This window comes from Cryobacterium sp. M23, assembly GCF_002929655.1.
GTDB classification, from domain to species: Bacteria; Actinomycetota; Actinomycetes; order Actinomycetales; family Microbacteriaceae; genus Cryobacterium; species Cryobacterium sandaracinum.
In genome coordinates, this window is sequence record NZ_PJJV01000081.1 from 1 (window position 1) to 56468 (window position 56468).

Annotated in this window: 55 protein-coding genes, 1 tRNA gene and 1 other RNA gene (1 of these 57 running past the window's edge); 33 read left to right on the top strand and 24 right to left on the bottom strand. The window is 67.8% G+C overall.

The features are described from left to right. Window positions 1-471 (top strand): HNH endonuclease signature motif containing protein (locus tag CXY82_RS14550; protein ID WP_146069146.1); only part of this gene is annotated, 471 nt, incomplete at its 5' end. Between the two features lie 164 nt (window positions 472-635). Beyond that, entirely contained in the window at window positions 636-1367 is a 732-nt protein-coding gene (locus tag CXY82_RS14555) for a maleylpyruvate isomerase family mycothiol-dependent enzyme (protein ID WP_104171557.1), read from the top strand. Window positions 1368-1472: 105 nt separating this feature from the next. Here the strand turns inward: CXY82_RS14555 and adhE are convergent, their stop codons facing one another. The 8 genes from adhE to CXY82_RS14595 form a co-directional block, all read right to left on the bottom strand. Next, a complete protein-coding gene (adhE, locus tag CXY82_RS14560) occupies window positions 1473-4196 on the bottom strand; it encodes a bifunctional acetaldehyde-CoA/alcohol dehydrogenase (RefSeq protein ID WP_104171558.1) in 2724 nt (907 codons plus the stop codon). A 264-nt stretch (window positions 4197-4460) separates the two neighbouring features. Continuing rightward, window positions 4461-5606: a cysteine desulfurase family protein gene (locus CXY82_RS14565; RefSeq protein WP_104171559.1), complete on the bottom strand. Its 1146-nt coding sequence runs from the start codon at window positions 5604-5606 to the stop codon at window positions 4461-4463. A gap of 11 nt (window positions 5607-5617) precedes the next feature. Further along, window positions 5618-6478, bottom strand: a complete 861-nt coding sequence (gene nadC / locus CXY82_RS14570) for a carboxylating nicotinate-nucleotide diphosphorylase (protein WP_104171560.1) — start codon at window positions 6476-6478, stop codon at window positions 5618-5620. After that, complete coding sequence (nadB, locus tag CXY82_RS14575; protein ID WP_104171561.1) at window positions 6472-8130, bottom strand: L-aspartate oxidase; 1659 nt, start codon at window positions 8128-8130, stop codon at window positions 6472-6474. Before nadB ends, nadC begins: the two co-directional genes overlap by 7 nt. A gap of 2 nt (window positions 8131-8132) precedes the next feature. Continuing rightward, window positions 8133-9443, bottom strand: a complete 1311-nt coding sequence (nadA, locus tag CXY82_RS14580) for a quinolinate synthase NadA (protein WP_104171562.1) — start codon at window positions 9441-9443, stop codon at window positions 8133-8135. Window positions 9444-9525: 82 nt separating this feature from the next. After that, entirely contained in the window at window positions 9526-10230 is a 705-nt protein-coding gene (locus CXY82_RS14585) for an NUDIX domain-containing protein (RefSeq protein WP_104171563.1), read from the bottom strand. 103 nt (window positions 10231-10333) lie between these two features. Beyond that, window positions 10334-11089 carry a polyprenol monophosphomannose synthase gene (locus CXY82_RS14590; RefSeq protein ID WP_104171564.1) on the bottom strand — a complete coding sequence of 252 codons (756 nt, stop codon included), beginning with the start codon at window positions 11087-11089 and terminating at the stop codon, window positions 10334-10336. Window positions 11090-11093: 4 nt separating this feature from the next. After that, a complete protein-coding gene (locus CXY82_RS14595) occupies window positions 11094-12629 on the bottom strand; it encodes a glycosyltransferase family 39 protein (RefSeq protein ID WP_104171565.1) in 1536 nt (511 codons plus the stop codon). A gap of 111 nt (window positions 12630-12740) precedes the next feature. Here CXY82_RS14595 and CXY82_RS14600 point away from each other — a divergent pair, with 111 nt between their 5' ends. Next, entirely contained in the window at window positions 12741-13616 is an 876-nt protein-coding gene (locus CXY82_RS14600) for a carbon-nitrogen hydrolase family protein (RefSeq protein ID WP_104171566.1), read from the top strand. 13 nt (window positions 13617-13629) lie between these two features. On the opposite strand, the gene CXY82_RS14605 is transcribed toward CXY82_RS14600, so the two are convergent. After that, window positions 13630-14034: an ATP-dependent DNA ligase gene (locus tag CXY82_RS14605; protein ID WP_233191304.1), complete on the bottom strand. Its 405-nt coding sequence runs from the start codon at window positions 14032-14034 to the stop codon at window positions 13630-13632. A gap of 147 nt (window positions 14035-14181) precedes the next feature. Continuing rightward, window positions 14182-15213: an alpha/beta fold hydrolase gene (locus CXY82_RS14610; RefSeq protein WP_104171567.1), complete on the bottom strand. Its 1032-nt coding sequence runs from the start codon at window positions 15211-15213 to the stop codon at window positions 14182-14184. Between the two features lie 162 nt (window positions 15214-15375). On the opposite strand from CXY82_RS14610, the gene CXY82_RS14615 reads away from it, so the two are divergent. Next, a complete protein-coding gene (locus tag CXY82_RS14615) occupies window positions 15376-16449 on the top strand; it encodes an alkene reductase (RefSeq protein ID WP_104171568.1) in 1074 nt (357 codons plus the stop codon). Window positions 16450-16490: 41 nt separating this feature from the next. On the opposite strand, the gene CXY82_RS14620 is transcribed toward CXY82_RS14615, so the two are convergent. After that, window positions 16491-17690 (bottom strand): aminotransferase class I/II-fold pyridoxal phosphate-dependent enzyme, encoded by a 1200-nt coding sequence (locus tag CXY82_RS14620; RefSeq protein WP_104171569.1) that lies wholly within the window; start codon window positions 17688-17690, stop codon window positions 16491-16493. A gap of 78 nt (window positions 17691-17768) precedes the next feature. Between CXY82_RS14620 and CXY82_RS14625 the strand changes: the two genes are divergently transcribed. From CXY82_RS14625 to CXY82_RS14655, 7 genes are all read left to right on the top strand, one after another. Beyond that, window positions 17769-18350 carry a hypothetical protein gene (locus CXY82_RS14625; protein ID WP_104171570.1) on the top strand — a complete coding sequence of 194 codons (582 nt, stop codon included), beginning with the start codon at window positions 17769-17771 and terminating at the stop codon, window positions 18348-18350. A 146-nt stretch (window positions 18351-18496) separates the two neighbouring features. Continuing rightward, the gene (locus CXY82_RS14630) at window positions 18497-19201 is read left to right on the top strand and encodes a hypothetical protein (protein WP_104171571.1); all 705 of its coding nucleotides are present in this window, start codon (window positions 18497-18499) and stop codon (window positions 19199-19201) included. Window positions 19202-19320: 119 nt separating this feature from the next. Beyond that, window positions 19321-20901: a S1C family serine protease gene (locus CXY82_RS14635; protein WP_104171572.1), complete on the top strand. Its 1581-nt coding sequence runs from the start codon at window positions 19321-19323 to the stop codon at window positions 20899-20901. A gap of 134 nt (window positions 20902-21035) precedes the next feature. Beyond that, window positions 21036-22097, top strand: coding sequence for a glycosyltransferase family 2 protein (locus CXY82_RS14640; protein WP_233199363.1), 1062 nt, complete (start codon window positions 21036-21038; stop codon window positions 22095-22097). After that, on the top strand, window positions 22094-22906 hold the full coding sequence (locus CXY82_RS14645) for a CDP-alcohol phosphatidyltransferase family protein (RefSeq protein WP_104171573.1): 813 nt from the start codon (window positions 22094-22096) through the stop codon (window positions 22904-22906). The genes CXY82_RS14640 and CXY82_RS14645 overlap by 4 nt, the downstream gene beginning before the upstream one ends. Further along, entirely contained in the window at window positions 22893-23792 is a 900-nt protein-coding gene (locus tag CXY82_RS14650; RefSeq protein ID WP_199180985.1) for a glycosyltransferase family 2 protein, read from the top strand. The genes CXY82_RS14645 and CXY82_RS14650 overlap by 14 nt, the downstream gene beginning before the upstream one ends. 73 nt (window positions 23793-23865) lie before the next feature. Beyond that, a complete protein-coding gene (locus CXY82_RS14655; protein WP_104171574.1) occupies window positions 23866-25167 on the top strand; it encodes a hypothetical protein in 1302 nt (433 codons plus the stop codon). Here CXY82_RS14655 and CXY82_RS14660 read toward each other — a convergent pair. Beyond that, window positions 25164-26051: a hypothetical protein gene (locus tag CXY82_RS14660; RefSeq protein ID WP_233199364.1), complete on the bottom strand. Its 888-nt coding sequence runs from the start codon at window positions 26049-26051 to the stop codon at window positions 25164-25166. The genes CXY82_RS14655 and CXY82_RS14660 overlap by 4 nt on opposite strands. Before the next feature lie 90 nt (window positions 26052-26141). Here CXY82_RS14660 and CXY82_RS14665 point away from each other — a divergent pair, with 90 nt between their 5' ends. Further along, on the top strand, window positions 26142-26435 hold the full coding sequence (locus CXY82_RS14665) for a helix-turn-helix domain-containing protein (RefSeq protein ID WP_104100222.1): 294 nt from the start codon (window positions 26142-26144) through the stop codon (window positions 26433-26435). On the opposite strand, the gene CXY82_RS14670 is transcribed toward CXY82_RS14665, so the two are convergent. From CXY82_RS14670 to CXY82_RS14680, 3 genes are read right to left on the bottom strand one after another with little or no spacing between them, the layout of a single operon-like run. Continuing rightward, entirely contained in the window at window positions 26432-27178 is a 747-nt protein-coding gene (locus CXY82_RS14670; RefSeq protein WP_104171575.1) for an ABC transporter ATP-binding protein, read from the bottom strand. The genes CXY82_RS14665 and CXY82_RS14670 overlap by 4 nt on opposite strands. Continuing rightward, a complete protein-coding gene (locus CXY82_RS14675; protein ID WP_233199365.1) occupies window positions 27178-27978 on the bottom strand; it encodes an ABC transporter permease in 801 nt (266 codons plus the stop codon). Before CXY82_RS14675 ends, CXY82_RS14670 begins: the two co-directional genes overlap by 1 nt. 46 nt (window positions 27979-28024) lie before the next feature. Next, a complete protein-coding gene (locus CXY82_RS14680) occupies window positions 28025-28717 on the bottom strand; it encodes an NTP transferase domain-containing protein (protein WP_104171577.1) in 693 nt (230 codons plus the stop codon). Window positions 28718-29521: 804 nt separating this feature from the next. On the opposite strand from CXY82_RS14680, the gene CXY82_RS18150 reads away from it, so the two are divergent. The 3 genes from CXY82_RS18150 (at window position 29522) to CXY82_RS14695 (ending at window position 32722) form a co-directional block, all read left to right on the top strand. Beyond that, window positions 29522-30712, top strand: a complete 1191-nt coding sequence (locus CXY82_RS18150) for an ABC transporter ATP-binding protein (RefSeq protein WP_233199366.1) — start codon at window positions 29522-29524, stop codon at window positions 30710-30712. Continuing rightward, window positions 30688-32262 carry a PAM68 family protein gene (locus tag CXY82_RS14690; protein WP_233193938.1) on the top strand — a complete coding sequence of 525 codons (1575 nt, stop codon included), beginning with the start codon at window positions 30688-30690 and terminating at the stop codon, window positions 32260-32262. Before CXY82_RS18150 ends, CXY82_RS14690 begins: the two co-directional genes overlap by 25 nt. A gap of 169 nt (window positions 32263-32431) precedes the next feature. Next, window positions 32432-32722 carry a DUF3039 domain-containing protein gene (locus CXY82_RS14695; RefSeq protein WP_104171578.1) on the top strand — a complete coding sequence of 97 codons (291 nt, stop codon included), beginning with the start codon at window positions 32432-32434 and terminating at the stop codon, window positions 32720-32722. Between the two features lie 15 nt (window positions 32723-32737). Here CXY82_RS14695 and CXY82_RS14700 read toward each other — a convergent pair whose 3' ends face one another. Both CXY82_RS14700 and CXY82_RS14705 read right to left on the bottom strand, forming a co-directional pair. Beyond that, window positions 32738-34060, bottom strand: coding sequence for a nicotinate phosphoribosyltransferase (locus CXY82_RS14700; RefSeq protein WP_104171579.1), 1323 nt, complete (start codon window positions 34058-34060; stop codon window positions 32738-32740). 52 nt (window positions 34061-34112) lie between these two features. Next, window positions 34113-35345, bottom strand: a complete 1233-nt coding sequence (locus CXY82_RS14705; protein WP_198411977.1) for a beta-ketoacyl synthase — start codon at window positions 35343-35345, stop codon at window positions 34113-34115. A gap of 244 nt (window positions 35346-35589) precedes the next feature. On the opposite strand from CXY82_RS14705, the gene murI reads away from it, so the two are divergent. From murI to CXY82_RS14725, 4 genes are all read left to right on the top strand, one after another. Next, window positions 35590-36453, top strand: coding sequence for a glutamate racemase (gene murI, locus CXY82_RS14710; RefSeq protein ID WP_104100215.1), 864 nt, complete (start codon window positions 35590-35592; stop codon window positions 36451-36453). Continuing rightward, window positions 36450-37184, top strand: a complete 735-nt coding sequence (gene rph / locus CXY82_RS14715; RefSeq protein ID WP_104171581.1) for a ribonuclease PH — start codon at window positions 36450-36452, stop codon at window positions 37182-37184. The genes murI and rph overlap by 4 nt, the downstream gene beginning before the upstream one ends. A 4-nt stretch (window positions 37185-37188) precedes the next feature. Further along, entirely contained in the window at window positions 37189-37779 is a 591-nt protein-coding gene (rdgB, locus tag CXY82_RS14720; protein WP_104100213.1) for an RdgB/HAM1 family non-canonical purine NTP pyrophosphatase, read from the top strand. Window positions 37780-37871: 92 nt separating this feature from the next. Beyond that, the gene (locus CXY82_RS14725; RefSeq protein ID WP_104171582.1) at window positions 37872-38783 is read left to right on the top strand and encodes a cation diffusion facilitator family transporter; all 912 of its coding nucleotides are present in this window, start codon (window positions 37872-37874) and stop codon (window positions 38781-38783) included. A 67-nt stretch (window positions 38784-38850) separates the two neighbouring features. Here CXY82_RS14725 and CXY82_RS14730 read toward each other — a convergent pair whose 3' ends face one another. From CXY82_RS14730 to CXY82_RS14740, 3 genes are all read right to left on the bottom strand, one after another. Beyond that, window positions 38851-39630 (bottom strand): DedA family protein, encoded by a 780-nt coding sequence (locus tag CXY82_RS14730; RefSeq protein WP_370443712.1) that lies wholly within the window; start codon window positions 39628-39630, stop codon window positions 38851-38853. A 109-nt stretch (window positions 39631-39739) separates the two neighbouring features. Next, a complete protein-coding gene (locus CXY82_RS14735) occupies window positions 39740-40423 on the bottom strand; it encodes a DedA family protein (protein ID WP_104171583.1) in 684 nt (227 codons plus the stop codon). A gap of 1 nt (window position 40424) precedes the next feature. Continuing rightward, window positions 40425-40506: transfer RNA gene (locus tag CXY82_RS14740), tRNA-Leu, on the bottom strand. Between the two features lie 186 nt (window positions 40507-40692). Here CXY82_RS14740 and CXY82_RS14745 point away from each other — a divergent pair. The 8 genes from CXY82_RS14745 to CXY82_RS14780 all read left to right on the top strand — a co-directional run bounded on the left by CXY82_RS14745 (window position 40693) and on the right by CXY82_RS14780 (window position 46328). Beyond that, window positions 40693-41925: a CpaF family protein gene (locus CXY82_RS14745; RefSeq protein ID WP_104171584.1), complete on the top strand. Its 1233-nt coding sequence runs from the start codon at window positions 40693-40695 to the stop codon at window positions 41923-41925. Then, window positions 41922-42779, top strand: coding sequence for a type II secretion system F family protein (locus tag CXY82_RS14750; RefSeq protein WP_104171585.1), 858 nt, complete (start codon window positions 41922-41924; stop codon window positions 42777-42779). The genes CXY82_RS14745 and CXY82_RS14750 overlap by 4 nt, the downstream gene beginning before the upstream one ends. Continuing rightward, window positions 42776-43714: a type II secretion system F family protein gene (locus tag CXY82_RS14755; RefSeq protein WP_104171586.1), complete on the top strand. Its 939-nt coding sequence runs from the start codon at window positions 42776-42778 to the stop codon at window positions 43712-43714. Before CXY82_RS14750 ends, CXY82_RS14755 begins: the two co-directional genes overlap by 4 nt. A gap of 76 nt (window positions 43715-43790) precedes the next feature. Next, window positions 43791-43979, top strand: coding sequence for a hypothetical protein (locus CXY82_RS14760; protein ID WP_104100207.1), 189 nt, complete (start codon window positions 43791-43793; stop codon window positions 43977-43979). A gap of 6 nt (window positions 43980-43985) precedes the next feature. Next, window positions 43986-44396, top strand: coding sequence for a TadE family protein (locus CXY82_RS14765; protein WP_233193937.1), 411 nt, complete (start codon window positions 43986-43988; stop codon window positions 44394-44396). A 25-nt stretch (window positions 44397-44421) separates the two neighbouring features. Beyond that, entirely contained in the window at window positions 44422-44865 is a 444-nt protein-coding gene (locus CXY82_RS14770) for a hypothetical protein (protein ID WP_104171587.1), read from the top strand. After that, window positions 44862-45401, top strand: coding sequence for a pilus assembly protein TadG-related protein (locus CXY82_RS14775; RefSeq protein ID WP_104171588.1), 540 nt, complete (start codon window positions 44862-44864; stop codon window positions 45399-45401). Before CXY82_RS14770 ends, CXY82_RS14775 begins: the two co-directional genes overlap by 4 nt. A gap of 42 nt (window positions 45402-45443) precedes the next feature. After that, entirely contained in the window at window positions 45444-46328 is an 885-nt protein-coding gene (locus CXY82_RS14780; RefSeq protein ID WP_104171589.1) for a DMT family transporter, read from the top strand. 190 nt (window positions 46329-46518) lie between these two features. Here CXY82_RS14780 and CXY82_RS14785 read toward each other — a convergent pair whose 3' ends face one another. The 3 genes from CXY82_RS14785 to CXY82_RS14795 all read right to left on the bottom strand — a co-directional run bounded on the left by CXY82_RS14785 (window position 46519) and on the right by CXY82_RS14795 (window position 49017). Next, entirely contained in the window at window positions 46519-47175 is a 657-nt protein-coding gene (locus CXY82_RS14785) for a pentapeptide repeat-containing protein (RefSeq protein ID WP_233199367.1), read from the bottom strand. Window positions 47176-47177: 2 nt separating this feature from the next. Beyond that, the gene (locus tag CXY82_RS14790; protein WP_104171590.1) at window positions 47178-47678 is read right to left on the bottom strand and encodes a nitroreductase family deazaflavin-dependent oxidoreductase; all 501 of its coding nucleotides are present in this window, start codon (window positions 47676-47678) and stop codon (window positions 47178-47180) included. A gap of 67 nt (window positions 47679-47745) precedes the next feature. Next, the gene (locus CXY82_RS14795; RefSeq protein WP_104171591.1) at window positions 47746-49017 is read right to left on the bottom strand and encodes an MFS transporter; all 1272 of its coding nucleotides are present in this window, start codon (window positions 49015-49017) and stop codon (window positions 47746-47748) included. A gap of 190 nt (window positions 49018-49207) precedes the next feature. Here CXY82_RS14795 and prfB point away from each other — a divergent pair, with 190 nt between their 5' ends. From prfB to CXY82_RS14825, 6 genes are all read left to right on the top strand, one after another. Next, window positions 49208-50317 (top strand): peptide chain release factor 2, encoded by a 1110-nt coding sequence (gene prfB / locus CXY82_RS14800; protein WP_104171700.1) that lies wholly within the window; start codon window positions 49208-49210, stop codon window positions 50315-50317. A gap of 80 nt (window positions 50318-50397) precedes the next feature. Continuing rightward, complete coding sequence (gene ftsE / locus CXY82_RS14805; RefSeq protein WP_104171592.1) at window positions 50398-51606, top strand: cell division ATP-binding protein FtsE; 1209 nt, start codon at window positions 50398-50400, stop codon at window positions 51604-51606. Continuing rightward, the gene (gene ftsX / locus CXY82_RS14810) at window positions 51603-52517 is read left to right on the top strand and encodes a permease-like cell division protein FtsX (protein WP_104171593.1); all 915 of its coding nucleotides are present in this window, start codon (window positions 51603-51605) and stop codon (window positions 52515-52517) included. Before ftsE ends, ftsX begins: the two co-directional genes overlap by 4 nt. 90 nt (window positions 52518-52607) lie before the next feature. After that, window positions 52608-53084 carry an SsrA-binding protein SmpB gene (gene smpB / locus CXY82_RS14815; RefSeq protein WP_104171594.1) on the top strand — a complete coding sequence of 159 codons (477 nt, stop codon included), beginning with the start codon at window positions 52608-52610 and terminating at the stop codon, window positions 53082-53084. 149 nt (window positions 53085-53233) lie between these two features. Beyond that, window positions 53234-53608: a transfer-messenger RNA gene (ssrA, locus tag CXY82_RS14820) on the top strand. A gap of 103 nt (window positions 53609-53711) precedes the next feature. Further along, entirely contained in the window at window positions 53712-55436 is a 1725-nt protein-coding gene (locus CXY82_RS14825) for a SulP family inorganic anion transporter (RefSeq protein WP_104171595.1), read from the top strand. A 24-nt stretch (window positions 55437-55460) separates the two neighbouring features. On the opposite strand, the gene CXY82_RS14830 is transcribed toward CXY82_RS14825, so the two are convergent. Next, window positions 55461-56468 carry the 3' portion of a globin domain-containing protein gene (locus CXY82_RS14830; protein ID WP_104171596.1) on the bottom strand. Its footprint extends 156 nt past the window's final position, so only the last 1008 of its 1164 coding nucleotides appear in the window; the start codon falls outside the window, past its right edge — the gene reads right to left on this strand; it ends in the stop codon at window positions 55461-55463.

Genomic DNA, 56468 nt, shown 5'->3' on the forward strand with positions numbered 1-56468 from the left:
GGTCAGGGCCGCGGCGTCGGCTGGATCGACGGCGTCGAAACCCCGATCTCGATCAGCGCCGTCACGGACCTGATCAGCAACGGCGGTCAGCAGAAAGTCGTCATCACCGACGAGGGACGCATCATCGCCCTCGGCTCACCCGAACGGTGCTTCACCGCCGCGCAACGCCGGGCGATTCAGCTCCGCGACGGCACCTGCATCATCCCGGGCTGCAAAATCCCGGCCGGGATGACCGAGATCCACCACGTGATCCCGCACTCCGAGGGCGGACCGACACACACCGACAACGGCGTGTGTTTGTGCTGGTGGCATCACCGCTACCTCGCCGCCTCCGGCTGGGTAATCCGGATGGTCCGCGGCGCCGTGCAGATCATGGCACCACCTTGGCTGGAGACCGGGGCCCGCAAATGGCGGAACGTGACCAAGTCCCGCGCCCGGTTGACGGACGCGGTCGAACGGAAGAACGGATAGGGGGTCCCTGGCCCCTGGTCCCAGGCCGACGATGTTGCCCCGGTCCCTGGTCCCTAGTCTCGGTCCCGGGCTCGACAGGCTCGACCAGCGTCGCGGGAACGTTGGGGAGGGTGGGCCGCCGGGTAGCGTAGGGACCATACGCGTTGACCCGAGAAAGGGGCCCCATGAGCGCACCCCACGATCCGTTTGAGCTTTCTGCACGCCGGTTGACGCTGGACCTCGTCCGGCGGGGTACGGAATTCTTCGGTCGCGAACTGCAGGGGCTCACAGACGATGAACTCGACGGGGACTCCCTGCTGCCGGGCTGGACCCGGCGCCAGGTCGTCGCGCACGTCGCGTCCAACGCCCGTGCGATCGGACGGCTGGCACAGTGGGCCGACACCGGAGCCGAGACGGTGATGTATGCCTCGATGGAGGCGCGGAATGCGGAGATCGCCGCGGGCAGCATCCTCAGTTCCGACGCGCTCCGAGAATCCTGGGCGGACTCGGCCGCCGACCTGGACCGACGCTGGCTGGCGCTGGCGGACGACCGCTGGGTCGTTCCGGTCAGGAACGGGCAGGGTGCCATGGTGCCGCTGCGGGACACGGTCTGGATGCGCACCCGCGAACTCTGGATCCACGCCGTCGACCTCAACCACGGTGCCGGCTTCCGGGACCTGCCGGAGGAGGCTCTCGAGCGGCTTCTCGGCGAGATCGTCGGTGCCTGGGCCTCCCGGGGTGACACGGGCCGCCGGCTCACCGCGACGGATTCGACGCACACAGGCTACGGCGATCCGGATGCCGCCCACCAGGTCACGGGGTCGCTCGCCGACCTGGCCGCCTGGGCCGCCGGCCGTGCCCGATCGGGCGTTACTTCCGATGCGGGGGAGACCCCCGTGGCAGCGCGCTGGCTATGAACTGACTGTGACCAGGCTCGCTCCTGCCACAGGGTGGGCCGTACACGAGAATGGCCCCGCACCAACAGGTGCGGGGCCGTTCCTCAGTCAATCAGGCGGTGACGGCTACTTGCCTGCCTTGCGGGCCGACTTCTTTTCTTCGGCCGGTGCCACTGCTTCGACGGCCGCGCGACCGGCGCGGACCTCGTTGAAAGAGGTGCCGTAGTACGCGGCCTCCATGATGGTGTGCATGTCGTCGAGCATCGGCATGCGCGGGTTGGCCGGTGCGCACTGGTCACCGTAAGCACCCATGGCCAGGCTGTCGAGGCGGCTGATGAAGTCCTCCTCCGGCACACCCTGCGCCTGGAAGGACGGCTTGATGCCGGCCAGGTCGCGCAGCTTCTCCACGGCCAGGGCGTAGGACTCGACGCCCTCCGCCGGGGTCGACGCCGGGAGGCCGAGGTGCTTCGCGATCTGCTGGAAGCGCTCCGGGGCGATGTAGCTCTCGTACTTGGGCCAGCTGGTGAGCTTGGTGGGGATGAGGCCGTTGTAACGGATCACGTGCGGCAGGTAGGTCGCGTTGACCCGGCCGTGGATCAGGTGGAGCTGCGCGCCGGTGACGTGAGCCATCGCGTGACAAATACCCAGGAACGCGTTGCCGAACGCCATACCGGCGATCGACGAGGCGTTGTGCATCTTCTCGCGGGCCTTGATGACCTCACCGTCGGTGCTCGCGGTGGTGCCGTTGACGCTGGTCACGATGTTCTCGAAGATCAGCTTGATCGCGTGCAGGCAGAGGCCGTCGGTGAAATCGTTCGCGTAGACGGACACGTAGGCCTCGGTGGCGTGCGTGAGAGCGTCGAAACCCGAGTCAGCAACCAGGAACGACGGCATCATGGCCGTGAGCACGGGGTCGATGATCGCGACGGTCGGCAGGAGGGCGTAGTCCGCGAGCGGGTACTTGACTCCGGTGACTTCGTCGGTGATCACGGCGAACGGGGTCATTTCCGAACCGGTGCCCGAAGTGGTGGGGATGCAGACGAGCTTGGCCAGTTCGCCGAGGTCGGGGAACTTGAACGCGCGCTTGCGCACGTCGAAGAACTTTTCCTTCATGTCGGAGAATTCGATTTCGGGGTGTTCGTACAGCAGCCACATGACCTTCGCGGCGTCCATCGGCGAGCCGCCGCCGAGGGCGATGATGGTGTCAGGCTTGAAGGCCCGCATTTCGGCGGCACCCTTTTCGACCGCTGAGACGGTCGGTTCGGGCAGCACGTTGTCGATGATCTGCAGTGCGACGCGGCCCTCGCGCCGGTTCAGGATGTCGAGGATCTTGTCGACGAAACCGAGGCGGGTCATGGTCGAGTCGGTCACGATCGTGACACGTTCGACGTTGCGCATGTCCGCCAGGTAACGGATGGCGTTCGGCTCGAAGTACGTCTTGGCGGGGACCTTGAACCACTGCAAGTTGTTGTTCCTTCTGCCGATGCGCTTGACGTTGATGAGGTTGATCGCGGAGACGTTGTTCGAGACGGAGTTGTGTCCGTACGAGCCACAGCCGAGCGTCAACGACGGGATGAACGCGTTGTAGATGTCACCGATACCACCGAGCGAGCTGGGAGCGTTGGTGATGATCCGGACCGCCTTGACGCGGGTTCCGAACTCTTCGATGATGGCCGGGTTTTCGCTGTGGATGGAGCCCGAGTGGCCGAGGCCGTCGAATTCAACCATCTGCTCGGAGAGCGAAATGCCCTCCTCAGCGTCCTTGGCATGCAGCACGGCGAGAACGGGTGCCAGCTTTTCGCGGGTCATCGGCTCGTGCGGTCCCACTCCGGCGACCTCGACCAGGATGATCGATGTGTCGGCCGGGATGGTGAATCCGGCCTGCTGGGCGATCCAGACCGGCGACTTGCCGACGACGGCGGCGTTGAGCTTGGCCTCGCCACAGTTGGTCGAGTTGGCCTGGACTCCGAAGATGTAGTCCTCGAGGAGAAGCTTCTCGGCCGGGGTGACCAGGTAGGTGTGCAGGATCTTGAACTCGGCCATGGCTTCTGCGTAGAGCGGCTCTTCGATGATGACGGCCTGCTCCGACGCGCAGATCATGCCGTAGTCGAAGGACTTGGAGAGCACGACGTCGTTGATGGCACGCTTGAGCTTGGCGCTCTTCTCGATGAAGGCGGGAACGTTGCCCGCTCCGACGCCGAGGGCGGGCTTGCCGCAGGAGTACGCGGCCCGGACCATGGCGTTGCCACCGGTGGCGAGGATGGTTGCGACGCCCGGGTGGTTCATCAGCAGGCTGGTGGCCTCGAGGGACGGCGTTTCAACCCACTGGATGCAGTTTGCCGGTGCACCGGCGAGGATGGCGGCGTCGCGCACGACGCGCGCTGCCGCCACAGAGGACTGCTGGGCGCCCGGGTGGAAACCGAAAACGATCGGGTTGCGGGTCTTCAGCGCGATGAGCGACTTGAAGATCGCGGTCGAGGTGGGGTTCGTAACGGGGGTCACACCGCAAATCACGCCGACCGGCTCGGCGATCTCAGTAATGCCGGTAATGTCGTCTCGGCTGATAACGCCGACGGTCTTAAGGTTTTGCATCGAGTTCGTAACGTGCTCGCATGCGAAAAGATTTTTAACGGCCTTGTCCTCGAATACGCCACGGCCGGTTTCGGCTACGGCGTGAACGGCAAGTTCGGCGTGTTTGCTGAGAGCAGCCACCGAGGCTTTCTTAACGATGTGGTCGATTTGTTCCTGCGTGAAGTTCGCGTAATCCAGAAGCGCGACCTGAGCGGCTTTAACCAGAGAGTCAATTTGAGTGGCAAGTGACTCGGTGACTGGTTTGTCGATTATTGTCATTGTGTCCCTTTTTGGCGGCCCACCTTGGGCTTATCGCCTCTTAGCTATAACCTTAGAGCGCTGGCCAGACGGCCGCACGTCAAGGGACGCGCAGTCAGCGGTCCAGGGTCGGTCGCCGTCAGCAGATTAGCTGATCGGGGGCATCTTCGCCGCGAGAAACGAAACCTTCGGAAATTGTCTGACAACTCGCAGTAAGTTCGGTTTCTGGCGCGCGCGTGCACGCGCGCGTCACGCGCGCGAAGCCGCGCCTGAAGCCCCGGCAGGTCAGCCTCGGTCGAGACTGCGGACGGTGCCCACGGCGGCCTGAACGGATGCGGCCGCTTCAGACGCATCCGCTGCTGTGGTCGTCGATGCCAGCGTGAACCGCACGGCGGTCTGGGCGACCTCAGCCGGGATGCCCAGAGCGGTCAACACGTGGGACGGTTCGTCGCTGTCGGCCGCGCAGGCCGACCCGCTCGAGCAGACGATGCCGCGCTGTTCCAGTTCGAGCAACACCGCCTCGCCGCTCGTGCCCGGGAAGACGAACGAGGCGGTGCCCGGCAGACGCTCCGTCGAGTGGCCGGTGAGCCGGGCCGACGGTGTGCCGCTCAGAACCGTGGTGATGAAGGCATTCCGCAGCGCGGTGATGCGGGGCGCTGCCTCCGCGCGTTCCGCCTCGGCGAGGCACAGTGCGGTCGCCAGTGCCAGCGCCCCGGGCACGTTCTCCGTTCCGCTGCGGCGCCCGCGCTCCTGACCGCCGCCGTGCAGCACCGGTTCGACCGCGATGCGGCGGCGCAGGAAAAGCACCCCGATGCCGGGAGGTGCGCCGAGTTTGTGGCCCGACAGGCTCAGGGCATCGACGCCGAGAGCCCCCACGTCGACCGAAAGCCAGCCGGCCGCCTGCACGGCGTCGGTGTGGAGCGGCACGCGGGCGTCCTGGGCGATGGCCGATAGTTCCGCGAGCCGCTGAACGGTGCCGACCTCGTTGTTGGCGTACTGCACCGAGACGAGGGTGGTATCCGGGCGGATCACGGCGCGGAGCTGTTCCGGATCCACCCGGCCGGAGGCATCCGGGTCCAGGAGCGTCACCTCAAAGCCGTGCAGGCGGCGCAGATAGTCGCAGGATTCGAGTACCGCCTCGTGCTCGATCGGCGTCGTGATGAGGTGACGGCCGCGTGGGGCGCCCAGGGCGATGCCCTTGATCGCGAGGTTGTCGGACTCGGTGCCGCCGGTCGTGAACACCACGTCGGCCGACCGGCACCCGAGCACGCCCGCGACCATGGCCCGCGCCTCGGCCAGCGCGGCGGCCGCGGCCTCACCCACTCGGTGGTGGCTCGACGGGTTGCCGAACCGGCCCGCGAGCTGTTGCCAGAGCACCTCGAGAACTTCCCGTCGCACCGGGGTGGTCGCGGCGTTGTCGAGATAGATCATGGCCGGACCGCTCAGCCCTCGGTGAGGATGACGACGTCGAGGCCGAGGTCGAGGGAGCGCACGCTGTGCGTGATGGCCCCGACCGAGATGATGTCGACGCCGGTCTCGGCGATGCCGCGCACGGTCAGCAGAGAGACGCCGCCGCTGGCCTCCACGCGTGCTCGGCCGCCCGTGAGGCGGACGCCCTCGCGCAGGTCGTCGGGGCTGAAGTTGTCGAGCATGATCGTGTCGACGCCGGCGGCAAGCACAAGCTCGATTTGGTCGATCCGGTCCACTTCCACCTCGAGGTGCGTGGTGTGGGAGATGCGGTCGCGCACCTGCCGGAGCGCCTCGGTGAGGTTCAGGCCGCCCGCGGTGAGCACGGCCAGGTGGTTGTCCTTGGCCATGACCGCGTCGGAGAGGCTGAACCGGTGGTTGTGGCCGCCGCCGTCGCGCACCGCGGCACGTTCCAGCACACGCAGGCCCGGGGTGGTCTTGCGGGTGTCGACGATGCGGGCGCGGGTGCCGGCCGTCTCGGCCACGTAGAGCGCTGTCAGTGTGGCGATCCCGCTCATGCGCTGCACGAAGTTCAAGCCGATGCGCTCGGCCTGCAGAATGCCGCGGGCGGACCCCGACACTTCCGCCAGGGTGTCACCGGCGTCGAAGACGGTGCCGTCGGCCACGAGCATCCGAACGACGATGCGCGCGTCGGTCAGTCGGAAGGCCGCCGCGAACACGGCACCACCGCTGAAGACGCCGGATTCCCGGGCGACCAGCTGCGCGGTCGCGGCGGCGTCGGCGGGGATCAGCACCTGCGAGGTGAGGTCACCCCAGGGGGCGTCCTCCTCGAGCGCGGCGCGCACGACGGTGTCGATGGCATTCATGGTCAGCATGCAATGGCCTCCTCGGCCTCAGTGGGGTGGTCCAGATTCAGGGTGCTCCGCATGCCGTCGGCTGTGTCCGGGGCTGTGCCGCGGGTCCAGGCGACGGTGCGGGTCCAGGCGACGGTGCGGGCGAGCTCGGGCCGGCCGTCGGGGTAGTCGGAGCGGTGATGTGCGCCGCGCGATTCCTCCCGGGCCAGGGCGGAAGCCACGGTGACCCGCGCCAGGTCGAGCAGGTTGGCGTCTTCATATGCCCGAACCCGCATATTAGGTGCAGTGGTTTCGTCCGGGCCCGTCGGACGGGTGGCCCAGTCGGCCAGGGTGACGGATGCCTCGGCGAGCTTCTCCCCACTCCGCAGCACTCCCGCGCACTCCCACATCAGCTGCTGTACCGCGTCACGGTCGACGCCGGCAGGCAATCCCCCGGTGGTCGAGCCGGTCACGACCGAGACCCCCGCCGACACCCGAACCGGCAGGCGCAGCGCGCGCACGGCCCGGTCGGCGAACACGGCCGCCTCGAGCAGAGAGTTGGAGGCCAACCGGTTGGCGCCGTGGGCGCCGGTGCGGGCCACTTCACCCACGGCGAACAGGCCGGGCAGGCTGGTGCGGCCCCAGATATCCGTGAGCACCCCGCCCATCCAGTAGTGCGCCGCCGGGGCGACCGGGATCGATTCGACGGCCCAGTCCAGGCCGGCAGCACGGCAGGCCGCGGTGATGGTCGGGAAGCGTCGCTCGAGAAGTTCGCGGCCGAGACCGGTGGCGTCCAGTCGCACCGGTTCGCCGCCCTGCCTGGTCATTTCCCGGGCGATGCCTCTGGCCACGATGTCGCGCGGGGCGAGTTCCGCATCGGGGTGCAGGTCGAGCATGAAGCGGTGGCCCGACGCATTTCGCAGCACGGCGCCTTCCCCGCGCACCGCCTCGGAGACCAGCGGGGTACCGGGAACCGCGAGTGCGGTCGGGTGGAACTGGTAGAACTCGAGGTCGGCGACGGATGCCCCCGCGCGCCACGCGGCGGCCACGCCGTCACCCGTCGCCAGAGCCGGGTTCGTGGTGTGCGGGAAGACCTCGCCGGCACCGCCGGTCGCCAGGATCACCGTGTCGGCCAGGATCGTGCGGAGTGCTTCGTCGGGCCCGAGGAGGACAGCCCCGGTCACGCGACCGTCCTGCACGGTCAGATCAACCAGCATTGTGTGTTCCTGCACGCGCAGGCGGGCGCCCACGCCCCGCAGCGAGCGGGCGGCCCGTTCACGCACCGTCGCCACGAGGGCAGCCTCGATGGCTGCGCCCGTGGCGTCCCCGCCGGCGTGCAGCACCCGCGAGCGGGAGTGGGCAGCCTCCAGTCCGCGGGTCACCCCGGACTCGTCGCGGTCGAAGTCCACACCGAACCGGATCAGGTCCCGCACCCGAGCCGGTCCCTCGGAACAGAGCACGCGCACTGCGACCGGGTCGCAGAGTCCGGCCCCGGCGCGCAGGGTGTCCTGTACGTGTGACTCGACCGAGTCATCGGGGAACATGGCCGCGGCGATCCCGCCCTGGGCCCAGCGGGTGTTGCTGTCGGGCAGGGCCGCTTTCGTGACGAGGGTGACCTGGTGGCCGGCATCCGTCGCACGCACCGCGGCGATGAGTCCGGCCAGCCCACTGCCGACGACGAGCACGCGGGTCACGGTCAGGCCTCGATGGAGACGGGCGGCTTGGCGGAAAGCATCCGTTCGAGGGCGACGCGGGCGTTGCCGGCAACCTCGCCCGATACCTGGATTCGATTGAGCACCTCGGGCGCGCGGTCCGCGGTGCCGACCAGCGCTTCGAGCACCCAGGCCAGGTAGCCCGAGTGGATGCGGTACATGGTGGAGCAGGGGCAGACCACCGGGTCGAGGCAGAAGATGGTGTGCTCGGGGTGCTGTGCGGCGAGCCGCTGCACCAGGTTGATCTCGGTGCCGATGGCGAACGTGGACCCGGCCGGGGCTGCCTCGATGGCCTTCTTGATGAAGTCGGTCGAGCCGTAGGAATCGGCGGCGTCGACGACGCCCATCGGGCACTCCGGGTGCACGACCACGCGCACGTCCGGGTGCGACTGGCGGGCCGCGGTGATCTGGTCCACCGTGAAGCGCTTATGCACGCTGCAGAACCCGTGCCAGAGCACGACCTGGGCGGCCTCGAGCTCCTCGGCCGTGTTGCCGCCGAGGGCCTTGCGCGGGTTCCACATCGGCATCCGCTCGAGGGGCACCCCCATCGACTTGGCGGTGTTGCGGCCGAGGTGCTGGTCGGGGAAGAAGAGAACGCGGCGGCCGCGGGCGAAGGCCCACTCGAGCACGGTCTCGGCGTTGGAGGAGGTGCAGACGATGCCGCCGTGCTCGCCGCAGAACGCCTTCAGCGCGGCCGAGGAATTCATGTAGGTGACCGGGATCACGGGCACGCGGCCGTCGACGCCCTGCTCGCTGCCGTAGAGGTCCTCCAGCTGTTCCCAGCAGTCGGTGACGGAGTCGATATCGGCCATATCGGCCATCGAGCAGCCGGCGGCGAGGTTGGGCAGAATGACCGCCTGCTCCGGCGTGGAAAGCAAGTCGGCGGTTTCGGCCATGAAGTGCACTCCGCAGAAGACGATCGCCTCGGCATCCGGACGGCTCTTCGTGGCCTGCGCCAGCTGGAAGGAGTCGCCCACGAAGTCCGCGTGCGCCAACACCTCCTCGCGCTGGTAAAAGTGCCCGAGGACCACGACCCGGTCGCCGAGCGTGGCCTTGGCGGTACGGATGCGGTCGCCGAGTTCCTCCGTCGACGCGCGACGGTAGACCTCGGGCAGCTCACCCTGCCGCGGTGACCCGGTGGGGATGACATCGCCCATCGACGACCCCGGGCCGTAGCCCGGCGTGCCGGAATCAAACTCCCACGGAGCGGTGAGCAGGTCGGGGCCGCACGTGCTGCCGACGGCAGCTCCCGTGCTGATGAGTCGAATGGTCTGGTCGACCGATGCGATGGTCATGCGGTTACTCCTCGATAATCATACAAAGCGATAGTCGGACAAGCGGTGGCCAGCAGGAGGGTGCTGGGAGGAAGAGTCATGCTCAGCCGATGGCCGGCTCGAGCGCACCCGGAGCGGTGGCATGAACGGAATCGTTGTAGCGGTAGAGGCGGGGCGGCCGATGCGGTACGCCGGCCACGCGCTGGCCGGTGTCGACCACGGTGCCTGAACCCTCGATCGTGCGGCGGAAGTTGGCCGGGTCAAGGGCCTTCTGCAGTACGGCCTCATGCACCTCGCGCAGCTGCGCGAGCGTGAAGGTCTCGCCTAGGAACGCGTGCGCGATGCGGGAGTACTCCACCTTGGTGCGCAGGCGCCAGAGGGCGTATTCCACGATGAGGTTGTGGTCGAAGGCGAGCGGCGACAGGTGGTCGGCCGGAAACCACCGCACGTTCTCGTCCTCGACGGCCAGCGCCGCCTCACCGGACTCGACGAGCGCCCAGTAGACGACCGAGACGACCCGGCCGCCGGGGGAACGCCCCGGATCCCCGAAGGTGTAGAGCTGCTCGAGGTACTTGGGGGTCAGGCCCGTGGTCTCGCGCAGGGCGCGCGCGGCCGCGCCGGCCAGGCGCTCATCGGCCCGCAGGCCGCCGCCGGGCAACGCCCACTGGCCGAGGTAGGGTTCCCGGGTGCGGCGTACAAGCGGCAGCCACAGGGTCGAGTGGCCGGATTCCGGATCCGGCCGCAGGGCGAAAATGACCGTCGACACGGCGAGGGTCGCCTCAAGCTGGGTGTTTATTCGCGCATCCATTGTCATTCCCCAAGTAAAGGTCATTGTGACTCTAACTGAATGGATTCATCTTATAGTCACTCTGACCAGAAGTCACGCCCCATGGGGCGGCGTGCGGGTCCGGTCAGCGGGCACGCGGGAGGGATGTCGGTGCAGACGCGGCAACGCGGCGAGCGTTCCTGCCGGTGAGACCCCAGATCGTGACACGGGCCATCGCCTCGGCCACGATCGCGGCACTCATCTTCGAGGAACCGACGGTGCGCTCCACGAACGTGATCGGCTTCTCGACAACGCTGAGCCCGGCCCGAACCGCATGCAGCAGCATGTCGATCTGGAAGCAGTAGCCCAGGCTCTCGACGCCGGAGAGGTCCATTCGCCGGAGGGCATGCGCCGTGAAGACGCGGTAACCGCCGGTGACGTCTCGCTGGGGCAGCCGGAGCAGCACGCGCGAGTAGACCGATCCGCCCCGCGACAGCAGACGCCGGTGCCACGGCCAGTTCCGCACCATTCCGCCCGGGACCCAGCGGGAGCCCAGCACCACATCCGCCGTCTCCGCGGCCTCGAGCAGGGTCGGCAGTTGCTCTGGCAGGTGCGATCCGTCGGCGTCGAGCTGCACCAGTCGGTTGTAGCCGCGGGAGAGCCCCCAGGCGAAGGCCTCGAGATAGGCGGCTCCGAGGCCGCTCTTCCGGGAGCGGTGCAGGGCGTGCACCTGGGAATCGGTGGCGGCCAGCGCGTCAGCCAACTGCCCCGTGCCGTCCGGGGAGGAATCATCGACGACCAGAACGTCGGCCGCCGGCACGCTCGCGCGCACCCGGGCCACGATCGACGCGACGTTGCCCTGCTCGTTGTAGGTCGGGATGATGATCAGAGTCCGAGCCATGGGGCTACCTTGTCATTTCGATGATCTGCGTGCGATTCAGCATGGTCGACTCGGCGACCGTGAACCCGAGTTGTTGCAGGGTGCGGATGTTGTCCCCCCGCCTATTCTCACCGCTGGCCTGGTTCTGCAGCACCCAGACCCGGTTCGTGTCGGTAAGTCGGTCGGTCACCTGCTCCAGCGGCACAGCCACGTCCCACAAGTCGTTGGTGGCGTCGAACGGCACCGCGAGGGTGACGTCCCGCAGGCCCTCGAACGCGGCCGGGTAGAGCCGCAGGGCGAGGCGGGGCTTGCGGGAGGGCCGCACGCTCTCGTCGAAAACGATCGCGTCTCCGGGCTGCGCGCCGGCCCGCACGACCTCGGACGCCTGGCGCAGGTCACTGCCGTAGTTCTTGCCGAACTCGCCGCGCTGGTCGAGATAGGTGGGCAGCATGAGAGCCGTGATCAGGCCCAGCGCGGCGGCCTGCGGCCAGAGCGGCCGGAGGCAGGCGATCCCCATGGCGATGGCGATCGCCGCCGCCGGCGTACCCACCGACAGGTACCGCAGCGAGTACATCGGCGTGACGAGGTGCGTGCCGATCAGGAGCGCTGCGCTCGGCACGATCAGCCAGGCCAGCATGACCGCCAGGGCCGCCCTGGTTGCTGTTGGTGCGGCCCACCGCCCGCGCACGGCGAAGACCATCACGACCGCCAGCAGGATCAGACCCCACGCCAGAACGGCCAGCGGTACGTTGCCGAACCACTGGTGCACTGCGGCGGTGAGCACGGCGATCGGCGGGCGCCGCCCGATGAAGGCGATCTGATCGCGCTGCTGAAGGCTGGCCGCCATCACGGGGGCAGCCAGGGCGAGCCCGGAGGCCGTGGCCAGGGTCCAAGCGCGAATGCCCGCCCACCTGTCGCCCTCCGGCGGTATCAGCAGCACGGCGAGGCCGAGCACCGGGATCAGCAGCAGCACAAAGAGGAAGAAGTAGATTCCCAGGGCCAGGAGCGCGGTGTAAGCCGCCCAGAGCGCGAAGCGGGTGGCGCGATCCTGATAGCGGCTCCGCAGCAGGTGCACCAGCAGAACGGTCAGCCACACCACAACGGCCGTGGCGACGGCGGCCGAACGGGCTTCGGCGCCCATGTAGGTGACCCGGGGGAGCAGCGCGAAGACGATGGCCGCGAGCACGCCGACCCGGTGGGAGGTCAGGGTGCGTGCCAGCACGAAGGTGCCGGCCGTCGCGACGCCGACGAAGAGGGCGCTCAGCCCGCGAGTCGCCAGCTCCGAAGAGCCGAAGAGGCCGATCCAGACGTGCAGCAGCAGATAATAGGCGCCGTGCACCGCGTCGACGTTGTCCAGAAGTCGGAAGAGCCCCGGCAGGGATCTTTCCGCCGACATCACGCTGGCCGCCTCGTCGCCCCAATACGAGGGCCGCCACGATCCGGCCGCCGAGACGAGGAGGCCGAGCAGCCCGAGGATCGCTGCCAGTCCTTCGGTTCGGCGCAGGGGCAGGGTCAGCGCCTCGGGGCGAACCAGGCGGGAGACCAGCGGAGGGGGAGACACGCATACACGTTAGGCCACCCCGCTGAACCCTGGAACCCAGGACCGGTACGGACCGAGGGGAACGGATGCCGCGACCCCGGCCGAGGCGTTGCCGGCGGCTAGGCTGACGCCATGATCGATCCCCTCGAGACGCGCGATCCTGCTCCCGCTGCAGCTGCAGCTGCCGGCGCTGGCTCCGGCCCTGTGGCTGCCCTGGGGGTTGCGGTGGCCCAGTTCGCCCCCGGCCGCGAGCCGGCCGTGAATCTCGCCGCCATGCGTGCCCTCGCCGAGACGGCCGTCGGCCGCGGAGCCCGGCTGGTCGTCTTCCCCGAGTACTCCTCTTTCTTCGAACCGGTCCTGGGGCCCTCCTTCGTCGCCGCGGCCGAACCTGTGGACGGCCCCTTCGTGGCCGCCCTCGCCGCGCTCGCGGCAGAACTCGGCGTGCATGTCGTGGCCGGCATGCTGGAGGCCACGGATGACCCGAGCCGCTTCTTCAACACCCTCGTCGCGGTGGATCCGGCCGGCGAACTCGTCGCGAAGTACCGCAAGCTGCACCTCTACGACGCCTTCGGCGACCGTGAATCGGACTGGGTGCGGCCTGGCGCCGTGGAGGAACCCGAGACGTTCGAGGTGGTGGGACTGCGGGTGGGACTGCAGACCTGCTACGACATCCGTTTCCCGGAGGTGACGCGCCGCCTGGTCGACGCGGGGGCCGAACTGGTGCTGGTGCCCGCCGAGTGGGTGCGGGGACCGTTGAAGGAACAGCACTGGCGCACGCTGCTGACAGCGCGCGCCCTGGAGAACACGGTCTACGTGGCGGCCGCCGACCACGCCCCGCCGGTGGGCGTCGGCAACAGCATGGTGGTCGACCCGATGGGCGTGGAACTGGTCACCATCGGCGAGACAACGGATGTCGCCGTCGCCTGGGTGCTGTCGGAGCGCCTCACAGCCGTGCGCGCCCGCAATCCCTCGCTGGCCCTGCGCCGCTTTGCGGTCGTGCCCCGCTGAGCGTGCAGCCAGCTCAGAGTTCGGTGGCGATGGTGTCCTGCGAGGCGGGCGCCGCGCGCACCGTGAATTTCTGATCCGGGCGATGACCGCGGTCGGTGCGCTCCGGATGTTCGGGTTCACCCATCGCCCGCTCCTCGCCGGTGGCCACCAGACCCTGGGAACTGTTAGCGGAACGGGTGAGCTGGGCGAGCCACAGCGGGTTGATGCTCGGCGGCTGACCGCCGGAGAACTTGAAATACAGGGGAATGGCCGGGTGCAGCCACGCGGAACTGCGACCGTTTCCGGCTTCGGCGGCGTTTCGCCACGAGAGCAGGAAGCTTTCGCCCCGGCGGAGTTTCTGTACGATCACGATCTGGAGATGCGCCAATATCCGGTCGTCGAATTCGACCGTGACCCTGTCATACGTCAACGAACCCATGGGGAGCCGCTTTCAATCGGTGGGGCTGTTCAGAGGCCGGCCACACAGGGTGACCAGATCTCAGGACTGATCCTCAGTTTGGTCGCTATGAACCCGCTTGACAAGGGAAACAGCCGTGCCGCGGGATCGTGCAGGACACAGCGACTACTACTGCGGGAACACGCCTGACCGGGACAGGCATCCGTTCGGCAACAGGTGAAGCAGCGTCTCATACGGTTTCTCCACGTGCGCGAAGTGCCCGGTGCCCGGCACCGTGACCAGATCGAAGCCGCGGATGACCGCGCGGAGCCTGGCCGCATCCGTCGCCGCCACGAAAATGTCGGCGTCACCCTGGGTTGCGTGCACGGCGCACTCGATCCGGGCCCAGTGGTTGGCATCGTAGGTTCCGGCGAGGTCGGATGCCACGGCGAACGCCTGCGGGCGCAGCTCGGTCGCAAGGGCCCCGATGACGCTCTCGTGCAGCAGCTCCGGTCGGCGGAACAGGGGCGCCGCCAGCGTGCGCAGCAGCCCGGTGCGGTGGAGCAGGCGGATCAGACCATGGCCGGCGCGCCCGGCCCGGGCGACGGCCCGCAGTACCGGCAGCAGGGCGCTGTACCCCGGCAGCGCGGCGAACCGGGCGACCGGGTGCCGCACGGTGTCGATCACCGAGAACGTCGTGGCCGAGACGAGGCCGACGAACGCGGTCGACTGGGTCTCGCTTGCGGCAAGTTCGAGTGCCACGAAGCCGCCGAGGGAGTGGCCGATCACGGTCCAGGAGCGGTAGCCGAGCGCACAGGCGATCTCGGCCACCACCGCAGCGGTTGCCTCGATGGAACGAGAGGGTCCCGCCGCCGGAAGCGGCGAGTCCCCCCAGCCGGGCAGGTCGGGGATGATCAGGTCGGTCAGGCCGAGACCGGAGGCGTCGGCCGCGGCCAGCAGCGGCGTCCAGGTCGTCCAGGATCCCGCGGCGCCGTGCAGCAGGATGGTCGCGGTGTCGCTCCCGGTACGGCGGCCGTGCCGCACCGAAACCGTTGCCTGGCGCAGCCGCATGGAGCTCGTGGTCAGTCCGAAGGCCCGAGCGTCGGACGACAGAGGGAACGGGCAGTATCCGGTGCGGTCCGGGTCCTCCCGGGTCGGTGCATCCGGGGCCGGGAAGCTCCGTGGCGACGTCGTCGGCCGGGTCTCGGCGATGGTGCTCATAATGCTGGTTCGGTGCGTCGGCTCCTGTGGATTGCCCGACCGTGACGGGTGAGGGGAATGCGCGGGAGAGCAGGGCCGTTGGCCCCAGGGGAAGCTGCTTCCCCTGTCCGAGACGGCGCGCGCGCCGTCCGGCGACACCCTGACCCACAGAAAGAGCTATTCGTGAATCTTTTCTCCCCGTTATCCCTCGGCGACCTGGAACTGCCCAACCGGCTCGTCATGGCGCCGCTGACCCGGGTTCGGTCCGGAATCGAGGGCGTTCCCGGCCCCCTCGTCGTCGAGCACTACAAGCAGCGTGCTTCGCTCGGCTTGATCGTGACCGAGGGCACCTACCCCAGCCACGCCGGTCAGGGCTTCCCCGGCCAGCCGGGGCTGGTCACCCCCGAGCAGATCGCCGGCTGGACCAACGTCGCCGACGCCGTGCACTTCGCCGGCGGGCGCCTGGTCGCCCAGGTAATGCACGCGGGCCGCGTCACCCACGAGGGCACCAACGGCGGCCGCGAGGTCGTGGCTCCCAGCGCCATCGCCATCCAGGGCGAAACCCACACCTACGCGGGAAAGGCTGCCTACCCGGTACCGCACGCCCTCACACTCGACGAACTCCCCGGCGTGATCGCGGACTTCGTGCAGGCCTCCCGTAACGCCATCGCCGCGGGACTCGACGGCGTTGAGATTCACTCCGCGAACGGTTACCTCCTGCACGAGTTCCTCTCGCCGGCCTCCAACCAGCGCGACGACATCTACGGCGGCTCCCCGCAGAACCGGGCCCGTTTCGTCGTCGAGGTCGTCACCGCGGTGGCCGAGGCGATCGGCGCCGGCCGCGTCGGCATCCGGGTCTCGCCGGAGCACAACATTCAGGATGCCCTCGAAACGGATGCCGCCGACCTTCTGGCCACCTACGGCGCGCTCGCCGACGCACTCGCTCCGCTGGGCCTTGCGTACCTGAGCATCCTGCACCGCGAGCCGGCCGGCGAACTGGTGCAGCAGCTGCGTGCCCGTTTCGCTGGGCCGCTCCTGGTGAACAGCGGCTTCGGCGAGGTCACCGACCGGGACGAGGCGATGGCCATCATCGCCGACGAACTGGCGGATGCGGTCGTCGTGGGCCGTGCCGTGATCGCCAACCCCGACCTCGTGTCGCGCTGGCTCAAGGACCTGCCGCTGAACGCTCCCGACCCGCTTACCTTCTACGGTGCCGGAGCCGAGGGCTACACGGACTACCCGGCACTGGCGCACTAGAACCCCCCGTCGGCACCTCCAAAGCGGCGGCTGCCGGGCGGCTAACGGGCGATGATGCCGGCCAGCTGGGCGGCGGCGCGCTCGAGCACGTCCACCTTTTTACAGTAGGCGAATCGCACCAGCGAGGCATACTCGGACTGGTGACGGGCGGAGCAGAACGCGCCGATCGGAACCGCGACCACCCCGGCGAGATCGGGCAGCACCCGGCAGAACTCGGCGCCGTCAGGGTAGCCGAGCGGCGCGGCATCCGCCACGATGAAATACGACCCCTGAGGTCGACTGACCGTGAACCCCGCTTCGATCAGGCCGCTCTCGAGAACGTCACGCTTGGCCTGCAGGTCGGCGGCGACACCGGTGTAGAAGGTGTCCGGCAGGTCGAGGCCCCGCGCGATCGCCGGCTGGAACGGCGCGCCGTTCACATAGGTGAGGAACTGCTTCACGGCCAGGATTGCGGTGACAAGAGCGGACGGGGCGGTGAGCCAGCCGATCTTCCAGCCGGTGGTGTTGAACGTCTTCCCACCGGAGGAGATCGTGATGGTGCGCTCGCTCGCGCCCGGAATCGTCGCGACGGGCACGTGGGCGACACCGAAGGTGAGGTGCTCGTAGACCTCGTCGGTCACGATGAGCGCGTCGTGACGGTGTGCGAGGGACACGATGAGTTCCAGGGTCTCGCGCGGCAGCACGGCCCCGGTGGGGTTGTGCGGATTGTTCACGATAATCAGTCGGGTGCGGTCCGTGATGGCGGCGCGCAGTTCGTCGCGGTCCGGCTGGAAATCGGGCGCCCGCAGGCGCACCGTGCGATGGATGCCCCCGCCCAGCGCGATCAGGCCGCCGTAAGCGTCGTAGAACGGCTCCAGCGTGACAACCTCGTCGCCGGGGTCGAGCAGTGCGAGAACGGTTGCCGCCAGCGCCTCGGTGGCACCCGCCGTCACCAGGACCTCGGTATCCGGATCGACGGACAGGCCGTAGAACCGGTGCTGATGCCGAGCGATGGCGCCCCGCAGCACGGGCAAGCCGCGCCCCGGCGGGTACTGGTTCGCACCGTCGGAGATCGCCTGGCGTGCGGCTTCGAGAACCTCGGCAGGGCCGTCCTCGTCGGGGAATCCCTGGCCGAGGTTGATGGCGCCGGTGCGCAGGGCGAGGGCACTCATCTCCGCGAAAATGCTCGCGGCGACGGTGCCGTCCGCGGCGAGCAGGCCGGCCCCACGGGCCGTACGTCGCCAGGCCCCGGAGATTGTCATGATGTCACCTGCATGGCTCCAAACTACGACATGTGGAAAGTTCGAGCGGGGCTGCGCCGGATGCCCTAGGTTGGCCGCATGCGGACCGTGCAGCGCGACCTCCTCGTTCTGAGCTCGCTGCTGCTGCTCGGCACACTCGCGCTGACCGGTTGCACGCCCGAACCGGTGCCCCAAGCGCCCCAGGCGTCCGAGACGACCGCGCCGACGGATGCCCCCGTCTTCGCGTCCGATGAGGAAGCTCTGGCTGCGGCCACCGAAGCCTATGCGGCGTATCTGGCTGTCATCGATATGGTGCTCGCGGATGGAGGAAAAGATACCAGTCGGCTGGTGGACGTTACTGCTGAAGAAGCCCTAAGGGCTGAAACTGATTCTGCAAACCTGTATACGGACAATGGCTATAGATCGGTCGGGTCGACATCCTTTGATTCCGTTCAACTGCAGTCCATCAAAGATGATGGCCGCGGTCAGACCGCTGTGACTGCGTACCTTTGCTCTGATGTCACCCGAGTGAACGTTGTTGACAGTACAGGTGCCTCCGTTGTCCCCAATGATCGCGTCGACAGATTCCCCCTCACGATCACCTTTCAAAATTCGAGGGCTGCATCAAATGATCTAACGATCACATCGAGTGAGTCATGGTCCGGCAAAAACTACTGCTAGGGGTCGCGGCGAGTGCCCTACTCGCCCTGTTTCTTGTCTCCGAAGATGAACTAGCCAGCGCGGCTACTAGTCAATGCACGCAAGGTGAGCTGCGGGCCGGCTTTTGTTCGCCACCAGAAGTATCCGGACACATCAATAACGGCGGGGTGGACCTTTCTGCGGGGTACGAGACCGGCGGGGGACAGGGGTCCGGGAACGAAGCCGGTGGCGGAGCGGGATCCGGGGCGGGCGGGTCCGGTTCCGGCAGCGGCAGCGGCAACGCCGGTGGCGGCCAAGTCGGTGCAGCACCCGTCGTCGATCCGCTGGCGTTCGTGCGCGACGACTTCACGGTCAACTGCATTCCGGGGTCGCCGTGCGATCCGAACTTCGTGGTGAGGGTTAGCGATCTGGTCAACTTCCAGCCCGCGGCGCCGTCCCAGACGATGGAACCGCGCGGCTGGAGCGTGGCGGGTCTGCCCGCGAACTTCATCGCGTCGGCATCCGAGCACTCCCGTACCGGCGCCTTGCTGGGATATCCGGCGGAGGTTCGTTTTACCCCGGTCGGCTACCGCTGGTCCTACGGCGACGGTGCCCAGGCAAGCACGAACTCGGGCGGCGCGACCTGGGCGGCACTGGGCCTCCCGGAATTCTCCGACACCGCCACCAGCCACGCGTTCGCCAGTCCGGGAAGCTATGCCGTGGTCGTCGCGGTGGTGTACTCGGCCGAGTATCGCTTCGCGGGCCTTGCCTGGCGGCCGGTGCAGGGTACGCTGTCGACCTCGGCCAGCCCGCTCGGCGTGATCGTGGGGGATGCCCAGACGGTGCTCGTCAACCGCGAGTGCACGACAAACCCGGCTGGTCCGGGTTGCTAACTGTGTCGATCGACCCGGCACCGCTCAAGTCACGGCGTCGTCATTGAATGCTCCCAGGCTGCACAGATCATTCGTTCAGGTTCAGGAGTCAAGGTGGAAACGCTTGGAAGGAGCACACCATGACCGACAATCCGCAGGCACCCGGCACCACTCCCGATCCCGACGACGCAGTCCCATTCGAAGTCAATGCGGCCGGCGAGGCTTCCGCCACGGCCCAGCCCTCTGCGGATCACTCCTCCGGCGGCACCCCCGGCGACGAGAAACCGACCGAGGTCATCCCCGACACAGTTTCCGCCTCTGAGCAGTCGCCGGCCCAGCCCACCGCGGCCCAGCCCACCTCCACCTCGGCCCAGCCCGCGCGCGCGTATGCCACGGATTCCTTCGGTCGCCCGGTCGCGGGAAGCACCACCTCGAATCCCTACGCGCCGAATACCCAGCCGCAGTCCTACGCCCATCAGAACGGGTACGCCGCCGACCAGCCCGGCGGCCCGCGCACGCAGCCCCGCCGCTCGGGTAATATCGCCCTGATCGCGGCCCTCGCCATCGGCGCTCTCGTCGGAGGGGCATCCGGCGCCGGCGTCACGGCCTTCGTGGTCACTAACCAGACCGTCGGAATCCCGACCAGCCAGGCCGACGGCCCCAGCACGGTCGTGGTCAACAACACCGACAGCGTCAACCAGATTACGGCGGTCGCCGCCAAGGCCACGCCCAGTGTCGTCACCATCGCCGCCTCCGACGGCAGCTCCGGCGGAACCGGTTCCGGCGTCATCCTGTCCGAAGACGGCTACATTCTCACGAACACGCACGTCGTCACCCTCGACGGCGCCGCCGCCGACGCCAGCATTCAGGTCACCGCCAGTGACGGCAAGCTCTACGCCGCCACCATTGTCGGCACCGACCCGGTTTCCGACCTCGCCGTGATCAAGCTGGACGGTGCGAGCGGCCTGGCGCCGATCAAATGGGCCGATTCCGGCAAGCTCAACGTCGGCGACAGCGCCATCGCGATCGGCGCACCGCTCGGCCTCTCCGGCAGCGTCACCGACGGCATCGTCAGCGCACTGAACCGCAGCATCTCCATCGCCTCCTCGGCTGCCCCGTCGACACCCGAGAACTCCGCACCCGACGAAGAGCAGAGCCCGTTCTTTTTCGACCTTCCCGACCAGAACGGCGGCCCGGCCCAGGCTCCCTCCACCGGCAGCATCTCCCTCTCGGTCATCCAGACGGATGCCGCGATCAACCCCGGCAACTCCGGCGGAGCCCTGCTCAACGCCAAGGGCGAGCTGATCGGCATCAACGTCGCCATCGCCAGCGCGGGCGGCGACTCGGCGGCCGCCGGCAGCATCGGCGTGGGCTTCTCCATCCCGTCGAACCTGGCCAAGCGTATCTCCGACGAACTGATCGCCACCGGCACGGCCAGCCACGGTCTGCTCGGCGCCAGTGTCACCAGCGCTGCCGGCAGCCCGGAGAGCGCCACCGTCGGCGCCCTGATCAGCGAGGTCTCGGCGGGCGGTGCAGCGGAGAAGGCCGGACTGCGAAAGGGCGACATCGTCACCAACCTCAACGATCTACCCATCACCGACGCGAACGACCTCACCGCCCAGGTGCGCGCTCTCGCGGCCGGCGAGACGGCCGACCTCACCTTTGTGCGCGATGGAAAGTCGGCCACGGTATCCGTCACGGTCGGCGCACTCTCCAGCTGACCACTCGCTCCTTCCAGAGAACAACAGCTGCGCCGCCGGTGATCCACCGGCGGCGCAGCTGTCGTTTGCGGCCCCGATGCTGGCAGGAAACACCCGGCTGGTAGGCTCTTACATCCCGCCAGAAGAATGGAACTATGACCAGCCAGGATCCCTCTTCCGGAGCCGCATCCCTGCTCGGGGTTTCCTATGTGATGCCGGTGCTGAATGACGTCACCCATGTGCGCGCCGCCGTGACCAGTCTGCTCCAACAGGATTACTCGGGGCCCTTCGAGGTCACCCTGGCCCTCGGCCCGAGCATCGACGGCACAACCGAACTGGTTGAGGAGATGGCCGCGGTTGATCCGCGCATCCGCATCGTGGCGAACGAGATCGGCTCCACTCCGGCAGGCCTCAACACGGCTATCCGTGCCTCGCAGTACGCGTTCGTCATTCGCGTCGACGCCCATTCGGTGCTGCCGCCGGACTACGCCCGCATCGCCGTGGAGACCCTTGAGCGCACCGGCGCCGACAATGTCGGCGGCGTCATGGACGCCCAGGGCGAGAGCCCGTTCCAGAAAGCCGTCGCGCGCGCTTACGGCACGAAGATCGGCCTCGGCGGCACTCCCCTGCACATCGGCGGCCCGGAGGGCCCCGCGGAAACCGTCTACCTGGGCTGTTTCCGGATGGACAGCATCGTGCGCGTCGGCCTCTTCGACGAGGGCATCAAGCGCGGCCAGGACTGGGAACTCAACCGCCGCCTGCGCGACCAGGGAGGCATCGTCTGGTTCACACCCCGGCTCCGGGTCGTCTATCGGCCCCGGCCGAGTCTGGCCCGGCTGGCCCGGCAGATGGTGTCCACCGGCCTCTGGCGAGGGGAACTCGCCCGCCGATATCCCGAGGACAACGGCATCCGTTACTTCGCCCCGCCCGTCATGGTCCTGGGTGTCACTGTCGGCACTCTGGCCGGGCTGGCCGGCCTGGTTCAGCTCCTCACCGGGGCGAACCCGTGGTTGCTGCTCGGTTTTCTGATTCCCGCCGCCTACCTGGGGCTCGTCGCCGTGGCCACGGCCCTGGTGACCCGGCCGGACGGGTTTCGTGCCGGGCTGTGGTTTCTCGTAGTCTTGCCCTGCATTCACTTCTGCTGGGGGATCGGCTTCCTGCTCGGGTTTCTAAAATTCACCACCAACATCACGGCCCATACCGGAAGGCACCAATGACGTCAGCGAATCCCGCGGCGACTCGACCCTCCTCAATCGCCGAGCTGCGCCAGGTGGCCCAGCCGCCGGAAGTTCGGCTGCGGGCGAACGCCGAGCACTGGACGGCGTCGCTCTACCTGCGCGACATCTCCCCGTATCTGACCTGGATGCTTCTGAAGACCTCCATCTCGGCGAACGGCGTCACCGGCCTGATGATCCTGGTCGGCTGGTCCACGGCGGCCGCGCTGCTCATTCCCGGCATCTGGGGCGCGATGCTCGCCCTCCTGCTTGGGCAGCTGCAGATGTTGGTCGACTGCTCCGACGGCGAGGTCGCCCGCTGGCGCCGGCAGTCCTCCCCGGCCGGCGTGTTTCTCGACAAGGTCGGGCACTACACGACAGAGGCCCTCATCCCGATCGCGTTCGGGATCCGGTGCGCCTTCTACCCGTTCGAGGCCCCCGCCGACTTCCTGTGGACCACGCTCGCACTGCTGCTCGCCCTCGTCATCGTGCTGAACAAGGCCCTCAACGACATGGTGCACGTGGCCCGCGCGAACGCCGGCCTGACCAAACTCGCCGATCGCAAGCACGAGCAGACCCCGACGTCGAGCCTCATCGCCCGCGCCCGCCGCCTGGCCCGGTTCCTCCCGTTCCACCGGCTGTACCACTCGGTCGAACTGACCATGCTGATCTTCGTCGCCGCGGTCGTCGGCAGCTTCCTCGGCGAGCCGGCGGTCGACCGGTTCGTGCTGGTCGTGCTCGTCCCGCTGGCCTTCCTCTCACTGGTGGGCCACTTCGTGGCCATCATGGCGTCCAAGCGTGTCCGGTCCTAACGCTTCACCGGTCGGGCCCGCCCTGCCGACAGCGGGGGTCGTGCTGCTCACCCAGGGCACCCGTCCCGACGACCTTGCCCGCGGCATCCGCAGTCTGCTGGCCCAGCAGGACGTTCTCCTGGACATCGTGTGCGTGGGCAATGGCTGGCAGCCGACCGGGCTGCCGGACCAGGTGAAGACGCTCGGCCTGCCCGAGAACCTGGGCATTCCGGCCGGCCGCAACCGCGGGGTCTCCCGCGTCGCGGGCGAGTTTCTCTTCTTCCTCGACGACGACGCCAGCATCCCGGACCCGCACTTTCTGCGAGACGCCATCGGCGTGCTGCGTGCGGATTCGACCATCGGCCTCCTGCAGCCCCGAGTGGTCGACCCGGCCGGGATCGTGTCGCCGAGACGCTGGATTCCGCGCATCCGCAAGGGCGAAGCCACCCACTCCAGCAACGTCTTCTCGGTCTGGGAGGGTGCCGTGCTGCTACCCCGGGCCGCCTTCGACGCCACCGGGGGCTGGGCCGAGCCGTTCTTCTACGCCCATGAGGGCATCGAGCTGGCCTGGCGTGTCTGGGACCTGGGCCTGCGCGCCTGGTACGCCGGCGAGCTGGAAGCGAATCATCCCGTGATCGCGCCCACCCGGCACGCCGACTACTACCGATTGAACGCCCGCAACCGGGTCTGGCTGGCCCGCCGCAACCTTCCGGTCCTGCTCGTGCCCGTCTACGCCGGGTCCTGGCTTCTGATCCAGGTACTGCGCTGGGCTCGAAATCCGGGCGCGCTGCGCGCCTGGCTCACCGGTTTCCGCGAGGGGTGGACCACCGACCCGGGGGAGCGGCGTCCCCTCAGGGCGCGCACGGTGTGGCGGATGACGCTGGCCGGACGGCCGCCCATCGTCTAACAATTCCGTCGTCACGTCCCCTTCGGGGGGCCAGAGGCGCTCGGTCGAGTGGCATCGTCGGTACTCTTGACGGGTGGGTATTCAACGAGACGTCAGGCTTGGGCTCAAGCTGGTCAGGGACGTCACGGCGTCCCGCAAGGCACAGCGGCTGCTGAACGGGCGGCTGTCCACGCGTGAGCCGCTGCCCCGGAATCACTTCAAGATCGCGGTCTACTTCGCCGACGGCGACGTCAATCTGTACCAGATGCGGCAGTGGTACAAGCCGCTCGCGAAGCTCGCCGAGACCTGGCCCGTCCTGGTGCTGAGCCGCAGCGGGGCAGGTGCCCTGCCGCTGATCGATGAGTCCCCGCTCCCGGTTGCCTACGTTCGCCGGGTCGTCGACCTCGAGCAGGTGCTGGCCCAGCAGGACATCCGGATCGTGTTCTACGTGAACCAGAACACCCGCAACTTCCAAATGATGCGCTACGGGGGCCGCTGGCACGTTTTCATCAACCACGGTGAGAGCGACAAAATGTACATGGTCACGAACCAGATCAAGGCCTACGACTACGCCTTCGTCGCCGGCGACGCCGCGATCGCCCGTCTCGACAAGGTGCTTTGGGACTACGACTTCGACAAGCGCGCCCTGAAGATCGGCCGCCCCCAGGCCGACTTCTACTCCGGCGCGACGCCGTTCGCCCCGGACGAGCGCCAGGTCATCCTCTACGCTCCGACCTGGGAAGGCGACCGGCCAGCCGCCGCCTACGGCTCGATCGCGTCCCACGGCGTTGCCCTGGTGACGTCACTGCTGGCCTCGGGCCGGCACCGCGTGATCTACCGCCCGCACCCCCGCAGCGGCGTGGTGAGCAGCGAGTACGGCGCGGCGAACAAGACCATCATCGCGGCCATCGCGACGGCGAATGCGCGCGATGCCTCGGCCCGGCACATCTACGACGCGAGCCCCGACCTGGGCTGGCAGTTGTCGGCAGCGGATGTCGCCATCGTCGACATCTCCGCGATGGTCTACGACCGTCTGGCCTCGGGCAAGGCCCTGATGGTGACCCGCCCGGTCGACCCGGCCGCTCAGATCGACTCAGGCGGCTATCTCTCCGACTGCGAGTGGCTGAACGTCGACGATGCGGGAAGTATCCTCGGCGTGCTCGACGATCTCACCCATGACAGCGAGGCCCATGACCGGCTCAAGATCTGGGTCGAGCGTTACTTCGGCGACACCGGTCCCGGAGTCGCCACGGAGCGTTTCCACGCCGCTGTGGCGCACCTGATGGACGAGTGGGAGCGCTTCGACACATCCCACCCGCAGGCCGTGAGCCCGGAAGTGGTCGAACCAGCCATCGACGCTCCGACGGACGAGGTCAGCGACATCGAGAAGCTCTAGTCTGCACGGGGCGGTGTCGGCGGTGTCGGGTCCGGTGCGCCGGGCATCCGTCGCCGGGGGGACAGCCGGCCGGACAGGCCGGTCAGGGACAGCCGGGTGATCCCGGGGATGCGGCGGGCCGGCGATTCCCGAACGACGATCCGCACCCGGGGGTCCAGTTCCTCGCGGAAACCGACCGGCGGCTGGCCGAACGCGAGCCGCGACGAGTGAACGACCCGCGAGCCCAGGATGTGGTTGCCCGCACCCCCGATGATGGCGCCCACACCGAACGGCAGGGCCTTGCCGATGAAGCTGGCGCCGCCCCTGGCGGCGAACTGCCGGATGAAGCTGCTCTTCAGCCGATCGGTCAGCGGTCCCATGATGGCCCGGGGAATGCTGGTCGTGATGAGTTCGCCCCAGTAAGCGGCGCGCGGGACGCCGGAGCCGGAGACCTGGCCGGCCAGCTGGCGCACGAGGTCTGAGCCTTCGCGGCCGAGCATCATCGTCATCACCAGAGCGCGTGCCCGCTCGGGGTCCTCGACCGTGATGCCATGCACCTCGCTCACCGACTGCGTGAACAGGGCGGTGGCCTCGAGGAACCCGGCCGTCTCCACGCCGGAGATGGCCAGGGTGACGGCGGTGCCGACCCCCGGGATGACCGCCGTCGCGCCGACCGCGGCACCCCCGGTGGTGACGGCGGCGAGGTAGCGCCGCTCCAGGACCCGGATGATCTCCACGGGCGACGCCTGTGGGGAACGGCGGCGCACGGAACGGATGTGCGCGAGCACGGCAGGACGGTGGATCGCCATCACGCGGTCGAAGCCCGTGACGATCCCGGTGGGGAGCTGGCCGCCTTTCGGCAGGCCACCCGTCTCGGAAATAATCGGCTTGGTTTTTCTGGCCATCAGAGTGCCCTCCGTCAGTGTCCCGATGAGTTTACGTGCCCCGGCTGGGTGCCACTGGCGGAAAACTCGGTGCGCGCCTATACAAGGAGAATGCCTGAGCCGAAGTCAGAAGCATCCCGAATCCTCGGTGTTCGCCTGCGTCGTCGGCGGCGCCAGCTGTCCCTCAATCAGGAGGCCGTCGCCCACCTGGCCGGCCTCAACGTGTCCAACTACGCGCGGATCGACCGGGGACTTGGCAACCCCACTTTCCACACCCTGATCCGGCTCGCCACAGTGCTCGGCATTGAGCCGGGCGATCTGATGACCGGGTTCAATTCCGCTCAACTGCCGCCCTCCCGGGACGGCCTGGAAGATCCGGATGCCGTGATGGCCTCGGCCCGTTAGGCCGGCTTGATCCCGTATTGCGAGTTGTAGAGCGCCAGCACCTCGGTGATGGGGGCATCCAGAACCAGCGCACCCTTGTCAAGGTAGAGGCCTCGGGTGCAGAAGCGCTTGAGGTCCCGCTCGTTGTGGGACACGAAGAACAGAGTTCGCCCACCGGCGAGCAGTTCCTCGATCCGCCGGTAGCACTTCTCCCGGAACGCCTTGTCGCCGACGGCGAGCACCTCGTCCACGAGCAGGATGGGCTCCTCGAGCCGGGAAATCACGGCGAACGCGATGCGCACCTTCATACCACTGGACAGGTGCTTGTAGGGCGTGTCGACGAAGTCGGCGATCTCCGCGAAGGCGATGATCTCGTCGAAGCGCACCGCGATCTGCTTCTTCGTCATCCCGTGCAGGCCCGCGGTCAGGTAGACGTTCTCGCGCACAGTGAGGTCGTCCACGAAGCCACCCGTGATCTCGATCAGCGGGGCCACACCCTCGGTCACACGCACCGAGCCCTCGTCGGGCAGCACGACGCCGGTGACCAGCTTCAACAGGGTCGACTTGCCCTGCCCGTTGCGACCGACCACGCCGATCGCCTCGCCGCGCTGCACCGTGAACGCAACGTTCCGCAGCGCCCAGAATTCGTTCGGGCGGATGCGCCGCCTCCGGGCGGCGAACAGGTCCTTGAACGAGCGCCGACCGCGTCGATTGCGGCGGAAACGGATGCCGACACCCGTGAGGGTGATCACCGGTGCCGACACTAGATCTCCTTCAGGACGGCGCGCTCGGTGCGCGTGAAGACAACCAGGCCGGCGAAAAGAAAGAGGACCGACATCAGCGCGCTGATCAGCACGAGAATCCAATCGAGCTGCTCGGGGAAGAACGCGGCCCGGTACAGGCTGAACAGGCCGCTGAGCGGATTGAAGCCGGCCCAGAACTGCAGTTCCGTGGGCAGGTCCGCGGTGCCATAGATGATCGGCGATGCGTAGAACAGGAAGCGGAGGATGAGCTTCACGGCCCGCTCAAGGTCGCGGAAGAAGACCACGAGGGGAGCGACGATCAGCCCGATCCCTGCGGTCAGGATCGTCTGAAGCAGGATCGCGAGGGGGAAGAGGGCCGCACCCGCGCTGAGTTCAGCCCCGGCGATGAGTGCGAACAGCAGAAGCACCGGGATGGACGCCACAAACTCGATGCCCTTGGACAGCACGAGCCGGTTCACCCAGATCGTGCGGGGTATTCGGGTGGACCGAATCAGCTTCGATTCGCGCAGGAACGCGCGGGTGCAGTCGGACACGGTGCCGTTGAACCACATCCACGGCAGCAGCGCCGACAGCAGGAAGACGATGTACGGTTCGTTGCCCACCGTGCGCTGGAAAACCTGGGTGAAGACGAACCAGTAGATACCGGCCATGACCAGAGGGTCGAGAATCGACCAGAAGTAACCGAGCAGCGACGTCGAGTAGCGCACCCGCAGATCCCGCTGTGTGAGCAACCAGAGGGAATGACGGTACCTGGCGAAAGACGTGCGCTGCTCAGGGCGCACTTCCGCATATCTACTCACGCGCTCTATCGTAGGGGCGCGGCGCGCGCCCCTGCGAAAGGCGCTGCTAGACGAAGAGGTTCGCCCGTTCGAGATCCTCGGCGAAGTCGACCTCGACCGCGTAGAAATCGGAGATGTCGAGAGGCTCGACCAACAGGTTGTTCTTCTCGATCGCGAGTTCGATGCCGCGCTCGAAGTAGTCCTGGTCGGCGACCTTCGTCAGGTGGTGGACCAGTACAGCCTTGTACGCGCTGGAAATATAGTTGATGCCCACTGCCTCGCCCAACCCGCCCTTGACAGTCTTGGAGAGTTCTTTGATGTAGCCCTCGGCGCTGGTCGTGTACTTGACCTCCTCGTCGGACACCTTGGAGGTGTTGACGGTGACGAAGGACTGGTCGCGAGCGACCATCGCGGCAGCGCGGTCGAGAATGGCCGGGTCGAAGACGACGTCGCCGTTCATCCAGAGCACACCGCCGGTGGTGGACGCCTGGAGAGCGCGCACAAGGCTCTTCGAGGTGTTGGTCTGGTCATACTCTTCGTTGTAAACGAAGGATGCCTGAGGGAAGGCCTCGATGATGTGCTCGAGCTTGTAACCGACCACGATGGTAACTTTCGCCTTCTTGCCGAAGGCGTGCGCGATGTTGTCGAACTGCTGCTGCATGATTGTTCGACCGTCGTTGAGCTCGGTGAGCGGCTTCGGAAGCGAACGACCGAGTCTGCTTCCCATACCTGCTGCCAAAATGACTACCTGGGTGGTCACGATTGTCTCCTCAAAAAAGAATTCGAGTGACCGAGACTCCCTCAGATTCAGATCGAGTTTGTCTAGGGTTCACTTGTAAGTTCACGTATAGACACACCGTCATGCCAACTCGAGAGTACCCTACGCCCTCGGTTGGGGGGAAGAGCGGACTCCTTTCCGTGTTGCTTTCGTGACCCGGGCGCCCGTGACTGGGCAGCGCCTGACTGTGTTTCCGGGTGACCCCCGAAGCCTGCGATGTCAGACGGTCCTTGGTAGGTTAGCGAGGTGACTCCAGCGCCCCCGACATCCGAGCCCGACGAGCAGAAGGTGCCCTCTTCTGCGCTAGATTCTGCTGAAACACAGGCCACGACGCCGGCTGTTGTGCGCACCGTCCCGGTGCGCAAGGCCCCTGTTCCCAAGGCGCCGCCGCGCACGAAGGCTACCCCCCGTGTGGCCGCCGGGCGACCGAGTACGGCCCGCGCAAAAGCGGCTGCAGAGGCGAGGGAGGGCACCCCCGGGGCGCCCCTTCCGAAGAAACCCGCGGCCAGGACCAGCCCAAAGCCCGCACCGAGACCGGCCCCGAAAAGGCCCGTCGCAGCGCCGGAGTCTGACTCTGAAGGCACGTCGCCGACGGCCGACGCCCCGACACTCGCCTCTCCTCCCATCACCGCGGCTCGCACGACGTCGGCTCGCACGACGTCAGTACGGGCCACGGCCGCGCGCACGGCAGCGGCGAAATCTGAGTCCGTCGCGAAAACCGGCGCGGCCCGGTCCAGTGCGGCCAAGGCCAGCGCAGCGCGGGCTGCGGCCATCCGGGCGGCGACCTTGGCTGCGGCTGCGGCCGCGGCCGCCGTCGCCGAACCTGACGCGAAGTCAGTCGAACCTGTCTCTGAGCCTCTCGCCACTGACTCTGAGAGTGTCGAACCTGACGCGGAGCCTGCCACGCAGGTTCTGCCGGAGTTCATCCCGTCGCCGGGCGAGGAGGCCGAGCCGGTCCTGGTCGCCGCGCTGTCCGTGCCCCAGCCATTCGGTGCCGACGCATCCGGTGCCGACGCATCCGGTGCCGACGCATCCGGTGCCGACGCATCCGTGTCGGCAGGCATCGAACTGGTGCCCGTACCGGTGCAGCTGCCTGGGTCCGCCGAAACGGAGCTGCTGCCTGCCGCCGCCCCCGCTGCCACGGAACCGCCCGTCGTGAAACGGGCCTCCCGCCAGCGCGCCCCGGTGATTGCGCCGACTGCGCTCGATCTCGCCCCGCCGGTTGTGCTCGCGGTCAGCGGTCTGCACAAGAGCTTCGGCCGGACCGTGGCGGTATCGGGCATCGACCTCGAGGTTAGCGCGGGGTCGTTCTTCGGGATCGTCGGACCCAACGGCGCCGGCAAGACCACGACGCTCTCCATGGTCACCGGGCTGCTCCGGCCGGATGCGGGCACCGTCACGGTGAACGGCATCGACGTCTGGGGGAGCCCGATGGCCGCCAAGCGCATCATCGGCGTTCTGCCTGATCGACTGCGCCTGTTCGACCGCCTGACCGGAGCCCAGCTGCTCTATTACTCCGGGGTGCTCCGGGGTCTCGACGACGTCACCGTGCGGCAGCGCGCGGCCGACCTGGCAACCGCCTTCGGCCTCGAAGACGCGCTTAATCGCCTCGTCGCCGACTACTCGGCCGGCATGACGAAAAAGATCGCACTCGCCTGCGCGATGATCCATTCGCCGCGACTGCTCGTGCTCGATGAGCCGTTCGAGTCCGTCGACCCGGTCTCCGCCGTCAACGTCACGGAGATCCTGCAGAAATACGTCGCCAGCGGTGGAACGGTCGTGCTGTCGAGCCACGGAATGGATCTGATCCAGCGCGTCTGCGATCGTGTCGCCATCATCGTGGAGGGCGCGGTGCTGGCCTCCGGCACAATCGACGAGGTTCGCGGCGAGAAAACGCTCGAGGAGCGGTTCATCGAGCTGGCCGGTGGACGCAAGGTGGCGGAAGGCATGGAGTGGTTGCACAGTTTCTCGGACTGAAAGTCCGCCTGCTCGCCAATCTTTTCCGGCGCAGCCCCTGGCAGGTCGTCGGCATCGTGATCGGCCTGCTATACGGCCTCGCCCTGGCCGTCGGCCTCTTCGTAGTGCTCGTCGGGCTGCGCTTCACGGGAGATCCCGTCGCCATTCGCGACGGCCTGGTCGTCGCTGGATCACTCGTCGTGCTCGGCTTCCTGCTGTTCCCGCTGGTCTTCGGGATCGACGACACCATGGACCCGCGCAAATTCGCGACCATGGGCATCCCTAGCCGGAGGCTTTCGCTCGGTCTGGCGCTGTCCTCTCTGGTCGGGGTGCCCGCGTTCGTGCTCTCGGTCGTGCTGCTCGGCACGGTCGTGACCTGGTCCCGCGGCCTCTTAGTGACGGTGCTCGCCCTCGCCTCCGCCACCCTGCTGCTGGCCACCTGCATGCTCGTGTCCCGGGTGAGCACGTCGCTGGGGGCGTTCCTGCTGGCAACGCGTCGATCCCGGGAATTCACCGGAATCATCGGGGTGCTTCTTCTGGTGATGATCGCCCCCGTCGTGCTTCTGGCGCTCAACTTCGATTGGGGTCGCTACGGCCTCGACCTGATCGGCGGGCTGGCGGGCATCCTCGGCTGGACGCCCCTCGGTGCGGCCTGGGCCGTTCCCGGGGACGCCTCCACCGGGCTCTGGGGTGCGGCCGTGCTCAAGCTCTCGATGGCCGCGGCAACGACGTACCTGCTGTGGCTGGCCTGGCAGGGACTGGTGGCACGGATGCTTGTCACGCCCGGCCGCGAGGCTCAGGCTCGCCAGTACGGCGGGCTCGGGTGGTTCGACAGCATGCCGCACACTCCGATGGGTGCGATTGCGGCCCGCAGCCTCACCTACTGGCGCCGCGACTCCCGGTACTGGATGTCGGTGATCGTCATCCCGGTCATTCCTCTGATCGTCATCTTGCCGCTGTCGTTCGCGGGGTTGCCGATCTCCTACCTCGCTCTTCTGGCGGTGCCGTTGATGAGTGTGTTCCTGGGCTGGACCCTGCACAACGACGTCGCCCTGGACCACACCGCGGTCTGGCTGCACGTGGCCTCCGGCACCCGCGGATTCGAGGACCGGATGGGCCGGTTGGTTCCCGCACTCTTCGTGGGGATCCCGATGATCGCGGCTGGGTCCGCGATCAGCGTGTCGGTCTACGGCGACTGGGCGGTGATGCCGTCCATCCTGGGGGTGAGCACCAGCATCCTGCTGACCGGGCTCGGGCTCTCGAGTTATTCATCGGCGCGCTTCCCCTATCCGGCGACCAAGCCGGGAGACAGCCCTTTCGCTCAGCCTCAGGCGTCGGACACGGCGGCCGCGCTGATCCAGTCGTTCACCTTTGCGGGGTCGATCCTGCTTTCGCTCCCGGCTCTCGCCTGCGCGCTGCTCGGCGTCTTCGTTGACCCGGTCTGGAACATCCCGGCGCTCGTGCTGGGCGTCGCCAGCGGGCTGATCACGCTCGTGGGCGGGGTCTTTCTGGGTTCGCTCGCGTTCGAACGGCGCGGGCCGGAGATGATCGCCTCCGCCGTGCGGGCCTAGGCGTCCTGACGTTCGCGTGGCGCGCGTGCTGCGCCGCTGCGCCGGTGGCACGCCACGCGCGGAGGGGCGCAGCTCCCGCGCGACTCGCTCGCGGTATCCTCCGGGCTCCGGCTCGCGGGCAGGATCAGCAGGCCTGCCGGTGCGCCCGCGGGTTGTTTAGACTGAGTGCATGACTGATCACTTTCGCGCGAGCATCGCAGAACCCGGAAACCCCGGCACCGGCGGCGGCACCTCGACGCTCGACCGTGAGCTCGAGCAACTCCTCAACCAGGAGCACATCGAGCCGGGCGACCACGAGCGTTTCTCGCATTACGTGCCCAAAGACAAGATTCTCGAATCGGCCATTTCCGGCAAGCCGGTGCGCGCCCTCTGCGGCAAGAAGTGGCTGCCCGGACGCGACCCGGAGAAGTTCCCGGTCTGCCCGGCCTGCAAGGCCATCTACGAGAAGATGAAGGCCTGATTTGCCGGTTGAGCGCTACCGGTACAGGGTCGGGATGACGGGGTCGCCGCGCCCGAGGCGGAAGGCCTCGATCGGCAATTCCTGCATGACGGCTGCGTGGTGCGCGCGGGCGCGGGTCGTGCCGGCCGCCCCGAGGTAGCTTTCGTCGATCACGCCGTCGGTGATCAGAGGCACCAGCAGCACGCGGTCCCGGCCCGAAGGCTCTGCGGGCGGAGTGGAGCCGGCCGGATCCTCGCCGATCAGGACGACCTCGGCGCGCGCGATCCCGGCGGAGTCGAGCCGGCGCACGGCCCGCTTTCGGCCGCCGACCGAGCTCTTCGCGGGCGAGGTCTTGGCGACGGGCACCCAGTCTCCGGCGTCGTCGCGGTGCGCGACGAGTTTGTAGACCATCCCGGCGGCGGGGGAGCCCGAACCGGTCACCACCGATGTGCCCACGCCGAAGGCGTCCACGGGCGACGCGGACAGGGCGGCGATGGAGAACTCGTCGAGGTCGCTGGTGACGGTGATGTGCGTGTTGACGGCACCGAGCGAGTCCAGTTGGCTGCGGGCCTCCGCCACCCTGGTCGGCAGGTCGCCGGAGTCGATCCGGATCGACCCGAGCGCCGGTCCGGCCACCCTGACGGCCAGTTCGATGCCCGCGGCGACGTCGAAGGTGTCCACGAGCAGGGTGGTGGCCGGTCCGAAGGCCGCGACCTGGGCACGGAAGGCGTCTTCCTCGCTGTCGTGCAGGAGAGTGAAGGAGTGGGCGGCGGTGCCCATGGTGGGCACGCCCCAGCTGCGGCCGGCCTCCAGGTTGCTGGTCGAGGCGAAACCGGCGATGTAGGCGGCCCGGGCGGCGGCGACCCCGGAGTACTCGCCAGTGCGGCGCGAACCCATTTCGGCGAGGGGGCGGCCCAGGCTGACCGAGACCATCCGTGCGGCCGCGCTGGCGACGGAGCTGTCGTAGTTGAGCACGCTGAGAATCAGGGTTTCGAGGATGACGCATTCGGCGAAGGTGCCGTCCACCGTGATCAGGGGCGAGCCCGGGAAGTATGCCTCGCCTTCCTGGTAGCCCCAGATGGTGCCGCGGAAGGCGTAGTCGGCGAGCCAGTCGATGGTGGGCTCGCGCACCACACGGTTGTCTCTCAGCCAGGTGAGTTCGGCATCCGTGAACCGGAAGGCCCGGATGAGATCGAGCAGCCGCCCGGTGCCGGCCACGATGCCGTAGCGGCGGCCGGAGGGGAGGCGCCGGGCGAAGGCCTCGAACTGGCACTCTCGTCCGGCGGTTCCACTTTGGATCGCGGCGTCCACCATGGTGAGTTCGTACCGGTCGGTGCGGAATGCTGAGGTTTCGGTCACCCGGAAAGCTTATCCGCCCGGCCCGGTACGTGTTCTTGTCGGAGCAGAAGGCCTACAGCGCCCCGAAGGCGACGATGCAGTTCTGCCCGCCGAAGCCGAACGCATTCGCCAGGGCGAACTTCACCGGCTTCTCCCGGGCGACCCGCGGCACGTAGTCGAGCGTGCAATCCGGGTCCGGGGTCGTGTAGTTGATGGTGGGCGGGATGATGCCGGTTCGGACCGACAGGGCGCAGAGCAGGCCGGAGAGGGCACCCGCGGCGCCGATCATGTGGCCGGTCATCGACTTGGGGGCGGTGACGGCGATGGAGTCGGCAGCGTGCCCGAGTGCCTGGCGTATCGCAGAGGTCTCGGCCCGGTCGTTGGCTTGGGTGGACGTGCCGTGGGCGCAGATCATGTCGATGTCGCTCGGGTTCAACTTCGACTTGATGAGGGCGCGGGTCATGGCCAGGCTCGCGAACTTGCCGGTGGGTTCGGGCGCGACGATGCTGTGGCCGTCGCTGGTGAGGGCGCCGCCCAGCACCTCCGCGTAGATCTGGGCGCCGCGGGCTCGGGCGTGGGAGAGCAGCTCCATCACGAAGATGACCGCTCCCTCACCGAAGACGAGTCCGTTGCGGTCGGCGTCGAACGGCCGGGAGGCCTCGGCCGGGGAATCGTTGTTCTTGGAGGCCGCGTGCATGGCGTTCAGGCCCGCGAACATGACGGGCGTGATCGCAGCCTCGACCCCGCCGGCGATGACGACGTCGGCGTCACCCATCACGAGCATGGTGCGTGCCTCGAGGAGTGCGTAGGCCCCGCTGGCGCAGGCCAGGGCACTCGCGTTGACCGGTCCGTGGACGCCGAGGTCGATCGCGATCTCGCAGGCGGCCATGTTCAACAGGGCGGAGGGCACGAAGCGCGGCGGGATGCGCCGGGAGTCGCCGGAGTTGACGAGCTCGGTGGCTTCCTGGATCTCCGCGAAGCCGCTCACGGCGCTGTTGACGACGACCGCCGTGTCGATGCCTTCCATGGAGGCGCCGAAACCGGCGTCAGCCACCGCCTCGCGGGCTGCGGCGATCGCGAGCTGCGAGGCCCGGGATGCGCGCTTGACCTGCTTCACGGTCATCCGCTCGGCCGGAATGAAGTTCTTCACCTCGCCGGCGATCTGCGTCGGCAGACCGGCGGGATCGAATTGGGTGATCCGGGCTACGCCGCTGCGGCCGCCGGTGAGACCCGACCACGTGTCGCGCCAATTGTTGCCCAGGGGCGTCAAGGCGCCCAGCCCGGTGATTACGACTCGATCATTCACGGTGATCATCTCCTCAAACAACGAATGTGACGTCATTCTGTTGCGGCGTCCGTCGGTTGGCGGGAGCCATATTCCGAGTGTAGTTACGGCCATATTCCCCGAATGGAACGTGCTGACGCTACCGGGGCGAGACTGGGAACATGCCGTCAATCTCCCTGTCCAAGGGGGTGATCGCCGGCCGCGCCGGACCGGGTGCCGCGCGTACACGGGTGGGGGTCAGGGATTCCGACTAGGCTCAACTGTCGTGACGGATGCACCGATTGGAATCTTCGATTCCGGAGTGGGCGGCCTGACTGTCGCCCGGGCAATCAAGGATCAACTGCCCAATGAATCGATCCTCTATATCGGAGACACTGCGCATTCTCCGTATGGCCCGAAGAGGATCGCGGATGTGCGCGGTTTCGCCCTTGACGTTCTCGACGACCTGATTGCCCAAGATGTGAAAATGCTGGTCATCGCCTGCAACACCGCTTCGGCCGCGATGCTCCGGGATGCCCGTGAGCGCTACAGCGTTCCCGTGGTCGAGGTCATCCAACCGGCCGTGCGCCGTGCCGTGCGCACCACCCGCAACAACCGGGTCGGCGTGATCGGAACACTGGGCACAGTTAAATCGCGCGCCTACGACGACGCGTTCGCCGCGGCCACCGACATCCAGCTCCTGACGCAGGCCTGCCCACGGTTCGTCGAATTCGTCGAGGCGGGAATCACCACGGGCGACGAACTACTGTCGGTCGCCGAAGGCTATCTCGCCCCGCTGCGGGCCGCGGAAGTCGACACGCTCGTTCTCGGATGCACGCACTACCCCTTCCTGCGCGGTGCCATCTCCTACGTGATGGGGGACACCGTGACCCTCGTCTCCAGCGACACTGAGACGGCCAACGACGTGTACCGGCTGCTGGTGAGCCAGGGCCTGGAACGCACCGAGCAGGCGCCACCCAGCTACCGGTACGAGGCCACCGGCGACAGCGCCGACGATTTTCTGCACCTGGCTCACCGGCTGATCGGGCCGGAAATCGGTCGTGTCGACCTGGTCGAGACCGGGTCCTTCAGTTTGAGCGAGCTTGCCGAGTTCGCCGCATCGCATCCCAACCCCAAGGAGACCCCGTGACCGACACCGTGCGCGTAGACGGACGAACGAACGACCAGCTGCGCCCCGTCACGATCGAGCGCGGTTGGAGCGACCAGGCCGAAGGGTCGGCCCTGATCTCGTTCGGGCGCACCAAGGTGCTCTGCACGGCCTCGTTCACCAACGGCGTACCTCGCTGGATGGCCGGCAAGGGCAAGGGCTGGGTCACGGCCGAGTACTCCATGCTGCCGCGCTCCACCGACTCTCGGATGGACCGCGAATCGGTCAAGGGCCGCATCGGCGGGCGCACCCACGAGATCAGCCGCCTGGTCGGACGCAGCCTGCGCGCCGTGGTCGACATGAAAGCGCTCGGCGAGAACACCATTGTGTTGGACTGCGACGTGCTCCAGGCCGATGGCGGTACCCGCACCGCGGCCATCACGGGAGCCTACGTGGCCCTGGCCGACGCCCTCGAGTGGGGCAGGGAGAAGAAGTTCCTCAGCCAGAAGGCCCAGCCTCTGATCGACAGCGTCGCGGCCATCTCCGTGGGCATCGTCGGCGGTGAGTCCATGCTCGACCTTGCTTACACCGAAGACTCCCGTGCCGAGACCGACATGAACGTGGTCGTAACCGGCCGCGGCCTCTTCGTGGAGGTGCAGGGCACGGCCGAGGCCGCGCCGTTCGACCGCACCGAACTCAATTCTCTGCTCGACCTGGCGCTGGCCGGGACGATCTCCCTGACCGAGTTCCAGACGACGGCGCTGGGGCGCTAGGGCCATGCAGGTCGTTCTCGCCACCCACAATCAGCACAAGGTCGAGGAGCTGCGGCGCATCCTCGCCCCTCGGCTCCCCGACCTCGACGTGCTGGCCTACGACGGCCCCGAGCCGGTCGAAGACGGCGTCACCTTCGCCGAGAACGCTCTGATCAAGGCGCGCGCCGCCGCCGCGCACACCGGTCTGCCGGCCATCGCCGACGACTCCGGCATCTGCGTGAACGTCCTCGGCGGTTCGCCCGGCATCTTCTCGGCCCGCTGGGCCGGGCCCGCCCGGGACTCCGACCAGAACCTGCAGCTGCTGCTCTGGCAGTTGGGCGATGTGGCCGCCGAGCACCGCGGCGGACACTTCACCTGCGTCGCCGCGCTGGCCATGCCCGACGGCACGGAGTGGCACGTGACCGGGGAATGGCTCGGGCAGATCCTGACCGAGCCGAGCGGCGCCGGCGGCTTCGGCTACGACCCGATCTTCCTGCCCGACGGCTATGCGATCTCCGCCGCCGAGCTGACCCCGAACGTGAAGAACGAGCACAGCCACCGGGCGAGGGCCTTCGGCAAGCTGATTCCGGTGCTCGAGACGCTGCTGGAAGCCTGACCGGCGCATCCGTCTCGACTGCTGAGAACGGCACTCATTCCCAACTGACGGCTGAACTGGCGGCCGGGTGCCCGCGGCCCTAGCGTGGAGGCATGGGCCATGATCACGCGCACACCTCGCAGACGAACCGTGCGCGTCTGTCGGTGGCGATCGGGATTGTCGCCGCGGTGCTCGTGGTGGAGGTCGTCGGCGCCTGGCTGACCGGTTCCCTGGCCCTGCTGGCGGATGCCGGCCACATGTTCTCCGACCTCGCGGGTCTGATCATCGCTCTGACGGCCACCATGGTGGCCGCGCGGCCGGCTACCGACCGGCAGACGTTCGGTTACCAACGGGCCGAGGTGTTCGGCGCCCTGCTGAACGGGCTCATCCTGGTGGGGGTTGCCATCGCCGTCGTGATCGGCGCCGTCGGCCGACTGGTCGACGCCGGCGGCAGCGAGGTGCGGGCGACTCCCATGCTGGTCGTGGCCGTGATCGGCCTCCTGGCCAACGTTGCGGCCCTGCTCCTGCTGCGCCCGGCGGCCGGGTCGTCGATCAATATGCGCGGCGCTTACCTCGAGGTGCTCGGGGACACCCTGGGCTCGGTGGCGGTCATCGCCGCGGCCGGGGTCATCCTAGTGACGGGCTTTGTACAGGCCGATGCGATCGCGTCGCTGGTCATCGCCGGCATGATCGCGCCCCGAGCCCTCGTGCTGCTGCGCGACGTGGTGCGGGTGCTGAGCGAATCGGTGCCGGCTGCAACGGATGTCGCAGAGATCCGGCGGCACCTGCTGGAAACGAACGGCGTGGTGGCGGTGCACGATGTGCACGTGTGGATGATCACCTCCGGAGCCCACGTCTTCAGCGCCCACGTCGTGGTCGAACCTGTGGTGCTCGGCTCGGGTGGCTCCGGCGCACTTCTCGATGAGCTTTCCGCGTGTCTGGCCGACCATTTCGATGTGGACCACTCGACGTTCCAGCTCGAGCCGGCCGAGCACGCGGCGCACGAGGAGAACCCGCACCGGTAGCGTGACCCGCCGGGAGCAGCCCGGACTGTGTTGAGCCCGGACTGTGTTGAGCCCGACTGCGTTGAACTCAGAGGTCGTGCTTGTGCTCGTCGTGCTTGTGCTCGTCGTGCGTGTGCTTGTGGATGTCCTCGAAGGCGTCGGCGTCGAGGACGAGGCTTCCGGTTTGGATGGTCCGTCCGGTGCGCGCGTCCCGGCGGGCTCTGGACGCGGACTGTAGGTAGTGGAAGACGGTGGGGATGAGCGTGATGAAGACCGCGGCCAGCAGGATGATGTCGATGTAGTTCTGAACGAAATCTGCGACTGGCGGGATGTAGCCCAGGAAGAAGCCGAAGTAGGTGAGGCCGGTGCCCCAGAGGAGGGCGCCGATCAGGTTGTACAGCGAGTACTTGCGGTAGTCCATGTGGCCGACGCCGGCCGCGACCGGGGCGAAGGTGCGCACGATCGGCACGAAGCGGGCCACGATGACGGCCACGCCGCCGAAGCGAACGAAGAACGCGTTCGTGCGCTCGACGTTCTTGATGCTGAACAAACCGGATTCTTTGCGCTCGAAGACCCTGGGCCCGAACTTGTGCCCGATCAGATAGCCGACTTCTCCGCCGAAAAAGGCCGAGAATCCGATGGCCAGGGCCACCCACCAGATGTCGATCTGGATGACCCCGGCAAAGGTCAGCAGGCCGGTGATGACCAGCAGGGTGTCGCCGGGAAGCAAAAACCCCACCAGCAGGCCGGTCTCGGCGAAGACGATCGCGCAGACGCCCAGGAGGGCCCAGGGCCCGAACCCGTTGATCAGGACTTCCGGGTCGAGCCAGGGGATGACTGCCGTGGGAAGCAGGGCTGTATGAATCACTAAGAAACTCCTGTGGGCGTCGGTCAGATCGGCCGGGCGGCGGGATCACTGTGTGCTCTGATACAGGCTAACGCGGTTTTCCGACAGTGCGCCGTGGGCTCGCAGTGGGTCACGGGGCCTGGACCACTGTCGGGTCGTCGAGGAGCGCGCTGCGGGCATCCAGCCGGTTCTGGGCGCGATCCATCAGCAGGGTGCGCATGCCGAAGACGATTGAGGCGGTGATGAAGACCCCGGCGATGACATAGGCGGTGCTCTTCACGCCGGGGATGGCGGCCGCGTAGTAGCCGGTCAGGGTAAGACCCACGCCCCAGGCCAGGGCTCCGACCAGATTGCTGGTCAGGAACGTGTAGTAGTTCATGCGGCCGACGCCGGCGATCACGGGCACGAAGACGCGGCCCAAAGGCATGAACCGGGCGATGACCACCGTCCACCAGCCGTACTTGCGGTAGAAGGTCTCCGTCTTGGCGATGGCTGTGCGGGTGTGGCGGCCGCCGTGGCGGTCCAGGTAGGAGCGGCCGAAGTGGCGCCCGAGCAGGAAACCGACCTGGTCACCCAGGAACGCGGCGATGCCGGTTCCGACGGCCAGAACGGCGATGCTCAGGCTCGGCGTGGATGCAGCCACCAGGCCGGAGCCGAAAAGCAGGGAGTCGCCGGTGATGAACGGGATGAAGACCCCGAGGAACACCGCCGTTCCGGCGAAGACAAGGGCCCAAACGAGCAGGTAGAACAGCACGACGCTGGTACTCTCCAGCAGTTCGTTCAATTGGCCGTCCAGGGCCGAGATGTGACTCATGTGCGGGAGAGGGGACTTGAACCCCCACGCTCGAAAGCACAGGAACCTAAATCCTGCGTGTCTGCCAATTTCACCACTCCCGCGAAGTGCGCTTCCAGTGTACTTCGCGGGAGAGCCCCGCCCGTGAGCGTGGGCCACCTCTGTGGACCGGGCACCGGGGCAACCGCACTGCCGCATCGCCGCACGGGTCGGCCAGATCGGCACGTCTCCGGGCGCGTGGCTGTGGATAAGTCGGGCGTGGTCGGCGAGTGATGGGCGATCATGCAGGAATGAGCGAAGCCGTGCGCATCATCACCGAGCAGGTTCGCACTCGGGTGCGTCGCGACGGCGTCGACCTGGCGTCGAACTCCGGGCTCGCCGAGCAGTACGTGCGCGACGAGGTGCAGCGCTACGCCGAGCGGGCGCTCGGCAACTCCCTGCCGCTGATCGCCGACGAGCGCCAGGCGGCGCGCGAGGTCGTGGCCTCACTGACCGGGTTCGGGGCGCTGCAACCGTTCCTCGACGATCCCGGCATCGAGGAAATCTGGATCAACGCGCCCAGCCGGGTGTTCGTGGCCCGCGACGGGGTGCCCGAGCTGACCACCATGGTGCTCACCGCGCGGGAGGTGCGCGACCTGGTCGAGCGGATGCTGCAGGCCTCCGGCCGCCGCGTCGACCTCTCCTCCCCGTTCGTCGATGCCTCTCTGCCCGACGGGTCGCGGTTACACGTGGTCATCCCGGATATCACGCGCCAGCACTGGGCGGTCAATATTCGCAAGTTCACCCGGCGCATCCGCGACCTGAACCAGCTGGTCGGGCTCGGGTCGCTCACGCAGCAATCGTCCGAGTTTCTGCGCATGTGCGTGCTGGCCGGGCAGAACATCCTCGTCTCCGGTGCCACCCAGACCGGCAAGACCACCATGCTCAACGCCCTGCTCTCGGCCACGCGCAAGAACGAGCGCATCGTGACGGTGGAGGAGACTTTCGAACTCGACCTGGCCGCGCGCGACGTCGTGGCGATGCAGTGCCGCCAGCCGAGCCTCGAGGGAACCGGGGAGATCACCCTGCGCCGCCTGATCAAGGAGTCGCTGCGGATGCGCCCCGACCGGCTGATCGTCGGCGAGGTGCGCGAAGCCGAGAGTCTCGACCTGCTCATCGCCCTGAACAGCGGGCTGCCGGGCATGTGTTCGATCCATGCCAACAGTGCCCGGGATGCGCTCGGCAAACTGTCCACGCTGCCGCTTCTGGCGGGCCGCAACATCGACTCCTCGTTCGTGCTGCCGACCGTGGCCGGCTGCATCGACATCGTCGTGCACTGCGAGATCGACCGGCACGGACGGCGCCGGGTGACGGAGATCCTTGCGCCGAGCGGCCAACTGTCAGGGGCGATGATCGAGGCCAGCCCGATCTTCCTGGCCCAGCGGGGCACCCTCGAGCCGACCGGGGGGTATCCGACGAAGCTGGCCAAGTTCCACGCGGCCGGACTCGACCCGGCCATCGTGCTGCGGGCCGGGGCCGTATGACGCTCGCACTCGGGGCTCTGCTCGGCACCGGGCTGCTCCTGGTCGCCGCGCCGTTCCTCTGGCCGCGCACCAGGGGCAAGGCCCGGTCCCGCACGCCGGGACGGCTGCGGGCGAACCTCGCCCAGGCCGGACTCGGCAGCCTGCCGCTGCCGGCCTTCGTCGCCCTCTCGGTGGTGCTGGGGCTGGCGGTGTCGGCGCTGAGCCAGGCCCTCCTGGGCATCGCTGCCCTGTCGATCGTCACCGCGCTCGCCGGGCTGTCGCTGCCGACGCTGATGGTCGTCTGGCGGGTGCGCGCCCGGCGGCGGGCGAACCGCGCCGTCTGGCCCGACGTCGTTGACCACCTGGTGTCAGCGGTGCGGTCGGGCCTGGCACTGCCGGACAGCGTCGGCAGCCTGGCAGGGGCCGGCCCGCTGTCGACGCGGCCCGCCTTCGCCGAGTTCGCCCGGGAATACAAGGCGACCGGCAACTTCGGTTCCGCCGTCGACGGGCTCAAGGTCTCCCTGGGCGACCCGGTGGCCGACCGCATCCTGGAGACGCTGCGCATGGCCCGGGAGGTAGGCGGCAGCGACCTCACGGTCGTGCTGCGCAGCCTCGCGGCCTGGCTCCGGCAGGATGCCGCCATCCGCTCGGAGGTCGAGGCGCGCCAGTCCTGGATCGTCAACGCGGCGCGGTTGGGCGTGGCCGCGCCCTGGATCGTGCTGCTGCTCCTGGCCTCCCGGCCGGAGGCGGCGGTTGCCTACAACACCTCCGCCGGTGTCGTCGTGATCGTCGGCGGCCTCGGCGTCTCCGTGGTTGCCTACCGCCTGATGGTGGCGCTGGGACGGCTGCCCGAGGAACGCCGGTGGTTCAAATGAGCGCCGCGCAGGCCTGGGCGCTGTTCTGCGGCACCGCGTTGGGCGTGGGGCTCTGGTCGCTCGCCAGCTTGGTGCCTCGGCTGAGTCGGCCGCGTCTCGCGCAAAGGCTGGCGCCGTACATCCTCGACGTGTCGGCGGAGGCGCGGCTATTCGTGGGGCGCACGACGGTGCATCCGTTGCCGGTGCTCGGCACCCTGTTCGCGCCCGTGTTCGGTGCCCTCAAACGAGCGTTCGGCGCCGTTCTCGGTGGCACGGAGACGATCGCCCGACGGCTCCGGCAGTCGGGGTCGGTCCGCGGCACCGACGAGTTCCGATCGGAGCAGGTGGTGTGGGCGCTCGCTGGACTCTTCGTCGGGGCAGGTGCGGTGGTTGCCCTGCCGGCGTTTCGGTCGATGCCGGTGCTGGTGCAGGTCGTTCTGCCGGTGGTCGCCGCGGCGGGCGGCGCGCTGACCCGCGATTGGATGCTCGGCCGCGCCGCCACCGCCCGCCTCGCGCGCATGCAGAGCGAGTTTCCGACCGTCCTCGAGTTCATGACGCTGTCTCTGTCGGCGGGGGAGGGCATCCTGGATGCGCTCGCCCGGGTCTCGCGCACGAGCACGGGCGAATTGTCGCGGGAGCTGGCGGGGGTGGTGGCGGATGTGCGCACCGGGGTGCCGCTCGCCACCGCCCTGCACGCGTTGTCACGCCGGATCGCGCTGCCTGCGGTGACCCGGCTGGTCGATCAGGTCACGGGTGCGCTCGACCGGGGAACCCCGCTCGCGGAGGTGCTGCGCGCCCAGGCGCAGGATGCCCGCGACGAGGCCAAACGCGAACTGATCGAGGTGGCCGGCAAGAAAGAGGTGGCCATGCTCGTGCCGCTCGTTTTCCTGATTCTGCCCATGACGATCCTGTTCGCGATCTTCCCCGGCCTGTTCATCCTGCAGAGCGGATTCTGAACCACTGAACCACTGAACCACTGAACCACTGCCGCACGAGAGAACCACTGTCCCCACGAGAGAAAGTGAGTCAATCATGAAGACACTGCAGCGACGTGTGCGCGACCGGTGGAGCGATGCCGGGGGCGATGAACGAGGCGACGTTCCGGGATGGGTGCTCATCACTCTGATGACGGCCGGGCTGGTCATGATCATCTGGGGTCTGGCCGGTCCGGCGTTGAGCGGCGTGTTCCAACAGGCGATCGACCGGGTCAGCGGAATGTGACCGGCCGTGACGCGCACGCGGGGGAACCGAACCCGATCGATCGGTGGTGAGGAGGGGTCGGCGGCCGCCGAATTCGTGATGGTCGGCGCACTGCTGACCGCGCTGACGCTCGGCGTCATGCAGCTGGGGCTGACCTTGCTCGTGCGCAACACCGTGCTTGACGCCGCCGCCGAGGGAGCCCGGTACGCCGCGCTCGCCGACAGCGGGCTGGGTGAGGGTGCGGCACGCACCCGCGAGCTGATCACGACGTCGATCGGGCCCGCGTATGCGACCGATGTGGAGGCCAGCTATGGGGACTATGGCGGGTTCCCGAGCGTGCAGGTGCGCGTCGTGGCGCCGCTGCCGCTGCTGGCCCTGTTCGGCGTCGATCGCGGGCTGGAGGTGGTCGGACATGCGACGGTCGAGACCCTGCGGTAGTGGGGGCCGAGTCAGCCGTTGGCGTGTGTGGTCGGCGAACGGAGAGCAGGGTTCGGCCTCGCTGGAGTTCATCACGGCCGGCCTGATCCTGCTGGCGCCGCTCGTCTACCTGGTGCTGGCGATGGCGGCGCTGCAGGGCGGCGCCCTCGCCGTGGAGGGAGCAGCCCGCCAGGCCGCACGCGTCTACGTCCAGGCGCCCGATGAGGCCGCGGCGAACGCCCGCGCCGAGCGGGCCGTGCAGTTCGGGCTCACGGACTACGGCATCGACCCTGCGGGTGCCGAGGTAAACGTGGCCTGCGAGGCCGGTGTGAACGGATGCCTGACCCGGCAGAGCACGGTCACGGTCACCGTGCGCATCCGGGTGGCCTTGCCGCTGCTGCCGGACCTCCTCTCACTGCGCGACTCGGCCAGTGTTCCCCTGGAGGCCCAGGCCACGCAGACGGTGTCCCGCTTCTGGCGGGCCGGATGAGCGGCGGCGGAGGCTCAGCGGTCGCCTGCGCGGCCGCGCTCGCGGGCACGCCATCGGGATCGCGGGCGGCGCGGTGGCGGCGCCGGCTGCCGATCCGGCCCGGAGGCGAGAAAGGATCGACGCTCATCCTCACGATCTTCTACGGCTTCCTCGCCCTGCTGCTGATCCTCGTCGTCGTGGCCGCGACCTCTCTGTACCTGGAGCGCAAACGCCTGCTGACCCTCGCGGACGGCGCTGCGCTCGCCGGGGCCGAAGCGTTCGACCTGGGCGCGATGGCCGTCACGGTCGACGGCTCGGGCGCGGAGCTGCGACCCTCCCTGTCGTCTGCTGGAGTGCGGACGGCCGTGGAAGAGTTTCTCGCAGCCACCCCGGATGGCCGGATGGAGGGACTGAGGGTGAGCGGTGCGGCATCCGTCGACGGGCAAAGCGCCACGGTTTCACTGAGTGCCTATTGGCGTCCGCCGGTGCTGGCCGTGCTGCTGCCGGCCGGGGTGCCGCTGGAGGTCACGGCGGTGGCGCGCTCGGTGTTCCGCTAGCGTTAGCGAAACGCGCCTGCCCCGGCGCAGGGGAGGAGAACCGTGACGGCCGAGCGCGACCGCCTGACCGGTGCCGGCGCCCAGGTCGTGACAGAGGTGAGCATCAACTTCGGGTCGTCCCTCGCTGGTCTGGCCATTCCGCTCGTCGGCTCGCCCGTCGTCGTCGCAGTGCGGCAGCTGGTGATGGCCGCCACGGTGCTGCCCTTTTACCGGCCAAAACTGGCCGGCCTCAGCTGGCGGCGGCTGTGGCCGGCGCTGGCGCTCGGTGTCGTGCTCGCGGTGATGAACCTCACCTTCTACGAGGCTGTCGACCTGCTCGGGCTCGGCATCGCGGCTACGATCGAGTTCCTCGGTCCGTTTGCTCTGGCGCTGGCCTCGTCGCGCCGCCTGCTCGACTTCGTCTACGCCACCGCGGCGGCCGGTGGGGTGTTCCTGCTCACCTGGTCTGACGGGGCACTCAATCTGCTCGGCATCCTCTTCGCCCTGACCGCGGCGGCGTCATGGGCGGCCTACATTCTGCTGACCCGCAAGGTGGCCGTGACCTTCCCCGGGCTTGAGGGCATTTCCGTGGCCAGCGTCGTCAGCCTGGCTTTGCTGGTGCCGTTCGCGCTGCTCACGGTCGACTGGCCGAGCCTCAATTGGGGCGTGATCGGGCTGCTGCTCGCCATCGGCGTGCTCTCGTCGGCGTTCCCGTACACGCTGGACACCTTCATCTTGCGCCGCATCACCCCGCGCCTCTACGCGATCATCACCAGCTTCGGCCCCGTGATCGCGGCGCTGTTCGGCGCGCTGGTACTGGGGGAGACCTTCCTGGTGCAGCAGCAGATCGCCATCCTTGTGGTGTGCGTGGCGGCCGGCGCGGCCATCGCCAGCCAGCGCGAAACGGCGAAATCCGAACTCGAGATCATTGCGGGCGCGATTCCCTGATCGGGCGCGATTCCCCGACCGGGCGCGTGCGGGCATCCGTCGCCGGCTGCCCGGCGTTGACAAATTCGACGGAGATATTGTCTCAAAGGCCTGTTTTCGGCGGGTCTGGGGCTGATTTCGGCAAAATCTCCGTCGAATTCGTTAGGGACGGGCTATCTGCGCAGCGCCCACGGCTAGGGGACTGACTCGGCTAGGTGACGATGATGCCGAGGTGTGCGGCGAAAACGGGCGCAAGCAGGCTGAGCTGGGCGTCATCGATGGTGGCGCCGCGCAGCCCCTCAAGCCCGTGGATGGCACTGAAGTCGCTCGAGCGTAGGTCGGCGTCCTTGAGGGTGGCACGGGTCACGTCGAGGGTGCCGACGCGGCAGTCGCGCATCTCGAGGCGCTGTACGGTGGCGCCGCCGAGGTCGAGCTCCTCGATGATGCAGTTGGAGAGCAGCACATCGGTCAGCGTCGCCCCGCGCAGGTTCACGAAGTCGAGCTTGGACTCGTCGATGTGCACCGAGCGCAGGGTGGCCTCGTAGAGCTCGAGCGACCCGAGCCGGGAGTGCTCCACCCTGACGTCCCGCCAGCTCGAGCGGGGCGCGCAGAAGACGGTCGCGTGCAGCTCGCCGGCCACGCAGTCGGCGACGGATGCCCCGCGCAGCTGCGTGTCGCTGAGGGAGACTCCGCGCAGCTCGCACTCCTGGAAGCCGATACCGGTCAGGTCCCGGCCGGACAGGTCGCATGCGCTGAAGCGCTCGGCCTCCCGGCTGTCACCGGCGCGGAGGTCGCTGCCGTCGGAGTCGGTCAGGCCGGCCAACACGATTCGGTCGATTCGGGGACCGCGGGTATTCGCGCGTGCCACCGTCAGGAGACGGGAGCAGCCGCGGCGGCAGTCGTAGTGGCGGGAGCGATGGCAGCGGGAGCGGCGGGGGGAACCGCTTCCAGCACGAACACCGGGATGACCCGGTCGGTCTTTTTTTCGTAGTCGGCGTAGTCGGGGAACGCGGCCACGGCCCGCTCCCACCACGCAGCGCGTTCGGTGCCGGTGACCTCGCGGGCCAGCATGTCCTGACGGCTGGGGCCATCCTGCAGCTCGATGAGAGGGTGGGCCACCACATTGCCGTACCAGACGGGGTTCTTCGGGCTGCCGCCGAGGGAGGCGATGGCGGCGTAGGCACCCTCGTGCTCCACGCGCATCAGCGGGGTCTTGCGCAGCTTGCCCGACTTGGCCCCGAGGGTGGTGAGCACGATGACGGGCATCCCGCGCAGGGTGGTGCCTTCCGTGCCTCCGGAGCTTTCGTACAGGTCGACCTGGTCGCGCACCCACCGCTGGGTGCCGGGCTCGTATTCTCCGATGAGGGGCATACGACCATTAAACGCCCTCGGTCGGACTTCCATTCCCCGGGTTCAGCGCGGTGGGGCCGAGGCAGCGTCAGGGACGCATGCGCGGCCGGCGAGGCGCGTAGCGGGGGATGTAGCGGCCCAGAATCACGGCGCCGAACAGTCCGAACACTCCCATCACGACGCTGGCGATCGAGATGGTGGCGACCGCGGTCAGGCCGGCCACGGCCAGGGGGGCGACGGCCCCGCCCAGGTCGGCGGTGAAGCGCCATGCGCCCAGGAACGGTGCCGGGCTGGTGTTCTTCGGGGCCAGGTCGGCGCCGAGCGTCATCAGGAGGCCACTGCCGATGCCGTTGGCGAGCGACAGGATCATGGCCACGGCGACGAACCACTCCACGTTGCCGGGCAAGTCGTGTGTGAACGCGAGAATGAGGTGCCCGGCACCCAGGCCGATCATCGACGGGATGGCGGTCCACAGGCGGCCGAAACGGTCCATGATCTGGCCACTGACGTAGAAGAGGGCGAAGTCGACCGCGCCGGCGATGCCGATGATCAGGGCGATGTCGGGGACGCTGATGCCGATGCTGACCGCCCAGAGCGGGAGCAGCACCGTGCGGGAGGCGCGCATCGCCCCGATCAGGCCCGCGCCCGTGCCAAGGCGCAGGAGCACCGCTCGGTAGCCCCAGATGGTGCGGAACAGCCCCTGGGATTCCTCGGCCGCGAGCTCCCGCCCGGCCGGCACGACAGATCCGTCGGGCGCCTTCACCAGTTGCGGGCCACCGAAGGTGCTCTCGGGATCGGGCAGCAGGAGCAGCATCGCGGCCGCGCCGAGGCAACAGACCACGAACACCCAGAACACCGACTCGGTGCTGTCGGTGAGGCTGAGCAGGGCGGCGGCGATGAACGGGCCGATGAACCAGCCGGCGCGGAAGATGCCGCCGAGGGTCGACAGCGCCCGGGCACGGTAGGCCAGAGGCACGTAGCTGGTCATGAACGCGTGGCGGGCCAGGGCGAACACGGCGGTGGCCAGGCCGATCAGGAAGATGCCGATGCCCAGCACGAGCGGGTTGGGAGCGACGATGCAGATCAGTACGGCGATGATCGTGAGCAAGGATGCCCAGATCATGGCGTTGCGCTCCCCGATGAGGGAGACCACCCAGCCGCTGGGGATGTCCCCGGCCAGTTCACCCACCATGATCATGGCGGCGATGAACCCTGCGATCGCGAGTGTGGCACCCAGGTCGTTGGCCACGATCGGGATCAGCGGGATGATCGCGCCCTCGCCGATCGAGAACAGGAGGGTCGGCAGGAACGCGGCGAGTGCGACGGAACGCATCTGGAAGGGGCGGTCGGCGTTACTCATGGCTTATCGATGTTATCCCCGGGCGGGTGTTGGTTGACGCCGGGCAGGGCATTCCGCCGTGGACGAACCGCGGCCACACGGAATGGTCAGCATGGACCTTTCCAGGGTCGGGACCAGCCGCATCCGGCGCTGAAAGCGGACTCCACGAGCGGATGCCGTGACCGGGTGGCCCGGTAGGCTGGGGTTCGACATGATTGAGCTGGAATTCTCGGAGCAGATCGCCGCACTGCGGGCCACGTTCGACGACATCCGGTCGGTGATCGATATCGATCGACTCCGCACCGATATCGCCGACCTGAATGAACAGGCCGGTGCGCCCGATCTGTGGGACGACTCCGACCACGCGCAGAAGGTGACCAGCCAGCTGAGCCATCGCCAGTCGGAGCTGGCCCGCATCGTGAGCATCGAGTCCCGCCTCGACGACCTTGAGGTGCTGGTGGAACTCGCCAACGCCGAGGGTGACCAGGAATCGGCTGACGAGGCCACCGCGGAACTCGCGAGCATCACGAAGGTGCTCGGCGACCTCGAGGTGCACACGCTGCTCAACGGCGAATTCGACGTGCGTCCGGCGGTCATCACCATCCGTTCCGGCGCCGGCGGCGTCGACGCGGCCGACTTCGCCGAGATGCTGCTGCGCATGTACCTGCGCTGGGCCGAGCAGCACAACTACCCCGTGCAGGTGCTCGACGTGGGCTACGCCGAAGAGGCCGGCATCAAGAGCGCGACCATCCAGGTGGATGCGCCCTACGCTTTCGGCACGCTGAGCGTCGAGGCCGGCACGCACCGCCTCGTGCGGATGAGCCCGTTCAACTCCGCCGGTAAACGCCAGACCTCCTTCGCCGCTGTGGAGGTGGTGCCGCTGATCGAGCAGACCGAGTCGATCGAGGTGCCCGAGAACGACATCCGGGTCGACGTCTTCCGCTCCAGCGGCCCCGGCGGCCAGTCCGTGAACACGACCGACTCCGCCGTGCGCATCACCCACCTGCCCACGGGCACGGTGGTGAGCTGCCAGAACGAGAAGAGCCAGATCCAGAACCGGGCCGCCGCCATGCGCGTGCTGCAGTCCCGGCTGCTGTTGCTGCAGCGCGAGCAGGAAGCCGCCACCAAGAAGGAGCTGGCCGGGGTGATCACGGCCAGCTGGGGCGACCAGATGCGCAGCTACGTGCTCGCGCCGTACCAAATGGTCAAGGACCTGCGCACCAACTACGAGGTCAACAATCCCAGCCAGGTGTTCGACGGCGACCTCGACGGTTTCATCGCCGCCGGCATTCGTTGGCGCAAGCAGGCGCCGCAGGGTTAGAGCCTCGATCTGCGGGTCTGTCACCGGTTAGGTATGTCGGAGTAGGAATTATCAGGATGCCTGCTTAGGCTCAAGGGGCCATGATTCGTTTTGACACCATCACCAAGAAGTATCCGGGAACGAACCGACCGGCACTGGACGCCATCAGCGTCGAGGTGCTGCGCGGAGAGTTCGTCTTTCTCGTCGGTGCTTCCGGCTCGGGGAAATCGACTTGCCTCCGCCTTGTGCTGAAGGAAGACCGGCCCACCAGCGGCAGCATTCACGTGCTCGGACAGGACTTGCGGTCGATCTCCAACCGCAAGGTGCCCTATTTCCGCCGCAACATGGGCGTCGTCTTCCAGGACTTCCGCCTGCTGCCGAATAAGAGCGTTTTCGACAACGTGGCCTTCAGTCTGCAGGTGATCGGCAAGTCGCGCGGGTTCATCCAGGAAGCCGTGCCCGACACCCTCGAGATGGTTGGACTGGCCGAAAAGGCGCTGCGCCTGCCCCACGAACTCTCAGGTGGTGAGCAGCAGCGTGTTGCCATCGCCCGCGCCATCGTGAACAAGCCGCAGATCCTGCTGGCCGACGAGCCCACCGGAAACCTCGACCCCACCACCAGCGCCGGCATCATGGCCCTGCTCGAACGTATCAACGCCGCCGGCACGACCGTGATCATGGCCACCCACGAGGCCGGCATCGTCGACCAGATGCAGCGCCGCGTGATCGAACTTGTCGGCGGACGCATCGTGCGCGACGAGCGCCAGGGTGGCTACGCCACCGCGGCCATCCCCACCACCACCGCCGGCACCGGGCGCCGTTCCGCCCGAGAGGTTCCCAGTGGCTCGTCGGGTGTGGCACCTGCGGCTGCGGCACCGTCATCCATTTTCGCGCCGGCCACCGCCGCCGCCCCTGCCGCCGTGCCCACTGACGAGGTTCTGCCTGCGTCGCACCCTCCCCTCACCTTTCCACCGGTTCCCGTGCCGGCGCCGGTCGCCGAGCCTGCCGCGGCCCCGTTCTCAGCCGCGAAGGGTCCGGCCGATCCGGCGCCCCTCGACGACGGATCGTCCGAGGACGCAGAAGTGGAAGCAGAAGCAGAAGCAGAAGCAGAAACGGACGCAGAAGCAGAAGCGGATTCCGCCGCCGACGCTTCGATGACCGACCTGAGCCGGGCCATGACCCGGCCGGTTCTTCCGATCACCCAGCACGACGTGCCGGAGCAGTTGACCCTGGCCGAGAAGCTCGGGCTGCGCGCGCCGGGCGAAAAACCGGACCAGACCGGCGAACAGAATGTAGGGCCCACCCGATGAGACTCGGACTCGTGCTCTCCGAAGCAGCCAACGGCCTGCGCCGCAACGCCTCCATGGTCGTTTCCGTGGTGCTCGTGACCTTCATCTCGCTGACCTTCGTCGGCGCCGCGATCCTGATGCAGATGCAGATCGGCCAGATGAAGAACTTCTGGTACGACCGCGCCCAGGTGGGCATCTACATGTGCACCGCCATTTCGTCGGGTGAGACGTGCACGGCCGGGGAGGCCACGCCCGAACAGATCGACACGGTCAAGGCGCAGCTCGAGTCCCCTACCCTGTTACCGTTCATCGACAAGTACTACTTCGAGACTCACGACCAGGCCTTCGAGAACTTCAAGAAGCAGTTCGCCGACAACCCGGTGGTCGACTACGTCACCGCTGACCAGCTGAACGAAACCTTCTGGGTCAACCTCGGCGATCCCTCGCAATCGGATGTGCTCGTAGAGGCTCTGTCCGGCGTCGCCGGGGTGGAGAACGTCGCGGACCAACGAAAGTACCTGGACCAGATCTTCTCCGTGCTGAACGTTGCCAGTTACACCGCGATCGGCATCGCCGCGCTGATGCTTGTGGCGGCGGCCCTGCTGATCGCCACCACCATCCGTCTCTCCGCGTTCTCCAGGCGGCGCGAGCTGGGCATCATGAGGCTGGTCGGGGCATCCAACCGGTTCATTCAAACGCCCTTCATCCTGGAGGGTGTGTTCGCGGCTCTGCTGGGATCGCTGCTGGCGGGAGGTGCCGTTCTCGGTCTCGTGTACTGGTTCGTGCAGGGCTATCTGGGCGCACGTCTGACCAACTTCTCCCTCGTCGGCATGCAAGACGCCCTCGTGGTGGTTCCGATCCTGTTGGTGGTCGGCGCGGTGCTGGCGGCCTTCTCCGCGCAATTCGCCATCACGCGCTATCTGAAGGTCTGACCTAGTCCGCTCGGCCCGCCCCCAGAGCGCTAGACTGGTGGGCTGGTCGGCATCGCGTCCGAACACACCCACCGAGTCGAGGAGTATGCCGTGCCCAGGGAAATAGGCGAGAAGGTCGTCTCGACCAATCGCAAGGCACGCCACGATTACCTCATTGAGGAGACCTACGAGGCCGGAATGGTGCTCAGCGGCACCGAGGTCAAGTCTCTCAGGGCCGGTCGGGCTTCGCTCGTCGACGGCTACGCCTTCATCGAGAACGCCGAGATCTGGCTGGACGCCGTGCACATCCAGGAGTACGTCGCCGGCACGTGGACCAACCACCCGCCGCGGCGCAAGCGCAAACTCCTGATGCACAAGCAGGAGATCATCAAGATCAGCCACAAAACCAAAGAGGGCGGCTACACGCTCGTCCCGCTGCGGCTCTACTTCAAGAACGGCAAGGCCAAGGTGGAGATCGCGGTCGCCAAGGGCAAGAAAGAGTACGACAAGCGCCAGACGCTGCGCGAGCGCCAGGACAAGCGCGAGTCCGACCGGGCCATCTCCGCCCGAAAGAACCTCGGCGACTAGCCTTCCACCTCGTCGTATTGTAAGCTAAAGGACTGCACGATCCGAGCGATCCAACCGGGCCGTGCGGATTGACACTCAGCAGATTGAAAACTCAATAGCGTGTGACAGTGACCCACTTGAATGCCGCCATGGTGGCAGCGAGTGCACATGGGGATGATCGGTTTCGACATTGCCTGCGCAATTATGAGAAGCGGGTCGAGGATGCAGGGTTATCTCGTAAACGATCTCTGCAAAACAATAAGTGCCAAATCAAACCGCACTGACTTCGCCCTCGCTGCCTAAGCGAGCGCACTAAGAAGTCCGCCAGGCCGGGAATGCTCTCTACCCGGACCCTGACGTCATTTAGAGAGATTGCTCCTACTCTGAGCCGCGGGGTGTAGGGGGACTCAAACGAGGGCTGGGCTCGTCGGATTAGATGCCAGCGGCAAATTCCGGAGCCGAGTAGAACGATTTCACTGGATACACCCGTAGAAGGCATATGACCACAGCAGTGGACGGGGGTTCAATTCCCCCCATCTCCACCACTGGTTGCTGTCACACGTTGTTGAACCGGAAGGCCCGACCCCTCATGGGGTTCGGGCCTTTTTGCGTCGTGGTTATGGGGGAAGATGGGCCGGGAGGAACTCAATGGCGGCTGCGTGGGTGAAGAAGTGGGTGCCGAGTATCGATACCGCGCTCAACTACCGGCGCGCCTGGCTGCTCCCTGACCTGAGGGCGGGGCTTGTGCTCACCGCCTTGCTGATCCCGGTGGGCATCGGCTACGCCGAGGTGGCCGGCCTGCCGCCAGAGACCGGCCTGTACGCCACGATCATTCCGTTGGCGGCATATGCCTTGTTCGGCCCCTCTCGCGTGCTGGTGCTCGGCCCCGACTCGGCCCTGGCGCCGATCATCGCGGCCGTGATCCTGCCGCTTGCCCTCGGCGACGACGACCGAGCGGTGGCCCTGGCGGGATTACTCGCGATCATGGTCGGCCTGATCCTCCTGCTGGGCGGACTGCTCCGCCTCGGATTCGTCACCGACCTGCTCTCCAAGCCCATCCGGGTCGGCTACCTTAATGCCCTCGGACTCCTGGTGATCATCTCCCAACTGCCGGCGCTGCTGGGGTTCTCGATCGACTCGGGTCAGCCGATTGCCGACGTGATCGCAATCGGGGCCGGTATCGCCGGGGGCGAAGTCAACCTCACCGCGTTGCTTTTCGGACTCGGGTCGCTGCTCATCATCGTGGGTCTGTCCTGGGGCAGATCTCGGATCCCCGGCGTGCTCGTGGCCGTCGTGCTGGCGACACTGCTGACTGCCGTACTCGGGCTTCACAGCACCATACCCGTCGTCGGGGCGATGCCGCAGGGCCTGCCCGCTCCGGCGCTCGGCGGTCTGGTCTGGGCGGATGTCGCCGCGCTCGCCCTTCCCGCCCTCGGCGTCGCCCTGATCGCCTTCGCCGATACGGCCGTGCTGTCGCGCACGTTCGCCGCGCGCCGCGGCGAGAGTGTCGACGGGAGTCAGGAGATGGCGGCGATCGGCGCCTCGAACATCGCGGGAGGTCTGCTCGGCGGCTTCCCCATTTCGGCGTCGTCCTCGCGCACCCCCGTTGCCGAGAGCGCGGGCGCACGAACCCAGCTCACGGGCGTGGTCGGCGCCGCACTCATCGTGGTGTTCATGCTGCTGGCGCCCGGACTCACCGACTACCTGCCCTCGGCGACCATCGCTGCTGTCGTGATCGTCGCCGCCGCCGGTCTGATCGACGTGAAGGGGTTCCTCGCCCTCGTGCGGATGAACAAAGTGGATGCCGCGCTGTCCATCGCGTCGTTCCTCGGTGTCGTGGTCGTGGGCGTGATCGAGGGCATCGGCGTGGCGATCGTGCTGTCGCTCGGGGCATTCGTGAGCCACGCCTGGCGACCCTACCGGGCTGAGCTCGGGCGCATCCGTGGGCTGCGCGGGTACCACGACCTGTCCCGTCATCCGGAGGGCGAGCGGTTGCCCGGCATCGTCATCGTGCGCTTCGACGCGCCGCTGTTCTTCGCCAACGGCGGCATTTTCGACGATTTCGTGCGTCGCGTCGTCACCGAGGCAGGGAGTGACGTGCACACGGTCATCCTGGCGGCCGAGCCGATCACAGACATCGACACGACCGCCGTGGAAGAACTTCTGGAACTCGACGATTTCCTCGCCTCACGCGGGATCACGCTGATCTTCGCCGAGATGAAGGGTCCGGTGAAGGACCACCTGCGCGACTACGGTCTCAGTCGACGGTTCCCACCGGAGCGGTTCGCGGGCACCGTGGGCGAGGCGGTCGACGAGGTCACCGGCACATTGCGCGGCGACCTCGAGGGCACCGAATGGGGCGACGAGCACTGAGGCTGCGCTGAGATTCCGCGCGGATCAGACGCCGGCAAGCCAGAGGTCAGGGCCGAAGATCTCGTAGTGAATGCGGTCGGCCGGCACACCGGACTCCAGCGCCTGTGAGCGCAGGCTGCGCATGAACGGGAGCGGACCGCACAGGTACACCGAGGCATCCGTCGGGATCGTCACGTTCTCAAGGGACATGAAGCCCTCGTGGTGGCCCTCGCTCGGGATCTCCAGCCAGAGTTCGAGCTCTGCTGCTTCCAGCAGTGCGATGTCTTCGCTCATCTGGTCGCGCAGCGCCCAGCGTTCGAGGTTGCTCTCGGCATGCAGCACGAGCACCTCGCGCTTCGAGCCGGTGTCCACCAGGGAGCGCAGGATCGATGCGCTGGGCGTGCAGCCGATTCCGGCCGAGGCCAGGATCAGCGGGCCGGTGCCCTGATCTAGGGTGATGTCGCCGCACGGCACGGAGAGGATGAGCGTGTCGCCGACCTGCACATCACGGTGCAGCACGGGGGAGACCTCGCCGTCTGCGTCGAGCTTGGTGGTGAAGACGCGGGTCGTGGCCGTGCCGGCCGACAGCGAGTACTGGCGCACCTGGCGGATGCCGTCGGGCATGGTGGCCGTGACGCTGACGTACTGGCCCGGCAGGGCAGGCGTCACGGGCGTGTCGTCGGCCGGCTCCAGGGTGAATGTGACGGCGTCGGTGCCGGCCGCTTCCTTCTTCACGACGACCCAGGGGGCGAGCGGCTTGTCACTGGCGAGACCGGCGTAAAGGCCCTTCTCCATCTTGATCAGGGCGTGGGCCATCAGCCAGTAGACCTCGGTCCAGGCGCCGGCGATCTCGGCCGTGATGACGTCGCTGAGTTCTTCGGCGATGGCCTCGAAGAGGTACTTGTAGACGATGTCGTACTGCTCGGGCGCAATGGAGAGGGAGATGTGCTTGTGGGCGATGCGGGAGAGCATGGCCTCCGGCGTGGTGTCGGGGTTCTGCACCAGGTAGGTCGCGAAGACGGCGATACTTCCGGCCAGGGCCTGCTGCTGCGA

Excerpts from the sequence above, each read along its gene's own strand:
- CXY82_RS14750 (WP_104171585.1), top strand. The coding sequence starts at position 41,922 with ATGACGCTCGCACTCGGGGCTCTGCTCGGCACCGGGCTGCTCCTGGTC.
- CXY82_RS14665 (WP_104100222.1), top strand. The coding sequence starts at position 26,142 with ATGCCTGAGCCGAAGTCAGAAGCATCCCGAATCCTCGGTGTTCGCCTG.
- CXY82_RS14695 (WP_104171578.1), top strand. The coding sequence starts at position 32,432 with ATGACTGATCACTTTCGCGCGAGCATCGCAGAACCCGGAAACCCCGGC.
- CXY82_RS14760 (WP_104100207.1), top strand. The coding sequence starts at position 43,791 with ATGAAGACACTGCAGCGACGTGTGCGCGACCGGTGGAGCGATGCCGGG.
- CXY82_RS14585 (WP_104171563.1), bottom strand. The coding sequence starts at position 10,230 with ATGGATGCGCGAATAAACACCCAGCTTGAGGCGACCCTCGCCGTGTCG.
- CXY82_RS14725 (WP_104171582.1), top strand. The coding sequence starts at position 37,872 with ATGGGCCATGATCACGCGCACACCTCGCAGACGAACCGTGCGCGTCTG.
- adhE (WP_104171558.1), bottom strand. The coding sequence starts at position 4,196 with ATGACAATAATCGACAAACCAGTCACCGAGTCACTTGCCACTCAAATT.
- CXY82_RS14640 (WP_233199363.1), top strand. The coding sequence starts at position 21,036 with ATGACCAGCCAGGATCCCTCTTCCGGAGCCGCATCCCTGCTCGGGGTT.
- CXY82_RS14555 (WP_104171557.1), top strand. The coding sequence starts at position 636 with ATGAGCGCACCCCACGATCCGTTTGAGCTTTCTGCACGCCGGTTGACG.
- CXY82_RS14825 (WP_104171595.1), top strand. The coding sequence starts at position 53,712 with ATGGCGGCTGCGTGGGTGAAGAAGTGGGTGCCGAGTATCGATACCGCG.
- CXY82_RS14755 (WP_104171586.1), top strand. The coding sequence starts at position 42,776 with ATGAGCGCCGCGCAGGCCTGGGCGCTGTTCTGCGGCACCGCGTTGGGC.
- ftsX (WP_104171593.1), top strand. The coding sequence starts at position 51,603 with ATGAGACTCGGACTCGTGCTCTCCGAAGCAGCCAACGGCCTGCGCCGC.
- CXY82_RS14565 (WP_104171559.1), bottom strand. The coding sequence starts at position 5,606 with ATGATCTATCTCGACAACGCCGCGACCACCCCGGTGCGACGGGAAGTT.
- nadC (WP_104171560.1), bottom strand. The coding sequence starts at position 6,478 with ATGCTGACCATGAATGCCATCGACACCGTCGTGCGCGCCGCGCTCGAG.
- CXY82_RS14625 (WP_104171570.1), top strand. The coding sequence starts at position 17,769 with ATGCGGACCGTGCAGCGCGACCTCCTCGTTCTGAGCTCGCTGCTGCTG.
- CXY82_RS14600 (WP_104171566.1), top strand. The coding sequence starts at position 12,741 with ATGATCGATCCCCTCGAGACGCGCGATCCTGCTCCCGCTGCAGCTGCA.
- nadA (WP_104171562.1), bottom strand. The coding sequence starts at position 9,443 with ATGACCATCGCATCGGTCGACCAGACCATTCGACTCATCAGCACGGGA.
- prfB (WP_104171700.1), top strand. The coding sequence starts at position 49,208 with ATGATTGAGCTGGAATTCTCGGAGCAGATCGCCGCACTGCGGGCCACG.
- rdgB (WP_104100213.1), top strand. The coding sequence starts at position 37,189 with ATGCAGGTCGTTCTCGCCACCCACAATCAGCACAAGGTCGAGGAGCTG.
- CXY82_RS14790 (WP_104171590.1), bottom strand. The coding sequence starts at position 47,678 with ATGCCCCTCATCGGAGAATACGAGCCCGGCACCCAGCGGTGGGTGCGC.
- CXY82_RS14795 (WP_104171591.1), bottom strand. The coding sequence starts at position 49,017 with ATGAGTAACGCCGACCGCCCCTTCCAGATGCGTTCCGTCGCACTCGCC.
- CXY82_RS14735 (WP_104171583.1), bottom strand. The coding sequence starts at position 40,423 with ATGAGTCACATCTCGGCCCTGGACGGCCAATTGAACGAACTGCTGGAG.
- CXY82_RS14620 (WP_104171569.1), bottom strand. The coding sequence starts at position 17,690 with ATGACAATCTCCGGGGCCTGGCGACGTACGGCCCGTGGGGCCGGCCTG.
- CXY82_RS14635 (WP_104171572.1), top strand. The coding sequence starts at position 19,321 with ATGACCGACAATCCGCAGGCACCCGGCACCACTCCCGATCCCGACGAC.
- CXY82_RS14605 (WP_233191304.1), bottom strand. The coding sequence starts at position 14,034 with ATGGGTTCGTTGACGTATGACAGGGTCACGGTCGAATTCGACGACCGG.
- CXY82_RS14610 (WP_104171567.1), bottom strand. The coding sequence starts at position 15,213 with ATGAGCACCATCGCCGAGACCCGGCCGACGACGTCGCCACGGAGCTTC.
- CXY82_RS14590 (WP_104171564.1), bottom strand. The coding sequence starts at position 11,089 with ATGGCTCGGACTCTGATCATCATCCCGACCTACAACGAGCAGGGCAAC.
- ftsE (WP_104171592.1), top strand. The coding sequence starts at position 50,398 with ATGATTCGTTTTGACACCATCACCAAGAAGTATCCGGGAACGAACCGA.
- CXY82_RS14745 (WP_104171584.1), top strand. The coding sequence starts at position 40,693 with ATGAGCGAAGCCGTGCGCATCATCACCGAGCAGGTTCGCACTCGGGTG.
- CXY82_RS14775 (WP_104171588.1), top strand. The coding sequence starts at position 44,862 with ATGAGCGGCGGCGGAGGCTCAGCGGTCGCCTGCGCGGCCGCGCTCGCG.
- CXY82_RS14660 (WP_233199364.1), bottom strand. The coding sequence starts at position 26,051 with ATGGCCAGAAAAACCAAGCCGATTATTTCCGAGACGGGTGGCCTGCCG.
- CXY82_RS14645 (WP_104171573.1), top strand. The coding sequence starts at position 22,094 with ATGACGTCAGCGAATCCCGCGGCGACTCGACCCTCCTCAATCGCCGAG.